Genomic DNA, 57,671 nt, shown 5'->3' with positions numbered 1-57,671 from the left:
CTCTCTCGGTCGAAGCCAAGAGTCCGCTCTATAGAATCCAAAGGTTCGAGAAGGTGGAGCACGGGGGCTTCCTTGAGCCGACACGCGTGGAAGTAAACACCGCGCAGCCTTTGCCTCTTCAGGTCGCCGGTCAAGTACGTTGGAGAGGGGGGCAAGTTGTGGAAGCGGCCGCCGACTGGAACGATGTCCCGATCTTGATGTATCATCAGGTTTCGGACGACGGCGCTGAACAGCTTGCTCGATACCGCCAGTCTCCGGAGGCTTTCGAAATGCAACTGGCCTTCCTGCGCGACGCCGGATGGCGCGGGATGACTTTGGATCGGCTGCTTGCCTGTTTCGATGAAGGTGCCAAACCGCCCGAAAAGACATTAGTTCTGACCTTCGACGACGCTACACGCGATTTCATGACTCATGCCCTCCCACTGCTCCATCGATACGGCTTCCCATCCTCACTCTTTGTCCCAACCGATAGGGTCGGCGGCTCTGCAATATGGGATTCGGCCTATGGATCGCCGGCTCCACTGCTAACTTGGGAGGAACTTGCGGCAGTCGCGAACAGCGACGTGACGCTGGGCGCCCACGGTGTCCGGCACGTGCGTTTATCTGCCCTGGCACCGGAGAGCCTATTGCGAGAGCTTGCTGGCTCCAAAGCTATGCTTGAAAAATGCCTTGGTCGAGAAGTGCTGGCGGTCGCATATCCGTACGGCGACTTCGACCCCGCTATCCGGGACATAGCCGAACAGTGTGGTTACCGGATCGGCTTAAGCTGCGTCGGTGGCACGGTGCGGGCGGATGCCGATACGCTCGCATTGAAAAGACAGGAGGTTTTTCGCGGGATCACCCAGTCAGAGTTCGCAAATCTGCTATTTGGCTGAGACAAGAATGGGGGTTTCCACCGTCCAACCCGCATCGTACTTTGTTCCTAGAGCAAAGCGATGATTGGGATTTGGAGAGAAATAAGGTTCCTGCTTCAGCCATGATCGGGCCCTTCTTTTGAGGCTCGTCATTGCCTTTGATCTCGCATCGACCGCAAGCATCTTGGCGGCAATTGGCATGTCATGTCGCGACATGGTAGCCACAAGTCCGATGAGCGCGCGGTATCGGCCTTGTTCAACCGCCCTCTGGGCGAGCCACCGGCCACAGCCGCGTAGGCCGGCCCGGATTGCAAAACCCTTTTCCGGGTGTCTCTTTAGCATTTCATCCGCGACCAGAATCCAGGACCGAAGCATTCGCGTCAGGTTGGCTGACATGTTGTCGGGGGTTTGGCGATAGCCGACAAGATGATCCGGCACCACTACAAAATGCGAGAGTTCAGCGGCCAGGCAGTAGAAGAGGAGATCTTCACATCCCTGCGCGTCGCGCTGTTGGAGTGAGGAGTCAAATCCTCCCGTCGCGTCGAGGACATTCCGCCGTACGAGTGGCGAGCTTCCATTTCCAATGAAGTTTTTGGCAAGTACTTCGTCGAGCACATCTCCCTCGACGGAAATCTCATTGCTTCGGTAAATGATGCAATTCTTGTGGTCAATCATCGCATACCAGGTATAGACCAGCCCGACTTGTGGGCCGCCTGTCTCCAATGCCGCCAATTGTCGCTCAATTTTATCAGGTGACCAAAGGTCATCAGCATCTAGGAATGCCACCAGGTCGGCAGGGGTCGAGCGCCAACCCGCATTTCGAGCAGCAGCGACGCCGGAATTTCTTTGCTTTAATACTCGCACGCGCGGATCTATTTTAGCGATTGCTTGCGCAATAGCCAGGGTGTGGTCCTTAGAACCGTCGTCCACGACGATGATATCGAGCGCATGATGTGTTTGATTGCGAACGCTGCTGATTGTTTCAGCCAGAGTTCGTTCCGCGTTATAGGCCGGGATTACAACAGCAACAGTTACGTCACTTCCTGCCGATTTCTTCAAGCTCTCAACTCCGAAGTCTCCACCATCGCAAATAAGATACACCAAGACGCAGGCTTGAGTGTCAATAACTGGAGTGTTGGTTATTCGACAAAGGTATTTCTAGCCAGCAGCTGTTCGTAGGACCCGCTTCTCCCATTGGTAGGCGGTTGGTCCCGGTTTAGATCGAAAGCATTGTTGCGACGCTTGTCGGAGATCGATCGGTGTGGCGAATGTTCGACGGCGGTCTCATCGCAGGAGGCTTGATGCCTGCCGGCTATACCGTGGCGCAGCGTGTTGCACTCGGCAATCTTAGTGATGCAGTAAAGGCCTGGATATTTTTGATGACAAAAAGCTCTATTGGAATAGAATATCAATCAGTAGAAAAGCAGGTTGGCTCACAACAAGAAATAACCACCCAATAATGATCTGTGACAATCCTATTTTTTACTATAAGCATACCTGCGCACTGTGCAAGCATTCCTACCGGAGGACCCGTCACCACCCCGGCGGGTCCTCAACCTTGTTTATAACAGATTGCCGCAAATGCGATTGCCGGATTGGCTTGACGAAAAAGCCGACGTCCTCGGCAAATGAGGATTGCAGCGCCGGTTCTTCCGGCTCGATATCTCGACCACCAATTCAACTGTTCCCTGAATGCAGGTGGATCCGCAATGAAATTGCGGAAAACAAGAAATCGTCATGAACTCGATATTATTATCCGGTAGATATTCGCAACTATCACCGCTTTCTTCGGGAAAAATGCATTTCGCGATTAATAGTCAGAAAATTGCAGTCATGTTATAATTGATATTTAAATACAACCATTGTCTGAATTTCATTAATTTACCTTTTGATAAATTTTTAATCAATATACCTGCATATGGGCCGCGTGTTATTCTATACAGTCATTCCGACAACCATCGGATTTACCTTCCGGGCGGGAGCAGAAAATCTACACGGAACCATTGCCGCCTTGGCTTCTCAGCCACCCGCCTCATTGGTGAGGTCGTCTCAACCAATGACCCAGCGATCCCCGGATGTTCATGCATCAAGAAGCCTGCATGCAATTCAACAGCGCGCCGCCGGCGGAGGAAATGTTCCAGCCGTAATATATTGATAGATCTCCGGATTCCCTACTCGCTGCGACCTCGGCCAACCGCTTCAACCGGCTGCATCCGGTCTGCCGTTTCAACCCGGTATCCGGTCTTGCACCCTCCGACTGAAAAGCCCGAGGCGCAGGCATGCGCCGCCTTCTTTCGCGAGCCTCCCGATACGAAACAACCGGTATGCGCGGCAAGCTGGCACAGTTCCGTTTCAACACGCCTGAAGGCATGTCCCAGGCGCCTACCTGTGTCGAAATGGTCGCACTCCTTCAGCGAATTAACCCTTCATAAAGCATTTGCTTGCTCAACTTATAATTTGTGTCATGGTCACTGTAAGTAGTGAGGGAGCCGATCTGATGAGTGATCTAGCATCGCAGATTCCGGAATTTGGTTATGATGAGCGCGTGATGATCTGCCGGAAGCAGATCGAGAAGGCGGTCTATCAGTTCATTGCAAATACCAAGGTCGAGGGATGCGATCCGGCAGAAGTCGCAATGGCCATCGCAGACATTGCCGACGACTACATTTTACTGCTGGCCCAGAAGCGCAATTTGACCCACTGAGATCAGCGATCGGCCATCGATCGGCCGATCATCCAGAAGCTATGCGAAACGCAAAATCGCCGACGCTTCCCTGCCCGGCGGCAACGTCCGCGAGACCGTTTACCGCTCGCTTCGAAACCGTCCATGAGTGGAATGTCGAACTGCTTCTGACAGGCGCCCAGCAGTCGGCACTGAGCCGGACTTGCTTAACCTAAAAATCGCGCCAATCCGAGAATGAAGCGCCGAAGCATGGGCACACACGGGGCTTCCGTTTCTGCCCGTTACTTCAGGCGATGAAAACAAGCGGCCTCGGCTTGACTAACTGCCCGGTCCGCATAAGCGCACGCAACAGCCCCGAAAATCGAAGCTGATTTTCGGGGCTATGCGCGGGTTTGAGGCCGCCGGAGTGTTCTCGTCGCGTCCGCTCGGACGCGCCGTACTAATGACTTCTCACACTCACTTGCGGCACCGGAGAACTCAATTCGCCCAGTTCTCTGGTCAAACCCTCCCCCACCTCTTGCTTCACGGCCTCGAGCGCCAGATCGAGGCAATTCGTCGCGAACTCCAGTTTGACATCTTGAGCGACATGTCGCGCATAGGCGATCATCCGCGCCAGCGCGATGAGTTCGTCCAGACCGTCTTCCGCCCCGCGGTCTGCATTTATCTTGGCAACCAATGGCACGCCCATGCCCATTTCTCCCCATCAATGAGGAAATGATACGCGCGCAGACGAGATCGAGCCCGTGAAAAAAGCGTGACACAACTCCCGGTGACATTGCCGTCGTTGATTCAAAGCGTAGGTCGCGTCCGGAACGAGGTTTCATGCAGTTTCCAAGGCAGATCGGCGTTGGAGCGGATGTCGCGGGCCTCCTGCACGGCCTTCAGCAATTCCAGCGCATCGATGCGTTTTTGATCGACGGAATTCGAGACGAGTGCTGCCAGCAGTTGCGAACGGGCCGGCTCTTCTATGTCAGGGCATTGCTCGACGATCGCCCGCCACGTCCGCTTCTTGAAAAACATCGCGCTTGCCGCATCTTCGAGCTCCCGGCGCAACCCCTCTGCCAGCAGTCCGCGATCCTCCATCGCATCGAGGGTGGCGCTGACATTGACGAGCGGTATCGTCAGCGGCTTGCTGCCGAGTGCCGCCGGCGCGTGCATGAGCGCGACGGCGGCATCGTCGATCAGTCGACCGGTGCGATAGTCCTCGAAAATGCGACCGATCCCGACCATCCCGAACGGATGACATTCGGCCGCCCGCAAGGCGCCCATGCTGGCTGCCCCGAAAACGGCGACGCCAAGCGAGAGCGCATGGAGAATTTCCTTATGCCAGACCGGTGCGGCATATTCGAAACCACCGTCGATCAAGCCGATGACATTGGCGCCTTGTTCCAGCTGAGCCAGGACATCGCCTTGCATGGCAGGCGGCAGGACGCGTATCGCTTCGCCGGCCAGCGACGCCGCATCGGGAAGACTGGGGCCTGCGAAAATGACCTTCAAAACCCCATCCCCTTGGCCAGCGCTCTTGCTCCAAATCGCCGGGCGCGCTCCCCCTCCGGATTTTCGAGCTCAGGGATAATGACCTTGACGACGCTGAAGGGAAGCGTCTCCTCGCTGAGGCGCACTGCGATGACCGAAGCGATCCCTTTGTTGCGCAGAGCGTCGAGCACATGCTGCAGCAGGTCCGCCAGATCCTGTCGCCGATATCCTGCCGCGCCGTCGCCGCAAGGATCGGCAGCAGGCGGTGCGGCAACCGCATCGAAGGCGCGCCGCATCAGCGGCGGGAGGGTTCTTGAGAAAGTTGCAGGCGAAATATCGTCCCTGGCGCCGCTGATATAGGTCAGCCGGGATTGCACGGCTTCCGTCACCGCCCGAATGGCCGCACGCACGGGAAACGGATGCGCCCCGCTGCCACCGGTCACCTCGACGAGGCGGATGTCCTTGTCACCGTTGAGATCCCTGGCCCGCAGGACAGTCTCCCCGGGACCGAGCATGGCGGTGAAACAGGGGATGCCGATGTCGCTGGTGATATCGAACAGCTTGAGCGCCAATCCCGATCTTTCGATCTTGTCGATCAGCCCGGTAAGCGCGCTGTCCTCAAAGCCGCGGGGATCGACGCAGCCGGCATAAAGATCGGCTTCCCCGCCCACCTGCCACAGCACATGCGCGTCACGCTCGATACGCTCCAGGACGCCATGAAAGATTGCCTCCTCGACATTATTGCCCGAAGCCAGGCCATCCGACGACATCCAGTATCGCGCGTCACGCGTCCGGTCGAGCACCACCGCTTCGAAGGGAATGTGGATCTCGTCGCCGCTGAGGATATTGACGCCGGCAACCCATTCCGTCTCGTCATTAGGCCCGAGATCGGGTTTGTGGACAGCAGTCAGGCAGCTCAACCTGTCGACCTCGCAGCCCATCGCCTGCAGGTGAGAAGAGGAACCGTGGACGCGCTTGACGACGGGCTCGCCGGCAACCGCCCGTTCGAGGGCTTCCATGACCGTGGAGATCTTAGCGTCCAGATCGGTCAGGCCCTTTCCCTGCGCAATCACGATCGACCGCGAATTTGGGGCATAGGCGCACCAGACAGGGATTCCGATGTCGTCCAATCCGGTATGTCGCGCCACCCTGGTAATGCCGAACCGCGTCAGAAAGGGTTCGACGCGGAAAAGAGTTTCCCCCGGCGACATGATCCTGTCGGAATATCGAGCGCGGTGGGTCAGAATGCCGGCTCAGCCGTCGACGTGACCGGAAGCTGCTCCTGCGCCGAAACGGTGACGACGCCCGCCTTACTGGATATCCCTGGAATAATGACAGTTCCCGCCAAGCAATGCCCCTGCTGTCCAAACCGGCCTTCGATAGGCCGTGCCGTTAAAGTCTTTTTTCCAATTTCCTTACAGGGAACGATGGCGAGCCACGTCTCGACGACAACCACCGTCCTAACGCTTTCGGCGCGTTGCCGATGAAAGAGCGCCCGTCTTCCATCGCCGATCATGGTGCAACGACCGCGCGATGCGTTGGTCCAGCGCCTTATCTTTCATCACCCCACCATTCGCCTCGATCAACCATAGATCGCCGAATGCTTGCAGATGAAGCACGCCCCATCCTCAGCCGTGTACAACCGGATCCTGCAACTCACCGTCGATATCCGACAATCCCGCGACCGCCAGACTTTTAGCCAAGGCCACCAGTTTTTGCCTGATATTCGGATCCTCGATGGCGATGAATGCCTTATTGAGCGCCAGCCCTTCCTTCGAAGACAAAAACCTGTTCAATTCGCTGGTCTCGCCTTCGATAGGTCCGACACCGCCGTTCTCGAAGAAAAAGCCGATGGGCACGCGCAGAATCTCGGATATGCGCTGCAGACGGCTGGCGCCTATTCGGTTCGTTCCTTTTTCGTATTTCTGGATCTGCTGGAAGGTAATGCCCAGAAGTTCGGCCAGGCCGTGCTGGGTCATCCCGAGCGTCTTTCGCCGAACTCTCACACGATTACCGACATAGACGTCGATCGAATTCGGGGATTTAGCCTTCATGTGAATAAGTCTCCCACTTTATCAGCATGCCCAGCCGTATAATGGAGAGTTTAAGCAAGAATGCAACTAAAAGTAAATATTTCTTAAGGATTTTTTTCAGCACTGCACAGAGGAAAAACAACCTGTGGATTATTGCAGCCGATGCCCTTGGAGCGGATGCGCAACCGCATTCTCTCGCCCGCCGGGCCGCTGTCGAAACCAGTGCTGCTCCGACACCGTCTCTAAAGAGACTTTTGAGCGACGGCGATCATCGACTTGGCCAAAACGGGAATCCGTCCGACATATTCAAAACGCACATTGTCGAAGCCGGCTTCGAGCAGCAGCGTGCTTAGCGTGTTCTTCGACCAGAACTTGATATGCCCATGATCCTTCAACGGCATGAAGTGATCATCCATTTTCCCCAACGCGGCCAGCGCAAGGTTCTTCAGATAACCGTGATAGGGCGTCGACATCACGGCGACACCGCCAGGCTTGACGAGATCATATACCGTCGAGGTGAATGCCCTGGGATCGTAGACATGTTCGACCACCTCAATGCTGATGACCGCATTGAACGTGCCATATTCGCTGGAAAGGTCGTCATAGGCCGAGCCGACATTCAGCCGCAGTTCGGGATAATTGATATTGGCCTTGGCGATACCATCGCTGGAAGGATCGACGCCGACGACATAATAACCCCTCTCCGCAAGAGCCGCGGCCGCTCCGCCGGTGCCACATCCCAAATCAAAGACGTCGCGTTCCGCGCAACCGTCGAAATGGTTCTCCAGCACATCGAGCACCGCGGGCAAGATGTAGGAGTGCGCGGTTGTCGGTTTGGCGTGAACATAGGTGGTTGCGTCTAGCTCGACGGACATCTCCCTCCCCCCGGCGATTGCGCGGCAAACCCTATCAAAAAATACGTCGAAAATTTGATGAAATCCGCCAAATTGCAAGGAGAGCCAAAATATAACCTACGGCTTTAAAATAAAAAATTAAACTTTAACACGATAAATTTTAACAATAGAATATCTTGTTAATAAAAACTGATGCGAAATCACAAATCAACCGAACAATCAGCGATATTTTCTCCGGTTTATAGCAGATAATAAAGACAACATCTCCAGACTATACAAAGATACAAAATAACGGTGACTGACTCATAGCAGCAATAGCGACATCGTTCGCTATCTGCCGCTGCGATAGTCCTGTGCTGCCTGAGCAATTCCCGATGGAGATGGCGTTGCAGCGCCTCCGCCGAAATCGGTCTCCCTTCCGGATTGTGAAGCACAAAGGCGCCCAATTGCCGACACGAAGCCAAAGATATTTAACGGATAAATGTATACTGCTGGATTTAGACAGCCGATCGAAACCCTTCTCGTACCGGAGAAGACAAGCTTGCCCGAGAATTCATCGTCCGCAAATGCCAAACAGCCGGTGGGAAAACCGAAGATTCCCGTGGTCTTCTGGCTGCTGCTGACGATCTCCCTCTCGCTGGTCATGGGGACGGTGCTTCTTTCCAACGATATGAAACACTTGAAGACGGTCGGCCATTATTTTGGCTTCGATCTCTTTCCCCCTGAAATCAAAACGCCACCCCCCAGAGCCCTTCCCCGCCCGACGCCGCCGGCCATCTTTACGCTGCCTGTGCATCTCATCGAGCCACCGATGGCACAGACCGCGTCGACTTTTCTGCGGACATGGCGGATATCCGGGCCGGCAATGTGCGCGGCGCTGCGCACTGCCGGCATTCAAACCAGCGATTGGGCGGCGGCGAGCTTTAATGCCGACACGTTCGAATGCTTTTTCGAGCATAGCGGCAAGCGGGAGAAGGATCAGCTTCCGAACTCCGTCTTCGTCATCGTTCGCGGCGACGCCGCCGGCACGATCAACAATATGCGGGTGAAAATCATCAATCCCGAGACGGATCAGAATGGCCAGCTCGATCCCGGCATTCTGCGAATTTTCGAGACCATGTTGCAGCAACCGCAATGGCTCGATTTTCACGAGACGCTGAATGCGATCAAGAATCTCAGGGACATCAAGGAAGACGGCTTCGGAGCCAACATCACTTTCACCCGTGAGGTGCTCAACGCCGGGCGGTATAATTTCACGCTGTCGCTGGATGCGACCTCGGGACCGCAGAAAAGAACGAGAAATTATTTCTCCGGCAGAATATGGCTACCATCGCCGGACCCCATGGCCGAGACCGGCAGCCGACAACCGGAATCAGTATCGAAGCCCGCCGATGCCGGGGCGCCGGCGGAAAGCCCGCAACATCGGCGTTAGTGCGGTTCAGCTTTTAACGGAAGCGCAGAACCGCTCTATCCTTTTGTTTTTACGCAATTCCCGGCAAAAGCGCGCTTAGCCTGGGAAAACCGCTTCGCACTTTTCCTGGAATTGCTCTCGGTTTCCGGCCGCGCACCACACGCCGACGGATCACACCATGTAACTTGCATCGTCGTGATGTCTGGCCAAAATCTTGTAAAGCTCTTTCAGACTGTCCGCACTCGGCCGATCGGTGCCGTCCCCGCCCGCCAGGCGCCAGACACGCTCGACATTGAGATCCTGCGTGACTTGCGCAAGGTCGTCGTTCAGCGAGCGAATGACGATCTCCGATCGCTGCAACCGTCGCGACATTCTGACGAGCGCGGCAACCAGGAGAACAATGATGCCGATGACGCCGAGAACAAGAGCTGCGAACTGCCAATCATCGAGAAAGGATGGATCGTTTCGAACAGCCGCCATAAAAAAAACGGCATTTTGCAATGCCATATGAAAACAGCTCATCAGATAGCTAAACCAATCTTCCATCACGAGCGCCCTCCGGAACGATTTATATCTTGGAGCAGGCCGGCAAGTCTAGCAGAGACTGACAATATCCCCTACGGCGAAAGTATATTTGAGGTTGCATTACTCTACTTAATTGAACGCGAACCCCGCGATGGATCGTTGCCAGCGAGCCCGGCCATTCAATTTCCACCGCGGACATGAAAAAAGCCAACAGTGAGAGATAGAATGAAGAGAAGACGTTTCCTCGCCTCGGTTCCGCTCGCTTTGTTGTACGTCCGCGCGGGCCAGGCCCTTGCGCAGGTGCCTCCGGCCAAAGGGCTGCGCGCCCTTGCCGACAGCAAGGCGTTCCGATTCGGATCGGCAATCGACCTGCAGAACATCAGCGATCCAATCGCTTCCGAGATCTACATCGACAACGTCAATTCGATAACGCCGCGAAACGAGCTGAAGTGGAATGCGACGGAAAAGCGACCGGGGGTTTTCAGCTTCGGAAGCGCCGACCGGATGGTTGCATTTGCACGAAAAAACAACATGAGGGTTTATGGCCACACGCTGATCTGGTATCGCGTCCCGGAATGGGTGTCTGATATCACCGACGCGAAGACCATTCAGGCGGCGATGAACCGTCACATAAAACAGGTTGTCACTCGCTATAAGAACTCGATCGACGCTTGGGATGTGGTGAACGAGCCGTTGGAATATGATGCGCCGGATCTGCGGGATTGTGTTTTCCGTCGCCTTCTTGGCGACGATTATATTCGTATGAGTTTCGACATGGCGCATCAGGCCAATCCCGGTGCGACGCTGGTGCTCAATGAAACGCATCTGGAGAAAAAATCCGACGTGTTCGAACAGAAACGGGTGCGCATCCTGAAAATCGTCGAGGATCTCGTCGCCCGGAAAACGCCGATCAACGCCGTGGGGCTGCAGGCGCATTTCCGTCCCGGCTTCGACCGGATCGACCCGGAAGGAATGGGGCGTTTCTGCGCGGCGCTGAAGGACATGGGTGTCGGCGTTTTCATTACCGAACTCGATGCGTCCTGCCACTTCCTGGACCGCGACAAAGGCTTTTCGCCGGCGTCATACGCCGATATTTTCGGTGACGTGATCACCGTGGCCGCCGAGCGTGGCGACTTGAAAGGCGTGACAGTATGGGGCATGTCGGAAAAATACGGCGAGCCCGATGAGAAGGGCACCGGTCCGGATGCGGCGTGCACGAAGCGCGTTAATCTTTACGACGAAAGCAATACGCCGAGAAGTGCGGTTGATGGCATCCGACGGGCAATAGAGGCGATGTGATGCGCAAGACAACGGAGACATCGACAGATTCATGAGAAAAGCCGTTATTTACGTGGAAAAATTTTTGCCTGCCAGCCAGGCGTTTGTTCTCAACCAGGCGGTGGCATTTCGTTCATTCGAAGCTGAAATTCTTGCCGGCACGCGAATTTCTTCCGCCCATACTAAAAAATCCACCGTTCCGGTTCATGACATCCGTCGGTCCCCCATTGCACGCGCCGGAGAACTGCTTCTCAAAATCCCGCAGATCGGCCTGCCTTTCCTCTTTCCGGTGATCGGCAAAGCCGATCTCGTTCACGCCCATTTCGGCAAGAACGGTTATGTCATCGGGCCCCTGGCACGCGCCGCGGGCAAACCGCTCGTCACCACCTTCCACGGTTTCGACGCCACCTATGGCGGCGACCCGAAAAAGCCGGGCGGCTTCAATCAGGTGCGCTTCTTCGCCAAAGGCCGGAGCGAGATGGCCGGCTGGAACAGCTGGAATATCGCCGTTTCCGACTTCATCCGGGACCGGCTGCTGGGGCTCGGCTTTCGCGGCGACCGGGTCTTTCGCCATCATATCGGCATCGATCTCGATCTCTTCAAAATGGAACCCCGTCCCCGAAAAAAAGGATTGGTGGTTTCAATTGCCCGCTTCGTCGACTACAAGGGCCATCGTTTCATGATCGATGCGCTGTCCCGCGTGGCGGCTGCCGGCACTCCAGTCGAATTCGTCATGGTCGGCCAGGGTCCGTTGAAGGAGGAAATCGGAGCACTGGCGCGTCGTTCCTTGCCAAGCGTCACGATCCATGAAAATCTGTCGCAGACGGAGATAAGGGATCTGCTCGCCAGTGCTGAGCTTTATCTCCACGGAAGCGTGACCCTCGATAATGGTCACGCCGAAGCTTTTGGCCTCGCCAATCTCGAGGCGGAAGCCGTCGGAACTCCGGTTGTCGCATTTCGCTCGGGAGGCGTGGGCGAAGCGATCGAAGAGGGGAAAACTGGTTATCTCGTGGAGGAGCGGGATGTCGCAGGAATGGCGGAAGCGGTCGGAAGACTGCTCAACGACCAAGCCCTGTGGACAGCCTTCAGCGCGCGGGCACCGCTTCTGGTGGCCGAGCGCTTCGACTTACGTCGTCAGACGGGGATGCTCGAGGACTATTACAGTTCCGTGCTAGACGAATTTTCCAGCCGGGGTCGGACTTGATGGTGCAGACAGGAAAAAAGCCGAAGTGGGGACTGAACGTATTTCGGCCGCTGCGCAACGGAATTGTGACGGCCAAATGGCTCTATTATACGAAGTTCTGGGGAATGGACATCGATCCGACGGCCAGCTTTTCGCTGAGCGTGCGGTTCGACAAGACCAATCCGAAGGGATTGCATATCGGCGCGGAAACCTATGTCGCCTTTGAAGCGGCGATCCTGACCCACGACCTGACGCGCGGGCTCTATCTTCATACGCGTATCGGCAAACGCTGCTTCATCGGCGCCCGCAGCATCATTCTGCCGGGCGTCGAAATCGGCGACGAATGCGTCATCGGCTCCGGCTCGGTGGTGACCAAGAGTGTTCCGCCGCGCTCCCTCGTAGCGGGCAATCCGGCAAAGATAATCCGCAGCGACATCAAGATCATTTCACGTTACGGACGCATGGCACGCGAAGACGAAACGATTTCGCAGAACGTGACGCATTTGCCGACTGGAGAAGCACGATGAAGATGTTTGCCTACCGGGGGAAACACGAGAATTTTGGCGACGAGCTGAACCATTGGCTTTGGGAGCGCTTGCTGCCCGGCTTCTTCGACGATGACGAAGGTCAGCTCTTTCTCGGCATCGGCTCGATCCTTTACGACAATTTCGACTCGAACATACAGAAGATCGTCTTCGGCTCCGGTTATGGCGGCTACACCAACCCGCCGAAGGTCGACGGCAACTGGACATTCTATTTCGTGCGCGGAAAGAAGACCGCCGAAGTCCTCGGCATTGATCCGAGCTACGCCATCGGCGATTCGGGCATCCTGACGCGCAGCTGCTGGGATGCCAAGAACATCGAGAAGCGTTATCCGGTCTCCTTCATGCCGCACTATGAAAGCGCCATGTACGGCAGCTGGGATAAGGTCTGCGATCTCGCCGGCATCCACTATATCGATCCGCGCTGGTCGGTGGAAAAGGTTCTGACCGAAATCAGCGCATCACATAAAGTCGTCTCCGAGGCGATGCATGGCTGCATCATATCGGACGCGCTGCGCGTGCCATGGCGGGCGATCCGGCCGATCGCGCCGGGGAACAGAGCCAAGTGGTATGACTGGGCAAGTGCACTTGATCTGGAAATCGATTTTGATCCGATCGGCCCGTCGAACCTTGTCGAGGTCGGAGCGTCGCTGGTGCGGAAAAACACCTACCTGCTGAAGAACATAACGTTCCGTCACCGCCGGATCCGCCAACTCACGGGCAACTATGTCTTCGGATCGACGGTGAAGACGTTGCAGCGGGTGGCAGAAAAGCCGGGCCAGCTCAGCACGGATGCGTCTATCGTAAGGGCGCACGAAAAAATGCTGGCCGAGCTGAACCGGCTGAAGCAAGATTTTTCCAAGAAAACGGCAAGCGCCCTTTAAGGTCGCAATCGGTTTCGTGACGAGGCAATAAGGCATGATGCTTTCTAACTCCATCAATAACCTCTGCGCCCACAAGGGGCAGACGCATTTTGGATCAGCAGGCGGCCTGCGCAAATGGTCAAGGTTCTCGACATCAGGAGCGGTTCGCCCATGAGCAGCGTGACCGACCGACTGATTCAGGGCAGCATGTGGCTGAGTCTGTCCCGCGCCATCGTCAACGGACTTTCGGCACTCAGCACCTTTGTCCTCGCCTGGTATCTCGTACCGGCGGATTTTGGTCTCGTCGCCATTGCAACGACGATCCAAGTCATCTTGAGCTCGGTCACCGAACTTTCGCTCAATCAGGCGCTGATCCGCCACGAGTCTCCCAGCGAAAGCCATTTCAGCGCGGTGTGGACATTGAGCGTGACAAGAAGCGCCATCCTGGCGCTGCTGTTTGCCGCCGCGTCTTATCCGATCGCCGAATTTTATAACGAGCCTCGGCTGACCAGCGTGATGCTTGCACTCAGTTTCAGCCTGCTCCTGAGCGGTCTTGCCAATCCACGCCGCATCATGCTCCAGCGCGATCTGATCTTCTGGCAGGAATTCGTGCTGAACGTCTCGCAAAAGCTGGCTGGTTTTGTCGTGACAGTGGCAATTGCCGCCATCTATCAGAGTTATTGGGCGCTCGTGATCGGCACGCTTGCCTATCAGGTGACCAATATCATCGTGTCCTACACGGTCTTGCCGTTCTGGCCACGCATAACCTTCCGCCACGCCCGGGAATTGTTTTCCTTCTCGGTGTGGCTGACGGCCGGACAGATCGTCAACACGCTGAACTGGCGGATCGAGTATCTGTTGATCGGCAAGATGCTGGGCGCCACGCAGCTTGGTCACTATACCGTCGGCAACACCCTGTCCACGCTGCCGACGCGCGAGGCGACGGCGCCGTTGAACCAGACGATTTACCCGGGCTTTTCCAAGGTCCGCAACGATCCGGTCCGGCTTGTCGCAGCCTATCAACGCGCGCAGGCGCTGCTGGCGGCGGTGGCGCTCCCGGCGGGAATCGGCATGGCTGTCGTCGCCGATCCGATGATGCGGCTTGCCCTGGGAGAGAAGTGGGTTCCGGCGATCTTCATCGTCCAGGCGCTCGCATCGGTGTTCGCGCTGCAGACCCTCGGTTCGCTTGTCCAGCCGCTGGGCATGGCAAAGGGCCATACCAAGCTGCTGTTCATCCGCGACACGCAGATGCTGGTGGTTCGCGTTCCCATCATCATCGCCGGGCTGATGATGGCCGGACTGCCGGGCGTTGTCTATGCACGCGTGTTGACGGGCCTGATTTCCACCGCGGTCAACATGCTTCTCGTCAAGCGTTTGATCAATCTGCCATTCTTCCAGCAGCTCGCGGCCAACTTCCGCGCGCTTGCCAGCGTCGCCGTGATGGCCGCCGGCGTCTGGGGATTGTCGCATATCCTGAACACGCCGACCGACAAGACGGCGCTGGCCCTTCACCTGGCCATCCTCGTCGTCACCGGCGGTATTCTCTATCTCGGCTCCAGTTTTGTCCTTTGGCTTGCGATGAAGAAGCCGGATGGCCCGGAAACCGAAGTTCAGCGTATCTTTGTCAAGTTCCTGTCAAAAGCCAAACGTATTGCCGTACCCAAGTCGGCCTGAATTTAAACGAACATCAACAAGAGAGGCAGAATGACCAGCCAATCCAGATCTGAGCTGATCGCGAAACTCAACGGCATGATCCATGATTGCCTGAAGGACTATGTCTCGCGCGAGGAACCGCTCGCCATTCTCGACTTTCCGGACATCCGCAATTGCGGCGACTCGGCGATCTGGCTGGGTGAGATGGCCTATCTCAAGGATCGCTTCGGCAAGCGTCCGGACTATGTTTCTAGGCTGTACGACTTCTCCGCCGACGAGCTGAAGCGGCGGGTTCCCACCGGCCCGATCTTCATTCACGGCGGCGGCAATTTCGGCGATATCTGGGTTGCCCACCAGGATTTCCGCGAAATGATCATGGAGCGTTTCCCGGATCGTCAGATCATCCAGTTCCCGCAATCGATCCACTACAGTTCGCCGGAGCGCATCGAGCAGTCCAAACGGGCAATCGGGCGTCACAAGAATTTCGTTCTGCTCGTGCGCGACGAAGAATCGAAGGAATTTTCCGAGAAACACTTCGACTGCACCGTGCGGCTATGCCCCGATATGGCTTTCGCCATCGGCCCGCTTGCGGAAAGGGCGACGCAGATTCCCGTCCTCGCCATGTTGCGAGAGGATGCGGAAAGGGTTGGCGGCACCGATCGCAAGATCCCTTCCGACATTCCGGTGGAGGACTGGATCACCGAGTCGAAGCGGAAGGTGAATATCGCCAAGAAGCTGGGGGTAGCTTCAGCCTATCTTGCATTGAAGCCGAGCGAAGTTGCCTTGCGCAGGCTCGACGCCGCAGCGCATAACCGCTTCGAACGCGGCATCAGCCAGATTTCGCGGGCGCGCGCCATCGTCACCGATCGCCTGCACGTCCATATCTGCTCGCTGCTGCTCGGCCGTCCGCATGCCGTACTGGATAACAGCTATGGAAAGATCCGCCGTTTCATGAATGCTTTCTCCGGCGGAACGGATCTTTCATACAAGGCAACCTCGCTCGAAGACGGGATCGAGTGGGCGCGTCACCAGGCGATCAAGGGGCGTATCGATAACAAACAAGCTGTGGGCTTGCGGGCTTAAGGGGGTTATTGGATGCCACTCGTTACCTTCATCATCCCGGTCCGACATCAGGACAATGCCCGCGATTGGAGCAGGCTGAAGGCAAATCTCACCCAGACCGTGGCCTCCATTTCCAACCAGACCAATGGAGACTGGCGGGGAATCATCGTTGCGAATGAAGGGGCCGATCTGCCTGAACTGCCGGAAAAGTTTTCTGCCGTCCGCGTGACTTTTCCGCCGAACGACCTGCATGAACTTGGAAAGGGCAGCAAGGAAGACTTCCTTGACGCCTTCCGCGCGGACAAGGGCCGGCGGGTTCTGAGCGGCATGCTAAACGCCGCCGACAGCCGCTTTTTCATGATTGTCGACGACGATGACTTCGTGAGCTCTCGGATCGTGCAGCACGCATCCGAAAATCGGGACGCCAACGGCTGGACGATCGACCACGGTTACATCTGGGACGATGGCGGCAATTTCCTCCTCGGCCATGATGACTTCAGCCATCTCTGCGGCACATCCTTGATCATCCGTGCCGATCTCTACGATGTGCCGGACCGATTTGAGGATGCTTCGCTCGACTGGATCAAGTCGATGCTGGGCAGCCATGTCCGTATCGCGAAGATTCTGGCGCAACGCGGGGCGCCGCTTGCGAAGCTCCCCTTTCGCGGAGCAGTATACCGGGTCGCGCATGGCGGATCGCATAGTCAGGCGCCGAGCCTGCTGCGACAGTATTTCCTGAACCGCGGCGTGCTGACCAAACCGCGGCGCTGGCTACGCAATCTTCGTAAGCTGAGGGTAGTCGGTGAAACGCATAGGCGCGAATTCTTCGGCAAGACCCGGTCGAATCCGGCGTAAAAACCATTCGCCCGAACATCGCACAGGCAGTCAAAATATGACGCTTTTCTCTTTCGACTTCACCAAGAGGGTTGGTCACTGATGTCGGATCTATTCGTCAGCGTGCTCTTTGCATCCTACAATGGCGCCAGCCGCCGGCTGCGCCAGATGTTGGATTCCTTGGTGCGCCAGGAGCTTCCCCATGATCGGTGGGAATTGGTTGCTATCGACAACAACAGCAATGACGGCACGTTCGACCTTTTGAAGTCATATAGCGAGACGCTTCCGATCACCATCCTGCAGCAGCACAAGCCGGGAAAATCCGGCGCGCTGAATTTGGGTTTGGATCGGGTAAAGGGAGATCTCGTCGTCCTCACCGACGACGATATCCGCGCCGAACCGAATTGGCTGAAAGCCATCGTCGACTGCGCCACCGCCCATCCGGGCTATGGCGTCTTCGGCGGCAGAATCGTCCCCGATTGGGAAAAGGAACCGAAGGACCGCTTTATCGAGTGGATCCCGATGGGATCGACATTTGCGATCGTCGATGAAACGCAGAGCGGACCGTGTGACCCGACAAAGGTCTGGGGCCCGAACACGATCATTCGGCGAGAACTGCTGGGAACGAGCGTGCGCTACCGGGAAGATATCGGTCCTCTTCCGGGACCGATATTTGCCATGGGCGAAGATGCTGAGATCATCATTCGTCTGGCGGCAAATGGCGCCAAATCCTATCGATGCGCCGAGGCCGTGGTTCATCACTGGATTCCGGCCTCAAGTGTCACTGAGCATTGGGTACAGAAGCGCGGCGAACGGCTTGGCTACGGCATGCCGGCACTCTTTCCCGACGAAGTGCCCGGTGGGGTAAGGTTAAGCGGAGTTCCGCTTCCGACCTGGATCGAAAGCGCGCAATGGGGATTGCGGGCAGCCATGCTCTATCTCTTGCCGCAATCGAAGAAGCGTTTTTGGGCGATCTGGAAATATTACTACATGCGTGGGTATCGCGCCGGAATTCGCCGATACGCGCCCCAGACGCAGGCGCGGTGATCGATTGGCCCAGGAGGCGGTAATTTGAAACTCTCGGTGCTCATCAACAACTTCAACTACGGGCGCTTTCTGCGCCCATGCATCGACAGCGTTCTGTCGCAGGTCTACCCCGACTTCGAAGTGATCGTGGTCGACGATGGCTCGACGGATGATTCCAGGGAAATTCTCGCCTCCTATGGCGAGAAGATCCTGTGCGTGTTGAAGGAAAATGGCGGCCAAGCCTCGAGTTTCAACGCCGGTTTTGCGGCCGCGAGCGGTGACATCCTGTTTCTCCTCGATGCCGATGACGCGTTTCTGCCCGGTAAACTTGCGCGGATAGCCGAGATCTACGATCGCAACGAGATCGACTGGTGTTTTGATCGGGTAACGACCAATGAAGGCGACCGGCCGTCTGCGGAATTGCAAATGACCTTGTTCGACAAGCGGGAAACGCTTCGCCGGGGCGGCTTCCCCTCGCTTCCCGTTCCGACATCGGGCCTGAGCTTCCGACGCAGCCTGCTGGCGCAGATCCTGCCCATGACAGTCGCTACAGACGTCGTCCTCAGCGACAACTATATCAAGTTTGCCGCTGCCTATCTCGGCCGCGGCGCCATCGTCGAAACGCCGCTGACGTTTCAGCGCATTCATGCGTCGAACCGCTATACGGGCACGAGCAGGGCAAAGACGTTGCGCCCGCGGATCATGATTGCGACCGGACTGGAACTGGCGCGTCGTTATGATGGGCTGCAGGCGCTCGGCAAGAGCCTGGTGGCCGGCGGTATTGCCGAAACGACATCGCTGCTGAAGTTGCGCAGCGAAGCTCGCAGCACGGTCGCCGGCGGTCCGTTCGGCGATGCTGCCGCAACCGAAGTGGCGTTGATGGCGGCGCGCAAGCGTTTGGGAAATATGCTGCGAAGAGGACAGTCGTGAACCAACAAGAAACCTTCCCGCATTCATCCGCCGGCACGGCCGCGGCCACCGCGCCGTTGAAGATCGCCGTCGGCGTGCTGACCTATCGGCGTCTGGACGGGATCGCCAAGCTGCTTGACGTCATGACGCGTCAGATCCGGCACCCGGCCCGCCCCTATCATCTCACCATGGTGATCGTGGACAACGATGCGACCGGCAGCGCAAAGGCAACGGTGGAGGGCTTTGGCCAAACCGGCGCCTACGATCTGATCTACGTCGTCGAACAGAACCAGGGCATACCCTTTGCGCGGAACCGCGCGCTGGATTCGGCACCTCCCGGCACCGACCTCTTCTGCTTTCTCGACGATGACGAATGGCCGGTCGACGGCTGGCTGGACGCTATGCTGGAGACCCGCGAGAAAAACCGCGCCGATTGCGTCTATGGCCCCGTCCAGCCGGTCTACCCCGAAAACCCACCGGAATATTTCATCAAGGCCAGGGTATTCGAGCGCAAGAAGAACATGGACGGCCAGCGTATCGGCTATGCGGCTTCGAACAATGTCATGTTCGACTATCCGCTGATCCGCTCATGGAATCTTCGTTTTGAGGAGAAGATGCGCTTCACCGGCGGCACGGACTATCTCTTCTTCAATCAGGCCATCCGCCGCGGCATGCAGATTTTCTGGGCCGACAAGGCCCTTGTCTATGACATCGTTCCTGCGAACCGGATGACCTGGAAATGGGTGTTGCAAAGACAGTACCGGCTCGGCAATACCTTCGCAGTCAGCGAGGTTCTGCATGGCAACCTTAAGCGCCGGATTTATCGCGCTGCCTATGGTGCCACGAGAGTGGTGCTTGGACTGGCCATGCTGCCGGCGATCTTGATTTCACCCTATTGGGGCATGCGTGCCCTCACTCATGTTCTGCGCGGCGCCGGCATGGTCAACGGGATTCTCGGACATGCATACCAGGAATATAAGCCGAATGCGGCTCACTGATATTGTTTGCCGGGAGCATTTTGGGATAAATTTCGAGGCATCTTATGTTCCAAACCATAACATCACAAGTGATTGGCCCTCCATGAACTTCAAGGCTTCGACCAACGCGGCCAAAAATGTTACAGTTCGGCGGAACTCTCGAGACACAACCGCTGTTCGAACAGAATTGTTTTTCACTCTTATCATCGGTCAAATATAGGAGATGCCTGTCTATGACTGAAAAAAAGTTAAAGGTTCTCGCCGCCTCCTCGGGAGGCGGCCATTGGGAACAGTTGATGGCCATGCGCGGCGCATTCGAGGGCTGCGATATCATCTTTGCAACCACCATCCCGGGCCTTCTTGCCAAATATGACATTCGCGACGGTCTGGTGCTTCCCGATTGCAGCCGCGACTCGATTAGCATGTCGATCCGCTGCTTTTTCAGCGCCTTCTCCATCGTCATCAGACACAGGCCTGATGTCATCATCTCCACCGGTGCCGCGCCCGGACTTTTTTGCCTGCTTGCCGGCAAATTGACGGGCAAGCGGACGATCTGGATCGACAGCGTCGCCAATGTCGAGAAACTGTCCCTGTCGGGAAAATTGGCTGGCCGTATTGCGACGCTCTGGCTCACGCAATGGCAACATTTGTCGCGGCCGGATGGTCCCCACTACGCAGGAGCTGTGCTTTGATCCTTGTCACCGTCGGAACGCAGCTGCCGTTTGATCGCCTCGTCAAGGCTGTCGACACCTTCGCAAAGGACTTGTCCAGGCCGGTTCTGGCGCAGATCGGCAAAGGCACCTACACGCCCCAGAATATGAAATGGATCAAGAATATCGAGCCCGCGGACTTCGATAAGGTCTTTTTCGATGCAAGCGTTATCGTCTCTCATGCGGGAATCGGCACGGTGCTGACCGCGAAACGTTTTGGAAAACCGATTATTCTCGTTCCCCGGCAGGCGTCTCTTGGCGAGCATCGAAACGATCATCAGCTCGCCACGGTAGGCCAGCTCGCCGGCCGGCCCGGCATCTATGTCGCGCATACCGACGAGGATCTCAAAAACTATCTTCTCGACGATCTGGACAGTCCCTCGCACGAGGACCCATCTGAGGTTGGACGGACGTCGCTGGTCAAATACCTCAAAGGCTATCTCGCGACCGTCTGAACCCAAGCCCCCCGCGGACGCGATCGGCCAGATCTTTCATTCTTTGCAATTGCCGCCGGCAATATGTTTGACAAGTTCCGGCACGATGATTTTGGAAGCAATGTCCGGCAGGGGATGGGCGCCATCAGGAATTGCTGCGGCCAGATCCCCCGGCGTCAGACGCTGCCAGTTGGGCTGGTGGTCGACAAACTCCAGACCCCGTTCCTGCGCCACCGCCTGATGGGCCGAGATGTAGCTACCGACAAAGGGACGGATCAGTCCACGCAGTCCCGAAAACGGATTCATCGCCATGACGATGATCCGGGCTCGCGGCAGGCGCTGCCGAAGCTGGTCGAGGATGTCGCCGATATTCTTCCGGCTTTGCGCAAGCGACACGAACCGCTGCAATGCTGCATCGTTGGCGTAAAGCTCGATCAAAACGATATCCGGCTGCCCGGCAACGACGCGATCCACCTGGGTAAGGGCCCATAGTGACGTCTCGCCGCTCTTTGCGACGCTCTCGACCTTCACAGGTCTTTGCAGGCAGGCTGAGAGCCCCGTCTCGAGAGACGGCTGCCATCCCCCGCGGGCCGTCAAGGATGTACCGAAAGCCACTATTTTCAACGGCGGAAGGCCCTCGGCATAACTGTCCCTGGTCACTGAAAACATCGCGAGACAGGCCAAAAACAAAACCAGCGCATAAGCCGGTCGCCTCCGAATTCCCGCCGTTCGCCAAAGCCGCAAACCGATCATAGGAAGACCCTGCCGCAGGCTTGAGACAATTTCGTGAAATAGCCGCTGATGCCTATTCGATCGTGGCAAATAACCCCACCCAAACCTAAAGCATGTTCCGCAGAACTGTGTAGCGGTTGCGATAACGACATGCACTAGATCGGTTCAGCTTTCAACGGAAGCGCAGAACCGCTCTATCCCTTTGTTTTTATGCAATTCCCGGCAAAAGCGCTTCGCGCTTTGCCTGGGAAAAACGCGTCGCGAATCGGAAAGATTCGCGACGCGTTTTAGCGGATGACAACGGCTTCTTCGAAACGTTGGAGTTCTTGACGGTCCGATACGGCCGCCAATCACTCCTCACGAAATACGTGCTGCATCTGATCGGTCAGCGGCTTCGTCAGATAGGAGATCACGGTTCTGTCGCCGATCTTGATAAAGACTTCCGCCGGCATGCCGGGATAGAGCTTTATGGACTTCAGCTTGGCGATGCTCGCAGCCTCCGGCTTGACGCGAAGGGGATAGTAGCTGATGCCGGTGCGTTCGTCCTTGACGATATCAGGCGCAATCGAGGTGATCTCACCGCGCACGTCGGGCGTCGTGCGCTGATCGAAGGCGCTGAATCGCACATCGACAAATTGGCCGACGTGAACCTGATCGATATCGCGAGTAGCGACTTTCGCCTCAACCGTAAGGTCATCGTTTTCAGGAACGACGAGCATCAGCGTCTGGCCGGGATCGATGACGCCATTGACCGTGTGAACGGCAAGTTCGTGAACGCGCCCGCTCAACGGCGCGGTAATATCGAGACGGCGGAGTTGATCGACCGCGGCGCCACGGCGCTCTTCATTTTCGGCGATCTTCGCCTCGACGTCGGTCAGGTCCTTTGCGATCTCCGAACGACGATCCTCGTCCAGCTGAATCGACTGACGATCGATCTCGATCGCCTTACCTTCGGCTTCCGCCTTTGCGGCGATTTCCTGGCCACTGTTACCCTGGAGATCGGCGCGCGCGCGTTTGAGCGAATTCAAGCGCTGAAGTGTGACCAGCCCCTTCTTGTAGAGAGTGTCGACGCCTTCAAGCTCCTGTTCGATCAAGCCCAGCGAATCGTTGGTGGCGTTGATCTGAACGACCAATCCCTTGACCTGCTCGGCCAACTGATCCTTGCGCGACGCCAACTGGCTCTTCATTCCGATCAGCGCCGACCTGCGGCTGTCGAACAGTTTCTGCTCGCCATCGAGAAGATCCCGCGCGGCCGTGTTGGATGATGTCAGATCGCGGATATTTTCCTCGACCTGAAAGGAATCGTCGCCGATCCGTTCCGCCTTCAGACGGGCGCGGCGCGCATAGAGCTGGGCGAGCGTGCTTTCGACGATCGAAAGGTTTGCTCTCGTCGACGTTCCATCGAGGCGTATCAGGACCTGGCCGGCCGACACGTGGTCATTTTCGGAGACCAGAAGTTCCGACACGATACCGCCGGTCAGGTGCTGGATCTTCTTGACATCGCCGTTGACGACGACCACGCCTTCGCCGATGACGGCGCTCGAAAGCTCCGTCGTTGCCGCCCAACCGCCAATGCCGCACACGAGAGCTATCGACAAGGCGCCGACAATGGCGACATGACGGTTGAGGGAGCGTTTCGATTCGCTGATGACTTTGCTCACAATCTTCTCCCCGGCCTATTCGGCCGCATTCATGCCGTCGACGACGACTTTGAGCTGAGCCACACGATCTGCAATCGGCGTACGCGCCGCTTCCGGTCGGCTGACCCGTGCCAGAACTTCTTCCTTGGGACCGAAGGCGATCATCCGGCCGTCCTGCATCATCAGCACGAAGTCGCACACCGCCAGAACGCCGGATCGATGTGCGATGACGACGACGATGCCGCCGCGTGCGCGCACGCTCATGATCGCGGCACTCAGCGCCCGCTCGCCTTCTTCATCGAGATTGGAGTTCGGTTCGTCGAGCACCACGAGGAATGGTTCGCCGTAAAGCGCTCTTGCCAGCGCGATACGCTGTCTCTGGCCGGCCGAAAGCGCTGCACCGCCATCGCCGATTTCGGTTTCGTAACCGTTCGGCAGACGAAGAATGAGATCGTGAACACGCGCCGCCCTCGCCGCGGCAACCACCGCCTCAGGCGACATATCTTTGGCGAAACGGCAGATATTCTGCGCGACGGTTCCTGAAAACAGTTCCACGTCCTGCGGGAGATAACCGATATGCCGGCCAAGCGCGTCGCCATCCCACTGGTCGAGTGCTGCGCCATCGAGGCGAATGGATCCCCTGACAGTCGGCCAGATACCCATCATCGCCCGCGCCAGCGACGACTTGCCCGAGGCGCTGTAACCGATGACCCCGAGTGCGCTCCCTGCCCTCAGGCCGAAGCTGACATCGGAAATGACCAGGCGCTGGCCCGCCGGCGGTCCGCTTGCCACCCCCTCGACCGTCACCTGCTTGGAAGGCGCCGCAAGCGCGAGCGGGGCCGGGATTTCCGGAATGGTTTTCAACAGATTCGCAAGCCGCGCCCAACTCTGCTGGGCGGAAACGAAACCGCGCCAATTTCCGATCGCCGCTTCCACAGGCGCCAGAGCGCGAGACGTCAGAATAGAGCCGGCGATGATAATGCCGGAGGAGGCCTGCCCTTGAATGACCAGGATCGCACCGGTCGCCAGCGTTCCGGATTGCAGGGCAATGCGGAAAATCTTCGACAGCGTCGCATATCCGTTCCCGACATCGGATGCTTGCCGGGTGATGCCCCGGTATTCCGCGTTTTTGCGATCCCAGATTTCAGCCATGGTGCCCGCCATGCCCATGGCGTGAATGACCTCGGAGTTACGGATCGAGCTCTGCGCAAAGGCATTCCGCATATTGCCGGCTTCGGATTGCTGTTTTGAGAGCGTACGCGTTCCCTGGTTGGTCATGAACGTCAGGATGGCGAGAACCAGCGATCCACCGATCGCGATATATCCGATCGCCGGATGAAACAGGAAGCAGATCACGATATAGAAGGGAAGCCAGGGCAGATCGAACATCGCCGTCGGGCCCATGCCGGACAGGAAGGTTCTGATCTGGTCGAAGTCGCGCAGCGGCTGCAGCCCGTCCCCACCGATCTTGACCTTCAACGGCGCCTTGATGAGCGCCCGGAACACACGTCCGTTCGTCATCTCGTCGAGCGCACCGGCAACGCGCACGAGCATTCTGCTCCTGAGAACTTCGAACGCGCCCTGAAAGGCGTAGAGAGCTAACGCAAGTATTGCCAAAGCAGCCAGCGTCGGAATGCTTTTGGCGGGAATGACGCGGTCATACACCTCAAGCATAAAAAACGAACTTGTGAGATAAAGGATATTGATGAGCGCGCTGGCTATGCCAATGAAGACAAGACCTCCCTTGCATTTCCGCAAGGCTTTAGATGGCTCACTGACATCAGCTGCTGAACTCTGAAACACCAAATAATCCTCTCCTACCGCATCGCACTTAGGTAACGCCAACGCACACTGCAGTTACGGGTCAATCAAGCCCGATCAATGACATAGTTGCATTTGGATCGTCGGCACCAGCGCCGGACCTCCGCTTGCAAGCTCACGACTTATTATATGAATCCCACTGAAATATGACCAAAAGTTCCAATTTTTAGCGCGCGAGTTTAGGGGTCTAGCTTAACGCTACGATAAATATACCGGTTTAAGCAAGTGAAAATCCAAAACCGCCCAATAACGGCTCAAAGCACTGACCGCCTTTCACGCATAGACACGATGTTTACTCAGGCATTAACTATACATTCCATATACAGTCTGCCTGTTTGTGAACGACGGAAACATTTTGCCGTCAGCCATCCCCGGCTCTTTTGATTTCAGCCGCCGACGGCGGCAGATTGCCGAGCTTAGGCCTTGGCAGGCCGGTCAGCAGCGACCGGTTGACGCTATCGCGGCGATAGTCTGTTTCAGACCAATATATGGCTATTATGGAATGCATCCACATTGATGCCGACGCTCAAGCTGTCCGTATCGATGTGCGAAGCGCCGTCAGAGATCTTGTACTGGAAGGACTCGCTGACCTTTCCGCTAAGGCCGGCGATTTTCGCCGCATCAACCGTGTAGGTGTAGTCGCCGTCGCTCTCCACATGGATGACACCGTATTTTCCGATCAGCGTCAGACCGTGTTTATCCACCGCGCTATCACCGAAGCGACGAAGCAGCACGATCCCGTTGGTCGCACTATCGTTTTCAAGCAGATTGCCGTGATAGGCGCTGCCGGTGTCGGTCGAGATCTTCAGGCTGTCATGCACTGCGATAATTTTAGCAGCGACGGCGGCAGGTGCCGTAGGCGTTTCGATGACCGGCGTTGGCGTGCTCGTCTGCGGCTGCACCGGCACGTCCACATGCGGCTCGGCAGTTGGTGTGGCGGGCGTCTGTTCACTGCCTGGCGTGCCGGCAGCATTGTCGAGTTCGGCCTGGGCTTGTTCGAGCGTCTTACTGTCGCTGACAGAGAACGTGTTTGCGACGGCAATGACGGCAGGCATCGTGAACGCCGACACCAGGCTGTCGACTATATTGTCATGGAAAGAGCCCGATGCAGCTCTGTCGACCTTCAGCGCCGAAGAGGATAGATCGTCAAAGACATTGTCATGGATATCGATATTCGAGCGAACATAATCTGGATAACCCGCCGCACTGATCGATACGCCCCACACGCCGTCGTGAATATAGTTTCCGCTGATGTCGTAGTTCTTCGCATCGCCCTGATCACCAAGTCCGATGCCGTAGGACCATTTGTAGCCACCAAATCCGGAGATATCGTTGTCGTGGATGGAGATATTCGTGCCCGCCTGAGCACTCAAGCCGAAGCCGCCGCCGACCAGCGTGTTGCCCTCGACCACGGCATTTACAGCCTGGACCAGCACGAGGACACCCTTGGCGCTGTTGGTCTCCGTCTGCTCCAGATGATTGTCCTTGACCAGGATATTGCTGCTGTTGTTGAGTTGGATGGCGTCCGCCGCTGCGCCCTGGCTGTTGGTCACGGTATTGTTGATCAGGGTGACGCCGTTGACCTTGTCCATCCAAATGCCATCGGCATGCACACCGGTCAGCGTGCTGTTCTCAATCGTGATGTTCTGGCTGCTTTGGAAGCTGACTGAACCGGCCTTTCCGGCCAGGCCCGTATTTGTCACCTCGACGTTGCGCACCGTCCAGTTCGACACATTCCCCGCATATATCGCGTTGGCCCCGGTGTCGGCGATCTTGATGTTCTCGATGACGATATTCGAAGCCTTGGAACCGTGGATACCGTCATTGCTGCTGTGAATGACCGGTGCATCACCGATACCATAACTGCCGATCGTGATCGGAGCAGTAATGCTGCCTGAATACTTCAGGTCGAACTGTTCGTTGAACACACTGCCGGCAGCAAGCAGCACGCTGTCGCCGGGATTGAGCTTCAAGGATTCGACAGCGGACAAAGTCGCAAAAGCTGAATTCTCGCCGGTTCCGCTATTGTGGTCGGACCCTGTCGCTGAATTCACGTAATAGACGGTCATGCTCTGATCTCCCCGAGGTAATGGAAATCTTTTAAGCGGGGACCTCTCTCTGTCGGCTAAAATGAAACACTAAAATGCCGGACATTCCGCAATAATTCTTGATTCTTGAAGAATAGACATTTTCACGCGACGCACATTTCGCATTGCAGCAAATTTGTACCGTCTAATGCACGTCAGTTACTCAGGCATCCTCGTGATGCCAAGTTTATTTTCCAACTGATGGCGCGCTGTCAGAATGGAGTTTCTACCGATACCTGAACTCCCTCGATAAAGGGATATGACGAGGAAGTGACAGCACCAAACAAGAGGCACAGCGCAGTGACAATAATGTTACAAACAACGAAAAACTTAAGATCAAACAATAGCTCAATCTGATTAGCCGAAATATGACATTCCGATGAAGAAGCGTCTCGTATTCCGATAGGTTGCTCGCCAATAAAGATTCTTACAGTCGAAAGAAATATGGCAGAAAGATTCTTATCCTATGTTCTCACTTATTATTAACGCAATATTTCTTAGGCCTTTCATTATCTTATGCACATTTAACGTGTGTCATTATTGGAAATTGCGCCCGGAAATGCTCACATTCCGTTAATTATGTTCTTGACTCTCCGCATTGGGAAATCCTTAATCGGGCCGCTCGCCAAAGGTCAGGGACGGCCGGCGAAGAATAATTCAAGGAGAGAAATCAATGGCAATTCATGCAACCGATGATACTGCAACATTTCTGGAAACCGACGTTATCTCGGGAAATCTGCTTTCTAACGATTCATCCGACAACGGCCACCTGTTCCTGCGTGCCTTCGATCAGCAGAGCGTTGGCGCCAAGCAAGGCAACAGCCAAGTCACCGAAATCCAGGGCGACTACGGCACCTTCTTCGTCAAGCCGGACGGCAGCTACACCTATGTTCTGAGCGACGCTGCCAAGATCGGCTTCACCAATGGCGAGTTGCTTCAGGAGAAAGTCTCCTACAAGATCTCCGACGGTAGCGGTCATACCGACGTCGGCCTGTTCACTCTGAATATTCAGGGCGTAACCCAGGTCAAGCCGGTCGCTGTCGACGACCACTACAGCTTCACCGAAGGCAACCCCATCAGCGGCAATGCTCTGGATAACGACATTCCCGGCGACAATGGTCATCTCTTCCTCCGTCAGTTCGGCACCACGAACGTAAACGGCAATCCGAGCGCAACGACTGACGTCGCCGGCACCTATGGCACCTTCCATGTCAAGTCGGACGGCTCGTTCACCTATGATCTGGCAGCAGATATCGCCCCGGGCGATCACGTCACGGAAACCATCCAGTACTACAAGATTTCGGACGGCCAAGGTCACACGGATGTCGGCGTTCTGACGCTCAATATCACAGGCACGGATTTTGACTCCAGCCCGAGCGTCTGATCATCAATAGTCAACAAAAGCGACGCCCGCCACCTCAAGCAGCGGGCGTTGCTCTTTATTAAGGGTGCCCCTCCAGCGAAGGCGGGCTGCCGCTATCAATGACTTCCGGGAACTTTACGGCGGTCACCTCGGAGTCTCAAAGAAATTTCCAAGAGTGCGTGGTGAAAGCCCGCTTGACCTTCTGAACGGCCTTGAAACGCTGCAGGCGCTATCCCCTGCTGCAACGTTGTCGAAACCGTGCTGTCGCACCGTCTCCGACGCTCGCCCAGGTTCGATCAAAGATTGGACGAAGTTGCGGGCTGATTTCTTTTATCGTGGCATTGACCCTGCAACGATCACCGAGTTTCAGCATGGTCGTAAGATCGCTATCGAGCGGGCGCTTGGCCGCGGCAAGCGTTGCATCGGTGAAATCGTTCCAGAAATAAAACCGCGTCAGAACCATCGCTTCGTCGTGAGGCGAGAGCACAACCGAACGCTTCATCATTCCCGCAATCGCGACCGGCTCTTCGGCAATTGTCGACTGCACCGCCGCAAGACGAAGCCAAAAATTGCTGTTCGTCGGCATGCACGACAGTGCATACCGCAAATATTGACGCGCACCCGACGCCGCAGTCGCCCAGGCGTTGTAATCGACATTGACGTTCTGCCGATCCAGTTGGGTCAATACGAGGGTCACGCCAGCCGCCACAATGTCGGATCGGCAATAATGCCCGTCAACGACCTCGACACTGCGCGAAGCGTATTTCGCCACGACGTCATCGGCAACGGTGCCGCCACGCTCGAGCCTTTCGGCGACGATCGAGATGCTGGCCGTTCTGATCGACGCGTACAGCTCTCGACCGGCCAGCACCGCAAAGACGACGGTGACGACAACAAAAGCGATCCTGGTGCCCGAAACGAACCGACTGCCGAGCATCAGCTTTCAGTATAGTATCGCGAATATCGCTTATAATAATACTCGCTCGAGCCGAATGTCCGGTAGAGTTTCATCTGCGACGGATCGACCTTGGTCAAGACAGCACCGACGCATTTTGCATAGAGTTCCGGCTCCGACAGCAGGGTCGACTGCACGACCTTACGCGATGTCTTTCCCCACTCGATAACGAAAACCACCGCATCGAGCTTCGAATTGATAGCGCGCGCATCGACAACCGGCGCCAGGGGCGGCAGGTCCACGATAATATAATCGAAGCTTTGACGCGCCGTTTCCAGAAGCTGATCCATGCCGCGTGACGCCAGCAGTTCCGACGAATGCGGAACGCGATACCGCGCCACCGTCGGCAGGAATGCGAGCTTTGTTTTGGGATCGAGAAGGATCAGATCCTTGAGCGGACGGCCGTCGACGATCGCCTCGAGCAAGCCCGCTTCGGCATGGCGGCCGATCGCCCGGGTGGCACCGGGATTGCGCATGTCGCCATCGATAAGCAGGCAGCGTGCACCCTGCATTGCCAGAAGCTTGGCAAAATTGATGGATGTCGTCGACTTGCCCTCGCCAGGCAGGCTCGATACGACGCCGATAACCTTGCAGCGCTGATCGGCCGCACTGATGTCGATGGCGATTTTCGCGCTTCGAAGCGTCTCGGCAAATGCCGAGAGCGGATGCTCCTCGACATAGGTCGTCGTCTTCCCGCCCCTGGCGATGCTTCGTGGATTGCTTGGATCAACGAGCGTTGGATCCTCGACGTTATTTTCAATCAGCGGCATGACGCCGAGAGACTCGACATCGAGCACCTCCCGAACATCGTCGCCGGTGCGGAAGAACCGATCCCGGAATTCGCGGAAAGCCCCTATGCCGCTGCCGACTGCGCATCCGAGGAACATCGCAAAAGCAACGACCAGGGCCCTCTTCGGAGCACTCGGTTTCGTGGGGGTCTCCGCGCTCGTGATGATACGTGCGGCAGTGATGGGAAAGCTCTGCTGCTGAATGGCTTCCTGGTAGCGCGTCAGGAAGCTCTGATAGAGATTCTTGTAGGTATCGCGCGTGCGCTCAAGCTCACGAAGCTGCACCTGCGTTTCGCCAGCGCTGGCGGCAACGCCCGTCGCCTGCGTGACGCTGTCGCGCAAGGAATTTTCCCGCGATTTTGCCACCTGCAGCTCGCTTTGGTAGCTCTCGGCAATGCGGTTCAACTCATCGAACATGAGTCTCTTATATTCTTCCATTTCCGCACGAAGCCGAACCGCCTGGACGTGATCGGGGCCGAGCCGCGCCTCGATCTCGGTCTCGAGCTTGGAAGCCTCCAGATATTTCTTGCGCAGATCGTTGGAAATGGAGCTGTCGAGCACATCCGTGACGATCGCATCGGTCTGCTTGGCGTCGATGATCGACTTGACGCGGGCATATTTCGCCTCGGCCTTCGCCGTCTCGGCCTGTGCGTTGATCAACTGGGTGTTTATCTCGGACAGCTGCTGCTCGCTCAGCAGCGTCCCGGAGCCGGCCTCGACGAGCCCATGCTCGCTGCGGAATTTCTGAACCGCAAGGTCGGTGTCCAGTGCCTGCTGCCGCAGTTCCTCGATACGCTCCTGCAGCCATTCACCAGCCCGGCGCGTCGCCTCGTATTTCGAATTGAGCTTGTCGACCATATAGACGTCGGCGATCGCGGCCGCGATCTGGCGCGCCATGTCGGGCGACTGCGAGGTATAACTGACGTCGAGAACATAGGATTTGCCGACGCGCTCGACATCGATATTGCCCGCAACCGTTTCGGCGGCGTTTCGCCGTTTCATTTCCGGATCCGGTGCGACGGCCGCGTCATCGGCAAACCATGATTTGAAATTCACCAGAGATTTCAGCGTCGCAATTGAAAACAGCGAATTCTGATTTGCATTAAACACCGGATCATCGACGAGTTTCAGCTTGTCGACGACAGCATAGGCGATCGTGTCGGACTTCAACAGTTCGACTTGGCTGAGGACCGTACCTTCGTCATCGTCCAACTGGCCGAAAGCCGCCAGCTGGTTGATCACCTGATTGTCGCTGCGGTCGATCAGCACGCTGGTGTCGGCAGTGTAGACCGGCACGGATGTCAGGACATACACAATACCGAGAATGGCGAAGGCGAAAGCGCACGCCGCGACCATCCGCCACTGTCGGCGGGCAATCGCGATGAGCTTGTCGAAATCGATGAAGTCAGCTTCGTTTCCGGTATCGCGGGAGGGGTCGATACGCGGCGTAAGTTTATCTGGCGATAGCAATTTCGATCTCCAACAAAGGCGTCAAGCGCTAAGATCTAAGGGCAATTCCAGCTATTGTATGACCGGCGAGCTCGGACTCGTCGACTCCGTCGTATCGGAAGACGACTGGGCCCTCGAAACCTTGAGCGTTCCAGCAGTGGTCGCGGCGCCCTCATACGGCGTGCCGTCATCGGAGCCGGGACCTGTCTGCCCAACTGACCCATCGTTGCCGATACCGGCTGCAGCAGCCGCAGAGCTTGCGCCCGGGCCGAGCGCCGCAGTTCCGCCTTCGGCAAGCACCTTCGCAAAGGCGGCAAGCAGCGGCGCCAGATTGGGGTCGGCGCTGGCCGCTTCGGCGACAGCCTTTTCGATCGCCAGCTTGAACTGCGGGTCCGTCACCTGGCAGCTGTTTGCCGCCCGCCCGAGACCGGCGCCGATCGCCGCCATCTGTGTGGCATTGGCTTTCTTGGCCTGCTCGATCACCGGCGATAGCGTGTCGTTGCTGCTGCCGACCAGCGCGCGAACGCGCGATGACAGAACCAATGGATCGGACATGTCGAGGAGAGCGGCGGGATTGGCCGTAAATCCACTCACATCGACGGTCGTCAGGCTTGCCGGACCCAAGCAAGCTGCCGCAAAGGCACTGGAATTCATGCCCGCAAACATCGCAACGACAATTCCGCTATATGCAAGCTTACGATAAACAGCTGACCTTGCCATCACCACAGTTTCCTTCATCAAATCCACTATATAGGCCGTCGGCATTGATCTTCGCGATCGATGCCGACTCGCCTATTTCAATCAATTTCCGAGATCCTGTATCGCGTTGCGCGTATCGTTCGCGTCATCCGTTACACCGGAAACAGTGGACGATACCGAGTTGACGATGTCAAGGAACTTGACCAGTTCGACAGAGTCCGAATTGGAAATATAGATAATATCCTTGTCTTCCATCTTGAATTGCTGGGCGGCAAACAAGGTTGCGGGATCACGCAGGTTGGCACGCACGATCACCGGAACCGCATCCCCTGCAAATCTCGTCGTGTCCACGTGCATCGCTTGAAGCGTTTTCTTGGGGACCTGGCGATAGAGCAGAACCTGAGCCGGATCGGCGCGGTCGTCGCGCAGGCCGCCTGCCTTTGCAATTGCCTCGCCAAGGGTCAAGTCAGACTCTTCGAAATCGAAGCGACCGCTGACGCCCGCCGCGCCGAGCGCGAGATAGGTGCGGCGTTCGTGATCGATCGAGATCGTATCATCCGGCGCAACATAGATATTTTCCGCCGGGTTTTTCAGGAGCGTGTTGTAGGCGACGGTTGCCGTCTTGCCGCGGCGCTGCAGCGTCACATTCGTTTCGATATTGTTGGTCGTCAAACCGCCCGCGGCGGAAATGACATCGAGAACACGTTCACCCGCCGGGCTGATCTCAATGCGCTGGGGATTGTTGACATCCCCGAGCACAGCCACCTGACTGGAGCGGCTTGTCGTTGTCGTGATGACCACCTGCGGTTCGATCGCGCGGCTCGCCAGGCGATCCTCGACGTCCTGCTCCACGGTCTCCTTGAGGCGACCGGCTGCCGGAACGCGACCCGCATAGGGAATTGTGATCGTCCCGTTTCTATCGATTGTCTGGCTCGGCAGAGAGATGTAATTGCCGGGTCGGCTGCCAGCGTCGGAGGGAATGAAGAGACCGCCGGACTGAGCTTCGAAGATGGCGACCTCAACGACGTCACCGTAGCCAAGCGGAATTTCGGGCGCCCCGCCTCGACCGCCGCCAAAGCCCTTGAAGGAGGTTGGCTGAGGAGACGTAAAATACGGGAGAACATTCTTGCTGAGATCAACCAGGGCGTAGTCGATGCCGACGCGACGCTCCTTCGTTGTCACTTTCACCGCCGCATCTCGATCAACATCTTTGTGATCGGGGCCGGATCTTGGCAATGACGTGCAGCTTGCCAATATAGTGGTTAGCGCTACAACAATGGCGACGCGTGTACTAACGATACGAGAACAACCCATAGAATAACCTGTGTTGACGCCCCTGAAGCTACTGCCCCGCAATCTGACAAAATACAAGACAATCCCCGATCAATAACACTGAATGCCGATTAACATTCCCCTAACTGTGGCAGGCTGGCAACGCCAAGCCCTTTAGGAAGCGAAAAACGACCCAGCTCGACTTTTCTGGCGCCGCAACAATCCGAAGACTGTACCCGCTATAAAATTTCTTAGGTTTCAGAGTCAACAGCTCGCACCTGCACAATCACTATTTTCTAAAAATCTTCATAAAAACCATCTATTTAAATTTTAATTGGTTAGCGGCCGCTCATATGCCATGTCCGCCTGTCCGTTGCTGCGCCCGAGACTGATCGTGACAATGGCACTGAGGAAGGCTGAATAAAACACGGCGAAACCCGGTATCTGCAGCGAGAAATCCACCGCCGCATGAAGGGCGACCAAAACCGTCGCGGCCATGCCAAGAAGAACATAATGCCTCAGGCGCCGTCTTTGCGCGAGCCCGCGCCGGAACACGCTGGCAAGCACCGAGAAGACAAGGACCGCGGCAATCGGGAACACTATTCCGAGGCCCAAGAATCCTTCGAGATAAAAATTATGCGCCCGGTCGAAGATCCCGAAAATTCCGCAGGCCGGATCGCGGTAGGCGGAAAATACGGTCCGGAAGGTTCCAAGGCCGGTCCCGGTCAACCAATGATCCGAAATGGCACGCCAGATGCCCGGCAGAATGCAGAACCGATCATCATCCTCGAGCCGCCGCTCTTGCGCGCGCAAAATCGCCTGGCCGGCAAACATCGTCAGCAGCACGACGACGAAAACAATCGCCGAAAGCAGCTTAAGCATCGAACGCCATCTTGGCGCCGGTTTCAGATGACGCCTCGAGCCGTTCCAATGCATGACAAGCCACGGAAAATAGATGAGAGCGGCAACAAAGGTCGCAAATATCCCGGCGCGCGAGCGGCTCAGCATCAGCGCGGTGAAGCATGCGCATAGGAGCAGGATGTAGATCCACGATTTCAAGAGAAGCGTGTTTCGGCCCGGCTCGCCGGGCGGATGGTTTGAATAGGAACGGGCAATGTCTCTGACCAGCGTCAGCATCAGCAGCGTTCCAAGCCCGAGGAAGGTCGCGGCGGTATTGCGGTTGACGAAGACTGCGGTCAGGCTGTCGAGGTAGGCGCGTTTCTCGACGACGATCAGGATGGTGGGAAACAGCGAAAACTGCAGCAGGCCGAAAACAGCGATGATGCCCGCAGCAAGCCCGAGACCGGAGAGCACCGTCCTTGCGCGCTGATCGGTATCGCATAAGAGAAGCCCGGTCAGGAACGTGACGAAGGGCAGCGCCACCCAGAGGATCGAGGCGAGCGTGTCGGCCGGCGCGACCGAGATCGCCGCGTAATCGACGCCCGCCAGGTCACGCGCGGCATCCCAAGCGGGATTTGCCAGCCACCGCGCAGGCAGTTCGATCGTCTGAATGAACGTCCATCCTGTGAGAACGATCAACAGAAACAGAGCGATGCCGAACACCCGTCTGCTCTGTCTCGGCTCTCCGAACAGCAGTCCCGAAACAATGGCGAGAGCAAACATTCCGATCGCCGCGAAGGCGAAGGCCAAGGGTGTAACACTCCCGAACGGTATCAGCGTCAATATAACGACGCCGATGAAGGCGAAAAGCAAAACCTCTCGCAAGACCCGCTTATTGATGAGGTGGGAGAACATTTGAATTCGTTTACCAGAGTGAGCGGCGACCAAAGCCATTGCAACCAAAGAGATTAATTTACTCGTACTAACATAAGTTGAACTTCAAGCACTTGCGTGCTAAAGTGTAACAGAATTCCACATCGTTTAAAATTGTCGCGAAAGGTTTAAGCCAATCGAGACAAGGCCCGGCTATGCTCCTTCTAAGCAGCAGAAACGGGACAGATATTCTGCGCCCAATACTTGGCAGATCATCAGATCGCCATGCCATTGACCGAGAAAAAAGGCAAGCCTGATCTCAATCGGTTGCCCTGAACAGGGATTTAACAGATGAAGAAAACGTTCGTTACACTTCTGGCGCTGGCCTTTACAGCAGGTAATGCGTGCTCGGCATTTGCCGCCGGTCCCGCAGGTTTCGCCCGCGGCCTGAACGGTAGTTCGGCGGTCAGCTATATCTCCGAAAAAGGCAAGATCATCCCGCCCTTCGCCCAGGTATTGTTCTGCGCCCAGAACCCGGCCGAATGCCGTGACAACAATGGTCTCTCGGTCGTTGCGCTCACCGACGAGCAGATGCTGCAGCTGAAAAACGTGAACAGCACCGTCAATCGGACCATGATCGGCCGCAACGACTCCAGTAGCGAACTGAACGGCGATGTCTGGAAGGTGAATGTTCGCAGCGGCGACTGCGAAGATTTCGCCTTGACCAAGCGCAGCCGGCTGATCGCGATGGGCTGGTCATCGCGCGCTTTGCGAATCGCAACGGCATATACACCCTCCGGTGAAGGACATGCGGTTCTCGTGGTCAGAACCGACAAGGGTGACCTCGTGCTCGACAACAGGAAAAGCAGCATCAAGAACTGGCGGGATACCGATCTGCGCTGGGACAAGATTCAATCGGGGACAGACCCCTATGTCTGGTACCGGCTGTAGACGCTTGGGCTACGGGAACACCGAACTCGGTCTCCGGAATTGACGTCGAGCCGGCTCTGACGAACGGCTCGACTTGTCACATTGCCCACACAAACCTATGTTTCTGCTGTCGAGGGGGTAGCCGGCAACGCGTTGTCGTGCCCCCAGTTCGATGTTCGATGTGGGTATCAAGCGATCTTCGATATTGTCTTTTCACCCAGATTCAGTATGACCAACGTCATGCTGCGACGCAGCATGACGTTCTACTCCAATGATTTGAGGGAAATATGCGCATCACGATGATTGGATCAGGCTATGTCGGCCTCGTTTCAGGCGTTTGCTTCGCGGATTTCGGCCACGACGTCATCTGCGTCGACAAGGATCTGAGTAAGATCGAAGCCCTTCGCGAAGGCCGCATTCCGATCTACGAGCCGGGTCTGGAGCAATTGGTCGCCGAAAATACCAGCACTGGCCGGCTATCGTTTTCGACGGATGTCGGCGAAAGCGTCCGCAGCGCCGACGTCGTGTTCATCGCAGTCGGCACGCCATCCCGGCGCGGCGACGGCCACGCAGACCTCTCCTATGTCTATGCGGCTGCACGCGAGATTGCCACCTATGTGGAAGGCTTCACCGTGATCGTCACCAAGTCGACGGTGCCGGTCGGCACCGGCGACGAAGTCGAGCGCATCATGCGCGAAACCAATCCTGCGGCGGACGTCGCCGTCGTTTCCAACCCGGAGTTCCTGCGCGAAGGCGCGGCGATCGAAGATTTCAAGCGTCCCGACCGTATCGTCGTCGGCCTGAATGACGACCGGGCGCGCGAAACCATGACCGAGGTCTATCGTCCGCTTTACCTCAACCAGGCCCCTCTGGTCTTCACCACCCGCCGCACCTCGGAACTGATCAAATATGCGGCCAATGCATTCCTTGCGATGAAGATCACCTTCATCAACGAGATCGCCGATCTCTGCGAGCGGGTCGACGCAAACGTCCAGGATGTTTCACGCGGCATCGGTCTCGATGGCCGTATCGGCGCCAAGTTCCTGCATGCCGGGCCGGGTTACGGCGGCTCGTGCTTCCCCAAGGATACGCTTGCCCTTGCCAAGACGGCGCAGGATTACGACGCGCCGGTCCGTCTGATCGAGACGACGATCTCGATCAACGACAACCGCAAGCGGGCGATGGGACGGAAAGTGATCGCAGCCGTCGGCGGAGACATTCGCGGTAAGAAGATCGCGATTCTCGGCCTGACCTTCAAGCCGAACACCGACGACATGCGCGACAGCCCGGCGATTGCCGTCATCCAGACCCTGCAGGACGCCGGCGCCCAGGTGGTCGGCTACGATCCCGAAGGCATGGACAACGCCCGCAAGGTGATCGAGAACATCGAATATGCGAGCGGGCCCTATGAAGCAGCCGCCGGTGCGGATGCGCTTGTCATCGTCACCGAATGGAACCAGTTCCGCGCGCTCGATTTCAATCGCCTGAAGCAGGCGATGCACGCCCCGGTCCTGGTCGACCTGCGCAATATCTACCGCAGCGACGAGGTCCGCAAACACGGTTTTAACTACACCGGCATCGGCACCAATCTCTATCAGGAATCGACAAACACCTGACAGGTCCTGGTAAATCGGTAATCATCCTGACGCCGCGGAGCATAAGCCCGCGGCGTCTGCTTTGGAGCATGGCGCCGAAAAGCGTAAACCGTTCCGGGCGGTATGCCTAATTGAGGATCCCGACCCGCGTTCCCTTGATCGTCAGCACAGTTAACCGGCCCGTCGCCGAAACCGCGGTGTCGATACCGATGCGTTGCGGGCCGAATGTCGGGATTCGCCCCGGCGTATGTCCATGGATCACGAGGACGGGAAGCTGCGGCCCCTCATCCAGGAAGGGTTGGCGGATCCACATCAGGTCGCTGTCCCTCTGCCTCTTGAGGTCTATGCCCGGTTTGATGCCGGCATGGACAAAGACCACCCTTCCCATCCGCAGCATGATCGGCAGCGATTCCAGGAACTGGATATGCCGCTCGGGGATCATGTTGCGAATGACGCGGGCAATCATTTCGCTTCCCGCCACCGACTGCAGCAGATGCTCGATATCGATACCGTATGAGTGCAGCGTCTCCGTCCCGGCAAAGCCGAGCCATTCAAGAATGTGCGCCGGTTTGCGATAGAGCTTCACCAGCTCCGCGTCGTGATTGCCGCACAGAGCGAAACGCTGAAATCCCGGCGGCGGGGCCTTGCTCAGGAACTCCAGCACAGCGCTCGAATCAGGCCCGCGGTCGACATAGTCGCCGAGCATGACGATAAGTTTCGGCCCCGGAATGCGCGCGGCATCCTCCTCGATGCGGCGATGTGCCTCGATGAGTTCGTTATAACATCCGTGAACATCGCTCATCGCGTAGACCGCAGCGAATTCGCCTTCGGCAAACGTCAGCCGAGCGCGTCCTTTGCGGCTGCCGGCCAATATCGATATCTGTTGTCGCCACGGCCCGAGATAGTTAAACATATAATCCATTTATGAGATCCGACAGCACATGAGGTTGTCGGAGAAGCTCCATTTTCTACCCATCCCGCACGGGCATGAGGCTCAGTGTTCAAAAAGAAGTTGGCCTGATCACGGCCTCATCGAAATTGTAACCGCAACCGGTTGCCATATTCGCAACGATATAATCCTTCGCTATCTGCTGCACCGACTGTGAACGACTGCCAGAACGGTCTCTCCCACCGGACACGGCACCGTCGCGTCGAATCACCCGATTCTCACATCGTCATCTTCGGGCAATCTTGGCACGCAGATCGGCTTTCGGGGGGCACCTCGGCTCGCGCTCACGCGACGCGCCCGCGACAGCGAATTTACTATTGCGAGAAACGGCAATTTGTATTCGGTCATTTTCGAAGGGTATCACGGGTTAATATTGCGCTGTATTTTGGTTTATGACGGTTAATTCGGCGTTAAACCATAATGTTCGCGCCATCAGCGGCTGTATCAGTCACCAGTTCTCTGAGCTGAAGAATTTCCGGCAATCTGATTTCCACAGACAGCGCCGCCGAAAAAGCTGCATAAATCAACTATAACGAGAGCTTGTAGAAAAAAATGAACGTTTAAGCTTATCATGCTTGACGCTACTGCGGCGGCGCATGATGATGGCGTATTGCGAGCGTGAATAACATTCTTCACCAGAAATCTCAGATCCCAAACTGCGGGGTGCAAAGTGGAAACTGCGGTTGATTCGAAACTTATCGAGGCGATCACCTACGACGAAGACAGCCGGCATCTACGGGTCTACCTGACAAACGGTCAGAGGCGAGAATATGAAGGCGTTCCCAAAGGAGTGGTCGTCGGTTTGACGATGGCCGAATCCCCGGGGAATTTTTACATGAAGGCCATCAGGGGCAAATATCCTCCTCGCCCCTGATCTCTTGTCCATCAACGACGACAGGACCATCGGTTCAAAAAGATGCGGGACCGGCACATGCCGGTCCCGCCAACCTGTCACAAACCGACTGGTGGCACGCCGTCAATCACTGCTGAAGAAATCGCGGACCGCATTGATCTCGAGCGGGGCAATCTCATGGCCACCGGGATGCCAGACCACCCGCACCTCCGCCCCGCGGTTCTTCAGGTGCGCCGATAGCGCCTCGGTCATGGGGACGGGAGCGATCGGATCTCGTTGGCCGGCAGTCACCAGCACCTTTCTCCCCGCAAGCGTTGCCTGGGCTTCGGGCTGAAACGGAATGAGCGGGTGCATCAAAACTGCGGCATCGAAGATACCCTTCTCGATCAGCACATTGGCAAGAATGTTTGCGCCGTTCGAAAAACCCAGGCCGAAAATCTCGGAAGCCTGGTGCTCGTCAGCCAATGCCTTGACATAGGCGGCCATCTTCTCCGTCGCCCGGGAAAGGTCGGCCATGTCGTAAACCCCCTCTCCGGTGCGCCGGAAGAACCGCGCCGCGCCATATTCCGAAACGTCGCCGCGCGGCGAGAGAACCGTTGCTTCGGGCAGCAGGCGCCGGCCCAAATCGAAGAACTGGTTCTCGTCGCCACCGGTGCCGTGCAGCACCAGCAAGATCGGTTTATCAGGCGCACCGGCATGCAGCCGGTGCACATATCCAGTTTCGGTCATATCGCCTCTCCTTACGCTTCGAGCGGCTGCAGGTGCTGTTCGAGCAGCGCGCGAAGATGGGCGTGCTGCTGCGGCAGCTTCAGGGCTTCGCCGAGATGGGCGGTATCCTCGTCGCGGTTAAAGCCTGGCTCATTGGTCGCGACCTCGAACAACACGCCACCCGGCGTGCGGAAATAGATCGCCCAGAAATAATCGCGGTCGATCACCGGCGTGACCTGATAGCCGGTGTCCATCAACGCCTTGCGCACTTCGAGCTGCTTCTCGCGGTTCTCGACGGCGAAGGCGACGTGGTGGACGGAGCCGGCACCGGGAAGCGCACGGGCAATGTTCGGCATGGTCTCGAGATCGATGAGATGCGCGCCGTTGCCGTCCGGCTTGATAAGCCGCTTGACGCCGTCTCTTTCCTCTCCGACCTCATAGCCCATGAACTTCAGGAGTTCGGCGGTGGCGCCCTCGTCCCGCAGCCGCATGGCGACGGAGTGGAAACCGCGAATGGCGTGGTCTTCGCTGATGCCGCCATGCGTCCACGGCTGGCGGGCGTCGTCCTTGACCTCGACCAGCGCGAAGCCGTCGCCATCGGGACCGGAGAAGTTCAGCCGCTTTTCGCCGAAGCTTTCCTCGGCCTTCAGGCCGCCGATCTTGAGCGCAGCAAAGCGATCGCTCCAGAAGCCGAGCGAGCCTTGCGGAACGGAAAACACCGTCGTGCCGACCTCGCCGGTGCCTGGACGGCCCTGCGCCATCTTCGGGAACGGGAAATAGGTCATTACAGTGCCGGGCGCACCGGTCTCGTCGCCATAATAGAGGTGATAGACATCGGGCGCGTCGAAATTCACCGTTTTCTTGACGCGGCGCAGGCCGAGCGCATGGGTGAAGAACTGGTTGTTGGTGCGGGCGTCCTCCGCCATCGACGTGACGTGGTGCAAACCCCTGATCTGATCGAGCATGTAAGCCCCCTTTCTTGCCCGCCGTTGCGGGCTTTCGATGAGGCTAAGATGCGCGCTAGAGCGCCCCGGGAACAGACCCTTGGAGCAAAACGCATTGTCTTCTTTTAGTGAACGAACCCTCGCCTGTGTTCACGCTCAGCTGCCATGCGGATCGGCCGGCAATTGCCAGTCGATCGGCGCGCGTCCGCGTGACCGCAGGAAGGCATTCGCCTTCGAAAAATGCGCGCAGCCGAAAAACCCGTTATGGGCCGAAAGCGGCGAGGGGTGCGGCGCCTTCAGCACCAGATGCCGCGTCGTATCGACGAAGGCGGCCTTGCGCTGGGCGTAGGAGCCCCAGAGCATGAAGACGACGGATTCGCACTCATCGTTGACCTTACGGATGACAGCGTCGGTGAATTTCTCCCACCCTTTGCCCTGGTGGGCCGCCGCCTGCCCTTCTTCGACGGTCAGCACGCTGTTCAGCAGCAGCACGCCCTGCCTTGCCCAATGTTCGAGAAAGCCGTGGCGCGCCGGCGCGATGCCGAGATCCGTCTCCATCTCCTTATAGATATTGACAAGGGAGGGCGGTATGCGCACGCCCGGCCGCACACTGAAGCACAGCCCGTGGGCTTGCCCCAGCCCGTGATAGGGGTCCTGGCCGAGAATGACGACCTTGACGCTGGAGATCGGGGTCAGGTCGAGGGCGCGGAAATATTCACTGCCCCGGGGGAAAATCCGCTTGCCGACCTGCTTCTGCGCGACAAGAAAGGATTTGAGTTGCTGCATATAGGGGCTCGAGAACTCCCCCGCCAAGGCGGCCTTCCAGCTCTCTTCGAGACTGACTGATGTATCGCTCATCCAGCAAACCCTTCGCATATGACGAAACAACGGACACACGGTTCTAACAAAATCGATCTACGCTGCAATGCCTGTCGGCGATGGGTCTACGCCTTTAGAATCGGCGAAAGAAGACTACGAGAGGCTGTCCGAGGCATCGTCGTTCGTGTTTAACTATATGACGGCTTCGGTATTTACGCCGGCAGGCGGCCTGAGTAGAACCTTGATCGTAAACCGGAGACATCTCTTCAAATGAAATTCGGCACGAGCGGCCTTCGCGGACTTTCAGTGGATCTCAAGGGACGCGCCTCTGCGCTTTATGCGACGGCGTTCGGCAAATATCTGCTGCAGACCGGCAAGGCGCAGCTCGGCGATACCATTCTGATCGGCCGCGATTTTCGCGATTCGAGCCCGGATATCTCCGGAAATTGTGCCGGCGCACTCGCCGCGCTCGGCTTCCGGCTATTCGACTGCGGCAATGTGCCGACACCGGCGCTTGCCCTTTCTGGCCTCGAAAGCAACGCCGCATGCCTGATGATCACGGGCTCGCATATTCCGGCGGACCGCAACGGCATCAAGTTCTATCGCCCGGATGGCGAAATCGACAAATCGGACGAGGCAGCAATCACGGCATGGGCGGCCGAGATCGAACGAACAGGCGAGGCCGTTGCAGAGGCACCGGCCAAGACCGAAAATCATGAGGCGATCTGCCGGCAGCTCTTTTTCGAACGCAATGCCGCCTTGCTTCCGCAAGGCGCGCTCTCCGGCCTGAAGATCGGCGTCTACCAGCACAGCACCGTCGCCCGCGATCTGCTGGTCGATGTTCTCGCCCATTACGGCGCCGAGATCACCGCTCTCGGACGTTCGGAGAGTTTCATTCCGGTCGACACCGAAGCCGTTTCCGACGAGACGATCACGCTGATGAAGCGCTGGACGTCCGATCACACGTTCGATGCGATCGTCTCGACCGATGGCGACGGCGACCGCCCGCTGGTCGCGGACGAAACCGGCACGCCGCTGCGCGGCGACCTTCTCGGCCTTGTCGCAGCCAATTTTCTCGGCGCCGGCACGGTGGTGACACCGGTGACCTCCAATTCCGGCATCGAGGCCGCAGGCTCCTTCACCGTCAGGCGCACCCGCGTCGGCTCGCCCTTCGTCATCGCAGGCATGGAAGAGGCGGTAGCGGCCGGCGCGGACCATGTCATGGGCTTTGAGGCCAATGGCGGGCTGCTGACCGCAACCCCCTTCGATATCAACGGCCGTGCCGTGCGCGCCTTGCCGACGCGCGATTGTTTTATCCCGATACTCGCGATCCTGTCACTCGCCGCCATCCGCAAGCAGCCGCTTTCTGCCGTTGCCGCCTCTTATCACCTGCCCTTTGCCGCCGCCGATCGCCTGGAGAATTTTCCGGTGGAGACGAGCGCGGCGCTGATGGAGCATCTGCGCGCCTCCAATGAAAATCTCCGGGCTTTCCTGCAGCCAATCGGCGAGCTGGCGACGAAATCCGACATCGACGGACTTCGCGTGACGCTGAAGGATGGCGGGATCATCCATTTCCGCCCCTCCGGCAATGCACCTGAGATGCGCTGCTATGTGGAAGCCGGCGGCGAAGCTGCAGCTCTGGAGCTGCTGGATGCCGGGCTAACCCGAATAAGAGACTGGGCAGAGGCCCGCTAAACATGCCACGATCAAGCCGTTTATTTCAAGGAACCCGCCTATGACGCAGAAAATCGTTCCCGTGATCATGGCCGGCGGCAAAGGCACGCGGCTCTGGCCGCTTTCCCGGGCCACCGCACCGAAACAATTCATCCAGTTCGTCGGCGACAAGACGCTGTTTCAGGCGACCCTTGAACGCGTTTCCAACCCGGAGTTCTATGAAGCTCCGATCGTCGTCACCAATGAGGAATTCCGCTTCCTGGTCGCCGAGCAGGCCCGCGAGCTGGCCGTCCCGCTCGCTGCCGTGCTGCTCGAACCGGTCGCCCGCAACACCGCCGCAGCGGTCGCCGCTGCCGCAACGCTGGCTGGCGAGCTCTTCGGCAAGGATACGATCATCCAGATGCTCGCCTCGGATCACGAGATCCTCGCCGACAAGAGTTATTTCGATTGCATCCATATCGCCCGCGACGCGGCAGCCGACGGCAAGCTGGTTACCTTCGGCATCAACCCCACCGAGCCGGCGACCGGTTACGGCTATATCGAGATCGGCGATGCGCTCGAAAACGGCGCCCATAAGGTCAAGCGCTTCGTGGAGAAGCCGGCATTGGAAAAGGCCGAACAGATGCTCGCCGACGGCGGCTTCTACTGGAATTCCGGCATCTTCATGTTCCCGGTGACGGAACTCATCGCCGAATTGCAGGAATATGCGCCCGATGTACTGAAGGCGGCAAGCAAGGCCGTTTCGAAGGCCAGTCGCGATCTCGATTTTACCCGCCTCGACGCCGACCATTTCGCCAAAAGTCCCGATATTTCCATCGACTATGCGATCATGGAGAAGACCTCCAAAGCCGCCGTTGTCCCCTCGCCATTTCGGTGGTCGGATATGGGAAGCTGGGACGCCGTCTGGAAATCGGGCAAACGCGATGACAACGGCAATGTCGCGGCAGCCAATACGACCGTCGTCAATACCCGCAATTCGCTCGTCATGACCCATGGCGTGCATCTTGCTGTCCAGGGCATGGACGATGTCGCCGTCATCGCCAGTGAGGACGCCGTCTATGTCGGACCGCTGAAAGACAGCCAGAATGTCGGGCAACTGGTCAAGATGTTGGCCTCTTCTTCCGCTACGGCGAAATTCGCCGAAACCCACCCGACATCCTACCGCCCCTGGGGCGGCTACACTTCGATCCTCAACGGCGACCGTTTCCAGGTGAAGCGCATCTTCGTCACGCCGGGCAAGAAGCTTTCGCTGCAGAAGCACCACCATCGCTCCGAACATTGGGTTGTCGTCAAGGGAACCGCCGAGGTGACGGTCGGCGAGAGCGTTCGAATGCTGCGCGAGAACGAAAGCGTCTATATCCCGCTCGGCGAAGTCCACCGTCTCGCCAATCCCGGCAAGATCGTCCTCGAGCTGATCGAGGTGCAGACGGGCTCCTATCTCGGCGAGGACGACATCATCCGCATTGTCGATGAGTTCGGAAGAACCTAACGTCGCGGCCGGATCGCGGGTCTCATCCAAACAATGCGCCGGCTTTTCCGGCGCGACCACCATTGCTGTTGAAGTCGCCATCGGAATTCTCGTAGAATGGACGCACCGAAAGACATGACCGGAGATATCCCCCTGATGCGCATCTTGCCCGCCCTCGCCGGATTTCTTGCAATCATGGGACCGGGAATGGCGTTTGCCGAAACCGCAAAAATGCGAACCGCAAGCGAGGCCGAAATTCGCGAGCACCTGCCGGGCACGTCGGAACTGAAAGAAAGCAGCAACGGTTACGAATATCGCAAGGGCAACGCCAACGGCTATAAGATAACCAATGGCCAGGTCTGCGTCCGGTTTCCCAATAAGTCGACCGACTGCGTCAACGTGAAGACCGACGGCGAGAAATTTCAGATGATCGACAAGAAAGGCGGCAGAACGCGATTTTGACTTTGCCCGGGGCAGGTTACCTGCCTGGGCAAGTCACCTTGCCCAGGCAGGGAACCTGCCCCGGCAAGTTTACCTTGCCGGTGAAGTTTCGCCATCCTTGTCGAGAACAAATTCAGCGATCAGGCCCGAATGGTTCGAGCCAAGATTGTCATCGAGACGTTTCAGCGACGTCAGATGAAGCGGCGCGCGGGCGAATATGTGATCGATGGCGATCCCGAGCAAGCCGGCGCCGACTGGCCATGTTGCCGGTTCCGGCACGATCGTTTTCAGTTTCTGTTCGCGCAGGAAACCCTGGATGCTCGGGGCGATCACCGCGGAGTTGAAATCACCTGCCAGCACCAGAGGGCCGTCGATCGAACCCAGCGCTTTGCCGAGATCTTCCAATTCAGCCATCTGGAAATCATCGAAGTAGGGTTTGGTCAGGTGCGCCGAGACCAGATTGATGGTTTCGCCGCCAAACTCGACGCTCCATATCACAAGCCTGTCTTTCCTGAGACTGCCCATGCTTGCGACCTGCCGGCTGACGAACGGGCGTTTGGACAGCACCAGCGTATCGCAGCTATCCTTCCCGTTGTCGCAGCCGATGTGATAGGGATAGGCCTTGAACAGCTGCTGCAAATGGAATGTCAGCGGCTTGGCTTCGAGCAAGTTGACGACATCGGCATTCGAAGCGACCACCATGTCGGTGATTGCGGTCGAGTTTTTCCAGTTGTCGATCGCGATGTTGAACGACATCAGGCGAAAAAGCGGCGGCCTGTCCGCGCCTCTGTCGTCCTCCGAAAACTCGCGCAGCATGACGACGCCGTGAGCGACGAGAAGAAGCGAGGCAAACAGAAGGACGAAGCCGTAGATCCGTCCCCTGACAGCCAGAATGATGAGGCTGGCGATAACAAAGAGGACGCCGAAATGAATCTGAAAACTGTAGAGGAAGGACAGCAGCCAGAAATTCGTGACATAGCGTAGAGACACGATCGCGATGGCAACGGTCAGAAACGCACAGAGAACCCAGTAAATTATCTCTCTCATCGATCCTGACCTGCTTACAGACGACCCGCCGGCCATAACATGCAGGCCACCATGCCGCAATGCAGCATAAAAGCCGATGGCCGCGGCCGGCCTTCAGACGATATCGACGGCCTTTCCCTCATCCGGCAGGGCAGCGGGCGGATGTGCCGAAGACTACTGCCTGGACCGCCGCCTTCTCTTTCAAAGACCTATCGACTCGGCCTCTTCTTATCTTGTAAGTGGGGGGCACGTGAGACGGAGTCGGCTCTTTGCCGTCGGCAAGGAGTCGAGAAAAGGTGGGAATGCGCTACTTCATTACAGGCACTGCCGGCTTTATCGGTTTTCATCTGGCCAGGCGCCTGCTGCAGGAAGGGCATGACGTCACAGGTTTCGACGGCCTCACTCCCTATTACAATGTCAAGCTCAAGGAGATGCGCCATGCAGCACTCTCCCAGTTTCCGGCCTTCAAACCCGTCATCTCAATGCTTGAGGACCGGCCGGCGCTGGAAGCGGCTGTTCTGGCAGCCAAGCCCGACGTCCTGATCCACCTCGCCGCCCAGGCCGGTGTGCGCTACAGCCTGGAAAATCCCGAGGCCTATCTTCGTTCGAACGTCGAAGGCTCGTGGAACATCATGGAAATCGCCCGGCGCGTCGAAATCCGCCACCTGATGCTGGCCTCGACATCGTCGATCTACGGCGCCAATGCGACCGTCCCCTTTCACGAAACCGATCGCGCCGACGAACCGCTGACCATCTATGCCGCGACGAAGAAATCGATGGAACTGATGGCGCATAGCTACGCCCATCTCCACCAGATTCCGACCACGGCCTTTCGTTTCTTCACGGTGTATGGTCCGTGGGGCCGGCCCGACATGGCACTGTTCAAATTCACCAAGAACATGCTCGAAGACCAGCCGATCGAGATCTACGGCGAAGGCAATATGAGCCGTGATTTCACCTATATCGACGATCTGATCGAAGCGATCGTCAGGCTATCGGCAATCGCCCCGAGCGAGGATAACCGTCTCAACAACGTGGCCGTTGAAACGCTTTCGCGTCAGGCGCCCTTTCGCGTCGTCAATATTGGCGGGGGTCAGCCGGTCAGCCTGATGGATTTCGTCGAAACGGTGGAGAAGGCGCTCGGCCGTCCTGCCATCCGCAAGATGCTGGCGATGCAGAAGGGTGACGTGCCGCGCACCTTCGCAGCCCCTGATCTGCTGGTGGCACTGACGGGATACAAGCCGGATACGACTTTGGATGTCGGCGTCAAGGCCTTCGTCGAGTGGTATCTCGACGTGCGCGGCGAACTCGGCGCCTAGCCTATTTCCGATCCGGAGTGTCAGCGGAGAAACGTCACCGCATGCACGGCGTTGACCGCCTGGGAGAACACGTAGTCGACGACGGCCCGACCTGAGAGATAGGTCTTGAGCTCATAGCCCTGACCCTCGACTTCCGCAGGGCTGCGCAGAACGAAAGGCATGCCCGGGCGCACGAAACCGGCACGTGTCGTCAACGGAACCTCGGGCGAATGACCAATGGCAGAGGTGTACATCAGGTCGCGGGCAAGGCTGGCGGGGCCGATGGCGAATGCCGGCCCGGCAGCGACGGTGATGGTCAGAGTCAAGGCGATGGCGGCGAGCGTCTTGTGCATGTCGAAGTCCCCGTTTTGCGGATCGGCGGGCTTTTGCATCGCCCGGCTCCAAACGATCGATGCGTCTGTCCACGCTTCGGCCGCTTTCATGAGACCACTCTACACATCAGTATTTTCAGGCCTTTTAAGCGGATCGATCAAATTTTACGAAATTTGATTTTCTCGGAAAAGGCCGGGGATCCACAGGAAAAATAGGTTGGCCGGCCCGGCGGGCCGCGAATGCAACGTCGGCGAAACGTGCCGATAATCTCGGCCCAACATCGCAGTCTACAGAATGCGATCCAGTTTCTTGTTGATATGCAGGTTCGGCATCAATCCCGCACTTTGCGCAGCATGATAGGATTCCCGCGCCGCATCGAACGAGATCGACCACATGATGGCGCTGAGCAGGAGCGCGATAATATAAATTTGGATACGCATCGCATCGGCGATACGGAAAGAGCAAGGCAGTTTTGTGTCAAAAAATGACCGTGGAAATAGAAAAAAACCCAAACCTTTTTGCCCCGCAACATTGGCGCCAGACACATTAGTGTCGCCAAAATTAGTGATAGTGCATCGCTACCTGTTAGCAGCCAACCCCGAGGCTTGGTTTCTCCTGCCCACCCTGAGTAACCCTGAGAGGTCCGTTCGTCACGGGCCTCTTTGCCTTTGTCGCCAACGTTTCCCGTGGACAGCTCCAATACGATCGACGTTGAGGGCTGAACGGCCCATTCGGCTGATCGCCCTCTTCTTCGCCAATGTATGTTCGGGTTTGCAGGCTCTTCCACAAAATATATCATTCGATTGACTTATTTTCTTGCCAATGTTATAAAACCGTCATGAACCAGGAGCATGACGCCCAACTTCCGCCAGTTTCCGCCCGCGCCGAGATCGCGCGCCGGAAGATGCTGACTGCCGCTCTCGACGTCTTCGGGCGCTACGGCTTCGACGGCGCCTCGACGCGCCAACTGACCGAAGCCGCCGGCGTCAACCTGCAGGCCATCCCCTATTATTTCGGCAGCAAGGAAGGTCTCTACCTCGCCACCGCCGAATATCTGATGGCCCGCATCGACACGCATGTCGGCGACATGAGGGCGCGCATCGGCGCGCATCTGTTGGCGCTCGACGCCGCCGGCGAACGGCTCGCCGAAGCTGAAGCCCGTCGCTTCCTCACAGAAATTCTGCAAACCATGGTGACGCTTTTCGTCGGCAAGGAATCCGAATCCTGGGCGCGCTTCCTGATCCGTGAGCAGATGGAGCCGACCGAGGCCTTCACACGGGTCTATCAGGGCATCATGCGGCCGATGATCGAGATGGGCCGACGGCTGATCGGCGCCATCCTGCGTGAAGACCCCGGCTCGGAACATGTGCGCCTGCGCACCTTCAACCTTCTCGGCAGTATCCTGGTCTTTCGCGTCACCCACGCAGCCGTGCTCGCCCAGATGGAATGGGACGCCGTCGGCCCGGAACAGGTGGACACCTTGCGCGGCCTTGCCGCCGAACTGGTCGATCTCCTCGGTCCGCCGAGAGGAGGTGCAGCATGAAACGCATCCTCCCCTTCGTCGTCCTTCTCCTCGTTGCGGCAGGCGCCGCCTGGTGGTACGGCCTGCCCGAAAGGTTCGGCTGGCTGCCCGAGGCCCGCCGCGAATTCGTGCTTTACGGCAATGTCGATATCCGCCAGGTCTCGCTCGGGTTCCGCGTCAGCGGCCGCCTCTCCGAACTCCGTGTCGACGAGGGCGACGTGGTCAAGAGCGGAACGATCCTGGCGAAGCTCGACGCCGCGCCCTATGAATTCGCCGTCCGCTCCGGCGAGGCCAATGCCGCGGCGCTTCGCGCAACGCTCGACAAGCTGAAGGCCGGGCCGCGGCCGACCGAGATCGCCCAGGCGCGCGCCGCCTATGACGAAAGCCTCGCGGATCTGCAGAATGCCAACCTCGCCTATGAGCGCGCCCGCCAGCTTCGCCCGCAAGGCACGATTTCCGAAGCGAGCCTCGACCAGGCAACTGCCGCAAAGGCAATGGCCGCCGCCCGCTCCGCTTCCGCCAACGAGGCGCTGAAGCTGCTGCTGGAGGGCTCGCGCATCGAGGATATCGCCGCCGCCGACGCGCAGGTGAAGGCGGCGGAAGCAACGCTTGCCTCGGCCCGCACCTCGCTTGAAGATACCGAGCTGCGTGCGGCAAATGACGGCGTCATCCTCTCCCGCGTGCGGGAAACCGGCGCGATCGTCTCGCCGGCCGATACCGTCTTCGTCTTGTCCCTGACAAAACCCGTCTGGGTGCGCAGCTATGTCGCGGAACCCGATCTCGGCCGCATCCATCCCGGCATGAAGGTATCAGTCGCCTCCGATACGGCGCCCGACAAACCCTATCAAGGCACGATCGGCTTCATTTCGCCGGTCGCCGAATTCACCCCGAAATCGGTGGAGACGCCGGAACTGAGAACCGACCTCGTCTATCGCCTGAGGATCGTCATCGACAAGCCCGGCCCGGATCTGCGCCAGGGCATGCCGGTCACCGTACGCCTGTCCGCGCCTGCGGCAGACGGACGATGACCGCCGCCGGGACCGCCCCCCAGACAGGTTGGGACGACAAGCCGCTCGTCCGGATCGACGGCGTCACCAAACGCTTCGGCAACGCGCCTCCCGCCCTCGACGCCGTCTCTGGCGCGATCGGTGGCGGCGCGATCACCGGTCTCGTCGGCCCCGACGGCGCCGGCAAGACGACGCTGATCCGCCTGATGACCGGCCTGATGCTGCCCGATACGGGCGCGGTGGAGGTTCTCGGCTTCGACACCAGGAAGAATGCCGCCGGCATCCAAGCGGCGATCGGCTACATGCCGCAGCGCTTCGGCCTCTATGAGGACCTCTCGGTGCAGGAAAACCTCGATCTCTACGCCGATCTGCGCGGCCTGCCGAAGAGCGAACGTGCCGGCGCCTTCGACGAACTGCTCACCTTCACCGACCTGAAGCGTTTCACCGGCCGGCTCGCCGGCAAACTTTCCGGCGGCATGAAGCAGAAGCTCGGCCTTGCCTGCGCGCTTCTGAAGAAGCCGCGCCTGCTGCTGCTAGACGAGCCGGGCGTCGGCGTCGACCCGATCTCACGCCGCGACCTTTGGAAGATGGTCGAGAACTTGACGAAGGAAGGTATCGGCGTCGTCTGGTCTACCGCCTATCTCGACGAGGCCGAAGCCTGCGACCACGTGCTGCTTTTGAACCAGGGCAAACTGCTCTTCTCGGGAAAACCGCAGGAGATGACCGAGCGCGTCAACGGCCGCGTCTTCCGGGTGTCCGATGTCACCGGGCGCCGCCGGCAGGTGCTCGCCGAACTCCTTCAGGCCGATGGCGTCATCGACGGCGTGATCCAGGGCGAGGCTATCCGCCTGGTCGCCGCCAGCGGCAAGAGGCCCGATATCGGCAAGGCCGGCGACCGCGCATCGCTTTCCCCTGCCCCGCCCCGTTTCGAGGATGCCTTCGTCGACATGCTGGGCGGCGGCCCCGGCGGCCGCTCCAGGCTTGCCGAGGCGCAGGCGCCGCTGCAGGCCGAAGGTGGTCGACCGGTGATCGAGGCCAAGGGGCTGACCAAGCGCTTCGGCGATTTCACTGCCGCCGACGATATCAGCTTCGATATCCGCCGCGGCGAGATCTTCGGCCTGCTCGGCCCGAATGGCGCCGGCAAATCCACCACCTTCAAAATGCTTTGCGGCCTGTTGAAGCCGACCGGCGGCGAAGGCCGTGTCGCCGGTTTCGATCTTCGCCGCGATGCCGCCGAAGCCCGCAATCAGCTCGGCTACATGGCGCAGAAATTCTCGCTCTACGGCGATCTCACCGTCATGCAGAACCTCGAATTCTTTGCCGGCGTCTATGGCCTTCGCGGCCAGCACAGGCGCGAGCGCATCGAACTGATGGCCGACATCTTCGATTTCGGCCGCCATGCCCGCGAGCCCGCCAAGGACCTGCCGCTCGGCCTCAAGCAGCGCCTGGCGCTTGCCTGCGCCGTCATGCACGAACCGCGCGCCCTATTCCTGGACGAACCGACCTCCGGCGTCGATCCGATCACCCGGCGCGAGTTCTGGACGCATATCAATGGGCTGGTGGAAAAGGGCGTCACCGTGCTCGTCACCACCCATTTCATGGACGAGGCGGAATATTGCGACCGCATCTCGCTGATCTATCGCGGCCGCTCGATCGCGCTCGGCTCTCCGGATGAATTAAAGGCCCGGGTCGCCACCAAGAAGCAGCCGGACCCGACGATGGAGGATGCCTTCATCGCGCTGGTGCAGCAATCGGAAGCGGAGGATGCGGCATGAGCCAGTCCGGCCGGCTTCGGCGTCTTTCAGCCCTGGTGCGCAAGGAAAGCTTGCAGGCGATCCGCGATCCGAGCAGCATCCTCATCGCCTTCGTGCTGCCGCTGATCCTGCTATTTCTCTTCGGCTACGGCGTCTCGCTCGATACCACCCGCACCCGTATCGGCCTGGCGACCGAAGAGATGACGCCGCTGACGCAGGATCTGTCGGCCAGTTTCCAGGCCTCGCGCTATTTCGATGTGGTGATCGGCCGTGACCGGCGCCTGTTCGAGGAGGATCTCGTGATCGGCAAGGTGCGCGGCATCGTCATCATCCCGGCCGACTTCACCACGCGTTACACCGCCGGCAACCGTCCCTCGATCCAGGTCATCGTCGACGGCTCCGACCCGAACACGGCGAATTTCGTGCAGAATTACGCGCAGGGCGCGGTTGCCAACTGGGAGCAGCAGAGGCAGGCGGATGTCGCCTCCCGCAGTCCCACCATCGCAGTCGAGCAGCGCTTCTGGTTCAACCCGGAACTGACCAGCCGCAATTTCCTGGTGCCGGGCTCGATTGCCATCGTCATGACGCTTGTGGGCACACTGCTGACCTCGCTCGTCGTCGCCCGCGAGTGGGAGCGCGGCACCATGGAGGCGATGATGGCGACGCCGGTGACGGCGGTCGAACTGCTCGCCGGCAAGATCCTGCCCTATTTCCTGCTCGGCCTCACCTCGATGACGCTCTGCGTGCTGCTTGCGGTCTTTCTCTTCGGCGTGCCGTTCCGCGGCTCCGTCGCGGCTCTTTACGCCCTGTCGGCCGCCTTCCTGATCCCGGCGCTCGGCCAGGGCCTGCTGATTTCGACGGCCACGAAGAACCAGTTTCTCGCCTCGCAGCTGGCGCTGATATCAGCCTTCCTGCCGGCCTTTCTACTGTCGGGCTTCCTGTTCGAGATCAATTCCATGCCTGCTGTCATCCAGTGGATCACCTTCATCGTGCCGGCGCGTTACCTGATCCCCAGCCTGCAAACGGTGTTCCTCGCCGGCGACATCTGGCCGATGTTCGTCAAGGCGATATCGGTGATGCTGACGATCGGCGGCGTCATGTTCATGCTTGCCGCCCGCAGCACCAGAAAAAGGATCGGCTGAGATGTGGACAAGGCTCTACGCCCTGATCGTCAAGGAATTGCTCGCCGTGCTGCGCGATCCCAAGGGCCGCGCGATCCTGATCGGCCCGCCGATCGTCCAGCTTCTCGTCTTCTCCTATGCGGCGACGCTCGAAGTCCGCAATGTCGACGTGATGATCCTCAACCGCGACAGCGGCCATTGGAGCCAGGAGCTGATCGAGCGCATCGATGGTTCGCCGACCTTCCGTCGGATCGAAGTCGCCTCCAGCCAGGCCGAAGTCCAGGTGGCGATCGACAACCAGACCGTCATCGCCGCCGTCGAGATCGGCCCGGATTTTTCGCGCAACATCGAGGCGGGAACGCCGGCCGACCTGCAAGTCGTGCTCGACGGCCGCCGCTCCAACGCCTCGCAGATCGTCGCGGGTTATCTCTCGCAGATCGGCGCGGCGCTTGCCACCGAGACGCCGGCAGGCAAACGCTCCGGCGCAGAGACGGTTTCGACCGTGCCGCGCAACTGGTTCAACCCGAACCTCACCTACCAATGGTTCATGGTGCCTAACCTGATCGCCAGCATCGCGCTATTGATCGGCCTGATCGTCACGGCCTTGTCGATCGCCCGCGAGCGCGAACTCGGCACCTTCGACCAGTTGATGGTCTCGCCGCTGCGCATGCACGAGATCCTGATCGGCAAGCTGATCCCGCCGATGATGATCGGGCTCTTCCACATCACCGTCTATATCCTCGCCGCCGTCTTCCTCTTCGAGGTGCCGCTGCGCGGCTCGCTCTTCCTGCTTTACGGCAGCGCGATCTTCTATCTCGGTTCGGTCGCCGGCCTCGGCCTCTTCATCTCGGCGCTGTCGATGACGCAGCAGCAGGCGATCCTCGGCGCCTTCCTGTTCATGGTCCCGGCCATGCTGCTTTCAGGCTTCGCGACACCGATCGAGAACATGCCGGGCTGGCTGCAGCCGATCACCCTGATCAACCCGCTGCGCTATTTCCTGGTGATCGTCAAAGGCGTTTTCCTCAAAGATATCCCCTTGAGCGAGGTGGTACACCAGACGATCCCGCTGGCGCTGATCGCCGCCGTGACGCTCACAGCCGCCGCCTGGCTGTTCCGCCGGCGCCTGGAATAATCCGTCTCGGCCGATGCTTCAGCCGCCTCACAGAATGTGAACCGGCCTTCCAAAGCGTGACTCTCCCTTGCCGGAACCTCGGATTGGCGTGGTCGTTACCCAAACGCAACCCCAGCAAAGGAGAAGCAAAATGTACAAGATCCTACTTGTCTCCAGCGCCCTTGCGCTGTCGTCGCTTGCCACCAATGCTCTGGCTGACGGAGCCGTGACCGGTGCCGCCGGCGGCGCCATCACCGGCGCGATCGTCGGTGGTCCCGTAGGTGCTGCCGTTGGCGGTATAGCCGGCGGTGTCGCCGGTGCGGTCGTCGATCCGCCGCCGCGCGAGGTCGTGACCTATGTCCAGCAGCAGCCGGCCCCCACCGCCTCGGTGGTCGTCCAGGAACCGATCGTTGTCGGCAAGCCGCTTCCGGCTGATGTCGTCGTCACGCCGGTGCCGGACAATCCGAAATATGCCTATACGGTCATCAACAATCAACGCGTGATCGTCGAACCCCGCACCCACCGCGTGGTGCAGGTGATTGAATAATCAACCCGCCGAGGCCGTCTGCTGCCGCCCGGCCACCTCCGGCCCCGCTTCGGCGGGGCCTTTTCGTGCCGTTGCGAACACGCCTTATGCTCGTCGCCGGTTAAGCCCTGTAGGCGACGAGCACGGCGCCTCCCGCAATCAGAATGACGCCAAGCCAGTTCGGAAGCGTGAGCCGTTCGCCAAGGAACAACACCGCAAAGACGGCCACGAAGACGACGGACAGCTTGTCGATCGGCGCGACGCGGGCGGCATCACCGAGCTTCAGGGCTCGGAAATAGCAAATCCAGGATGCGCCGGTGGCAAGGCCGGAGAGCACCAGGAAGAGCCAGCTCCTGCTCGACACCGAAGACGGCTCCTGCCAATTGCCTGAGATAGAGACCATCATTCCCGCCGCCAGCAGGATGACGATGGTGCGAATGAAGGTCGCGAAGTCGGAATTCACGTTCTCGACGCCGACTTTGGCAAAAATCGCCGTGAGCGCCGCAAATCCGGCGGAAAGAAGCGCCCAAAGCGGCCAGCTTGTCAGAAGGCTTTTCATGCGGGTTGCCCTATGCCTTACGAAGATGTGCGGCGAGGAAACCGCTCACGACGTTCCTATCGCGAGCGGTTTGATATCTCAATCAGACCTTCAGCTCGCGCCGCTCACGCTCGGTCACCATCGCGAGGTCGAGCACCTTCTGCAGGTTGGCGGCGTGGCGGAAGTTCGGGTCCGGCTGAATGCCGCTTGCCACAGCCTCGGCAAAACGCTCGTAATTGGTCGCCACCGGTTCCACTTCGATCTGCGTCCAGGTGGCGGTTTCGACACCCTCGCCGAGGCAGCCATGCAGCTCGGAACCGCTGGGACGATGGATGACCTCGAGGCTGCCCCTCTCGCCATAAATGCGCAGCTTCAGCTCGTTCAGATGCCCTGTCGCCCAGCGGCTGGCGTGGATGACGCCGAGCGCGCCATTAGCGAAATCGACGGACATGGTGAAGCTGTCATTGGCATCAAGCAGATACTCGCCGATCTGGCCACCCGGCGCCTTGTTGAAGGTCTTCAGCCGCGCAAAGACGTGGTCGATGTCGGTCGCCGCGCCATAGGCGGCGAAATCGAGGATATGGATGCCGACGTCGCCGAGCACGCCGTTCGAGCCGTGGCCGGTGGAAAGCCGCCATAACCAGGTCGATTCCGTGCGCCAGTCGCCCCAGGCGCGCGACACGAGCCAACTCTGAAGATAGGAGGCTTCCACGTGCCGGATCGTGCCGAGCTCGCCTGATAGCACCATCTCGCGGGCGCGCTGCAGCGGCGCGACGTTGCGATAGGTGAGGTTCACCATGTTGATGACGCCGGCCTTTTCGGCCGCCTCCGTCATCTCCAAAGCCTTCGCATAATTCTCCGCCAGCGGCTTTTCGCAGAACACATGCTTGCCCGCGGCGATCAGCGCCATCGTCGTCGGGTGATGGATGCGGTCGGGCGTAACGTTCGTCGCCGCATCGAATTCACCCCAGGCGATCGCCTCCTCCAGTGAAAGAAACCGCTTTTCGATGTTGAACTTGTCGGCGAAGGCCGACAGCCGCTCAGGATCGGTGTCGACGGCACCGACCACGGTCACGCCGTCGATAAGGGTGAAGCGGGCGAGCTGGTTTTTCGCCATCACCCCGGTGCCAAGAACGAGTAGTCGCATGGATGCTCCTCAGCGGTAACCGGCTTCGCCGGCCTGGTGCAGTTTCGGGCCGCGTTCGACGATCGGCTCCAGTGCTTTTTC

At 58.3% G+C, this 57,671-nt stretch carries 55 protein-coding genes and 1 pseudogene (1 of these 56 running past the window's edge); 31 read left to right on the top strand and 25 right to left on the bottom strand.

The features are described from left to right. Positions 1-875: the end of a trifunctional glycosyltransferase/class I SAM-dependent methyltransferase/polysaccharide deacetylase gene (locus CO667_RS23705; RefSeq protein WP_097620745.1), read on the top strand. It extends 2,167 nt beyond the left edge of the window; 875 of the gene's 3,042 nt are visible here — the last part of the coding sequence; its start codon lies beyond the left edge, outside the window; the stop codon is at positions 873-875. Here CO667_RS23705 and CO667_RS23700 read toward each other — a convergent pair. Continuing rightward, complete coding sequence (locus tag CO667_RS23700) at positions 864-1,913, bottom strand: glycosyltransferase family 2 protein (RefSeq protein ID WP_097620744.1); 1,050 nt, start codon at positions 1,911-1,913, stop codon at positions 864-866. The two genes, CO667_RS23705 and CO667_RS23700, sit on opposite strands and share 12 nt — an antisense overlap. A gap of 120 nt (positions 1,914-2,033) precedes the next feature. Between CO667_RS23700 and CO667_RS35960 the strand changes: the two are divergent. The 3 genes and pseudogenes from CO667_RS35960 to CO667_RS23690 form a co-directional block, all read left to right on the top strand. Next, positions 2,034-2,156 (top strand): annotated as a pseudogene (locus tag CO667_RS35960) (glycosyltransferase family 2 protein); the annotation flags it as partial. Further along, positions 2,156-2,314 (top strand): hypothetical protein, encoded by a 159-nt coding sequence (locus CO667_RS35475; RefSeq protein ID WP_179874211.1) that lies wholly within the window; start codon positions 2,156-2,158, stop codon positions 2,312-2,314. The pseudogene CO667_RS35960 and the gene CO667_RS35475, both read left to right, overlap by 1 nt. A gap of 1,037 nt (positions 2,315-3,351) precedes the next feature. After that, complete coding sequence (locus CO667_RS23690; protein ID WP_085738057.1) at positions 3,352-3,558, top strand: hypothetical protein; 207 nt, start codon at positions 3,352-3,354, stop codon at positions 3,556-3,558. A gap of 418 nt (positions 3,559-3,976) precedes the next feature. Here the strand turns inward: CO667_RS23690 and CO667_RS23685 are convergent, their stop codons facing one another. The 5 genes from CO667_RS23685 to CO667_RS23665 form a co-directional block, all read right to left on the bottom strand. Beyond that, positions 3,977-4,225, bottom strand: a complete 249-nt coding sequence (locus tag CO667_RS23685; protein WP_097620743.1) for a hypothetical protein — start codon at positions 4,223-4,225, stop codon at positions 3,977-3,979. Positions 4,226-4,326: 101 nt separating this feature from the next. Then, entirely contained in the window at positions 4,327-5,034 is a 708-nt protein-coding gene (locus CO667_RS23680) for a TfuA-like protein (protein ID WP_097620742.1), read from the bottom strand. Beyond that, complete coding sequence (locus tag CO667_RS23675) at positions 5,031-6,224, bottom strand: YcaO-like family protein (protein WP_097620741.1); 1,194 nt, start codon at positions 6,222-6,224, stop codon at positions 5,031-5,033. The genes CO667_RS23680 and CO667_RS23675 overlap by 4 nt, the downstream gene beginning before the upstream one ends. Positions 6,225-6,641: 417 nt before the next feature. Continuing rightward, positions 6,642-7,067, bottom strand: coding sequence for a helix-turn-helix transcriptional regulator (locus CO667_RS23670; RefSeq protein WP_097620740.1), 426 nt, complete (start codon positions 7,065-7,067; stop codon positions 6,642-6,644). 221 nt (positions 7,068-7,288) lie between these two features. Continuing rightward, positions 7,289-7,921, bottom strand: a complete 633-nt coding sequence (locus tag CO667_RS23665; protein ID WP_097620739.1) for a class I SAM-dependent methyltransferase — start codon at positions 7,919-7,921, stop codon at positions 7,289-7,291. Between the two features lie 520 nt (positions 7,922-8,441). Here CO667_RS23665 and CO667_RS23660 point away from each other — a divergent pair. Next, on the top strand, positions 8,442-9,332 hold the full coding sequence (locus CO667_RS23660; RefSeq protein ID WP_097620738.1) for a DUF6030 family protein: 891 nt from the start codon (positions 8,442-8,444) through the stop codon (positions 9,330-9,332). 150 nt (positions 9,333-9,482) lie between these two features. On the opposite strand, the gene CO667_RS23655 is transcribed toward CO667_RS23660, so the two are convergent. Further along, positions 9,483-9,857 carry a hypothetical protein gene (locus CO667_RS23655; RefSeq protein WP_097620737.1) on the bottom strand — a complete coding sequence of 125 codons (375 nt, stop codon included), beginning with the start codon at positions 9,855-9,857 and terminating at the stop codon, positions 9,483-9,485. 204 nt (positions 9,858-10,061) lie between these two features. Between CO667_RS23655 and CO667_RS23650 the strand changes: the two genes are divergently transcribed. The 12 genes from CO667_RS23650 to CO667_RS23595 all read left to right on the top strand — a co-directional run bounded on the left by CO667_RS23650 (position 10,062) and on the right by CO667_RS23595 (position 21,328). Continuing rightward, positions 10,062-11,135: an endo-1,4-beta-xylanase gene (locus CO667_RS23650; protein WP_097620736.1), complete on the top strand. Its 1,074-nt coding sequence runs from the start codon at positions 10,062-10,064 to the stop codon at positions 11,133-11,135. A gap of 31 nt (positions 11,136-11,166) precedes the next feature. Beyond that, on the top strand, positions 11,167-12,318 hold the full coding sequence (locus CO667_RS23645; protein WP_097620735.1) for a glycosyltransferase: 1,152 nt from the start codon (positions 11,167-11,169) through the stop codon (positions 12,316-12,318). Further along, positions 12,318-12,824, top strand: coding sequence for an acyltransferase (locus tag CO667_RS23640; protein WP_097620734.1), 507 nt, complete (start codon positions 12,318-12,320; stop codon positions 12,822-12,824). Before CO667_RS23645 ends, CO667_RS23640 begins: the two co-directional genes overlap by 1 nt. Next, on the top strand, positions 12,821-13,723 hold the full coding sequence (pssM, locus tag CO667_RS23635; protein WP_097620733.1) for an exopolysaccharide glucosyl ketal-pyruvate-transferase: 903 nt from the start codon (positions 12,821-12,823) through the stop codon (positions 13,721-13,723). The genes CO667_RS23640 and pssM overlap by 4 nt, the downstream gene beginning before the upstream one ends. A 150-nt stretch (positions 13,724-13,873) precedes the next feature. Continuing rightward, complete coding sequence (locus tag CO667_RS23630) at positions 13,874-15,376, top strand: lipopolysaccharide biosynthesis protein (RefSeq protein WP_097620732.1); 1,503 nt, start codon at positions 13,874-13,876, stop codon at positions 15,374-15,376. Positions 15,377-15,406: 30 nt separating this feature from the next. After that, positions 15,407-16,438: a polysaccharide pyruvyl transferase family protein gene (locus CO667_RS23625; RefSeq protein WP_097620731.1), complete on the top strand. Its 1,032-nt coding sequence runs from the start codon at positions 15,407-15,409 to the stop codon at positions 16,436-16,438. A 12-nt stretch (positions 16,439-16,450) separates the two neighbouring features. Then, positions 16,451-17,272 (top strand): galactosyl transferase, encoded by an 822-nt coding sequence (locus CO667_RS23620; protein ID WP_097620730.1) that lies wholly within the window; start codon positions 16,451-16,453, stop codon positions 17,270-17,272. An 81-nt stretch (positions 17,273-17,353) separates the two neighbouring features. Next, complete coding sequence (locus CO667_RS23615) at positions 17,354-18,298, top strand: glycosyltransferase (protein WP_097620729.1); 945 nt, start codon at positions 17,354-17,356, stop codon at positions 18,296-18,298. A gap of 24 nt (positions 18,299-18,322) precedes the next feature. Continuing rightward, a complete protein-coding gene (locus tag CO667_RS23610; protein WP_097620728.1) occupies positions 18,323-19,207 on the top strand; it encodes a glycosyltransferase family 2 protein in 885 nt (294 codons plus the stop codon). After that, positions 19,204-20,184, top strand: coding sequence for a glycosyltransferase family 2 protein (locus CO667_RS23605; protein WP_097620727.1), 981 nt, complete (start codon positions 19,204-19,206; stop codon positions 20,182-20,184). Before CO667_RS23610 ends, CO667_RS23605 begins: the two co-directional genes overlap by 4 nt. A gap of 212 nt (positions 20,185-20,396) precedes the next feature. After that, positions 20,397-20,855 carry a glucuronosyltransferase gene (locus CO667_RS23600; RefSeq protein ID WP_097620726.1) on the top strand — a complete coding sequence of 153 codons (459 nt, stop codon included), beginning with the start codon at positions 20,397-20,399 and terminating at the stop codon, positions 20,853-20,855. Then, complete coding sequence (locus CO667_RS23595) at positions 20,852-21,328, top strand: glycosyltransferase (RefSeq protein ID WP_097620725.1); 477 nt, start codon at positions 20,852-20,854, stop codon at positions 21,326-21,328. Before CO667_RS23600 ends, CO667_RS23595 begins: the two co-directional genes overlap by 4 nt. A 36-nt stretch (positions 21,329-21,364) precedes the next feature. On the opposite strand, the gene CO667_RS23590 is transcribed toward CO667_RS23595, so the two are convergent. The 4 genes from CO667_RS23590 to CO667_RS23575 form a co-directional block, all read right to left on the bottom strand. Then, positions 21,365-22,060: an SGNH/GDSL hydrolase family protein gene (locus CO667_RS23590; protein WP_097620724.1), complete on the bottom strand. Its 696-nt coding sequence runs from the start codon at positions 22,058-22,060 to the stop codon at positions 21,365-21,367. A gap of 329 nt (positions 22,061-22,389) precedes the next feature. After that, on the bottom strand, positions 22,390-23,700 hold the full coding sequence (locus CO667_RS23585) for an HlyD family type I secretion periplasmic adaptor subunit (protein WP_097620723.1): 1,311 nt from the start codon (positions 23,698-23,700) through the stop codon (positions 22,390-22,392). Positions 23,701-23,715: 15 nt separating this feature from the next. Continuing rightward, the gene (locus CO667_RS23580; protein ID WP_097620828.1) at positions 23,716-25,482 is read right to left on the bottom strand and encodes a type I secretion system permease/ATPase; all 1,767 of its coding nucleotides are present in this window, start codon (positions 25,480-25,482) and stop codon (positions 23,716-23,718) included. Positions 25,483-25,976: 494 nt separating this feature from the next. After that, positions 25,977-27,569 carry a right-handed parallel beta-helix repeat-containing protein gene (locus CO667_RS23575; protein WP_097620722.1) on the bottom strand — a complete coding sequence of 531 codons (1,593 nt, stop codon included), beginning with the start codon at positions 27,567-27,569 and terminating at the stop codon, positions 25,977-25,979. A 691-nt stretch (positions 27,570-28,260) separates the two neighbouring features. Here CO667_RS23575 and CO667_RS23570 point away from each other — a divergent pair. Then, positions 28,261-28,971: an Ig-like domain-containing protein gene (locus CO667_RS23570; RefSeq protein WP_097620721.1), complete on the top strand. Its 711-nt coding sequence runs from the start codon at positions 28,261-28,263 to the stop codon at positions 28,969-28,971. Between the two features lie 208 nt (positions 28,972-29,179). Here the strand turns inward: CO667_RS23570 and CO667_RS23565 are convergent, their stop codons facing one another. The 5 genes from CO667_RS23565 to CO667_RS23545 all read right to left on the bottom strand — a co-directional run bounded on the left by CO667_RS23565 (position 29,180) and on the right by CO667_RS23545 (position 35,868). Continuing rightward, positions 29,180-29,887: a hypothetical protein gene (locus CO667_RS23565; protein ID WP_097620720.1), complete on the bottom strand. Its 708-nt coding sequence runs from the start codon at positions 29,885-29,887 to the stop codon at positions 29,180-29,182. After that, positions 29,887-32,163: a polysaccharide biosynthesis tyrosine autokinase gene (locus tag CO667_RS23560; RefSeq protein WP_097620719.1), complete on the bottom strand. Its 2,277-nt coding sequence runs from the start codon at positions 32,161-32,163 to the stop codon at positions 29,887-29,889. The genes CO667_RS23565 and CO667_RS23560 overlap by 1 nt, the downstream gene beginning before the upstream one ends. A gap of 51 nt (positions 32,164-32,214) precedes the next feature. Next, positions 32,215-32,862 carry a sugar transporter gene (locus CO667_RS23555; RefSeq protein WP_179874210.1) on the bottom strand — a complete coding sequence of 216 codons (648 nt, stop codon included), beginning with the start codon at positions 32,860-32,862 and terminating at the stop codon, positions 32,215-32,217. A gap of 81 nt (positions 32,863-32,943) precedes the next feature. After that, positions 32,944-34,155 carry a polysaccharide biosynthesis/export family protein gene (locus CO667_RS23550; protein WP_097620718.1) on the bottom strand — a complete coding sequence of 404 codons (1,212 nt, stop codon included), beginning with the start codon at positions 34,153-34,155 and terminating at the stop codon, positions 32,944-32,946. Between the two features lie 288 nt (positions 34,156-34,443). After that, a complete protein-coding gene (locus CO667_RS23545; protein WP_097620717.1) occupies positions 34,444-35,868 on the bottom strand; it encodes an O-antigen ligase family protein in 1,425 nt (474 codons plus the stop codon). A gap of 309 nt (positions 35,869-36,177) precedes the next feature. On the opposite strand from CO667_RS23545, the gene CO667_RS23540 reads away from it, so the two are divergent. Together CO667_RS23540 and CO667_RS23535 are read left to right on the top strand one after the other, a co-directional pair. Next, positions 36,178-36,777 (top strand): transglutaminase-like cysteine peptidase, encoded by a 600-nt coding sequence (locus tag CO667_RS23540; protein ID WP_097620716.1) that lies wholly within the window; start codon positions 36,178-36,180, stop codon positions 36,775-36,777. A gap of 266 nt (positions 36,778-37,043) precedes the next feature. After that, a complete protein-coding gene (locus tag CO667_RS23535) occupies positions 37,044-38,372 on the top strand; it encodes a UDP-glucose/GDP-mannose dehydrogenase family protein (RefSeq protein ID WP_097620715.1) in 1,329 nt (442 codons plus the stop codon). Positions 38,373-38,478: 106 nt separating this feature from the next. Here CO667_RS23535 and CO667_RS23530 read toward each other — a convergent pair whose 3' ends face one another. Next, positions 38,479-39,273 carry a metallophosphoesterase gene (locus CO667_RS23530; protein ID WP_097620714.1) on the bottom strand — a complete coding sequence of 265 codons (795 nt, stop codon included), beginning with the start codon at positions 39,271-39,273 and terminating at the stop codon, positions 38,479-38,481. A gap of 649 nt (positions 39,274-39,922) precedes the next feature. On the opposite strand from CO667_RS23530, the gene CO667_RS23520 reads away from it, so the two are divergent. Beyond that, positions 39,923-40,174 (top strand): KTSC domain-containing protein, encoded by a 252-nt coding sequence (locus CO667_RS23520; protein ID WP_097620712.1) that lies wholly within the window; start codon positions 39,923-39,925, stop codon positions 40,172-40,174. Between the two features lie 102 nt (positions 40,175-40,276). Here CO667_RS23520 and CO667_RS23515 read toward each other — a convergent pair whose 3' ends face one another. The 3 genes from CO667_RS23515 to ung all read right to left on the bottom strand — a co-directional run bounded on the left by CO667_RS23515 (position 40,277) and on the right by ung (position 42,663). Next, positions 40,277-40,882: an alpha/beta hydrolase gene (locus CO667_RS23515; RefSeq protein ID WP_097620711.1), complete on the bottom strand. Its 606-nt coding sequence runs from the start codon at positions 40,880-40,882 to the stop codon at positions 40,277-40,279. 11 nt (positions 40,883-40,893) lie between these two features. Next, positions 40,894-41,826, bottom strand: coding sequence for a VOC family protein (locus CO667_RS23510; RefSeq protein WP_097620710.1), 933 nt, complete (start codon positions 41,824-41,826; stop codon positions 40,894-40,896). Between the two features lie 135 nt (positions 41,827-41,961). Next, entirely contained in the window at positions 41,962-42,663 is a 702-nt protein-coding gene (ung, locus tag CO667_RS23505) for a uracil-DNA glycosylase (RefSeq protein WP_097620709.1), read from the bottom strand. A 231-nt stretch (positions 42,664-42,894) separates the two neighbouring features. On the opposite strand from ung, the gene CO667_RS23500 reads away from it, so the two are divergent. From CO667_RS23500 to CO667_RS23490, 3 genes are all read left to right on the top strand, one after another. Beyond that, positions 42,895-44,319: a phosphomannomutase gene (locus tag CO667_RS23500; RefSeq protein ID WP_097620708.1), complete on the top strand. Its 1,425-nt coding sequence runs from the start codon at positions 42,895-42,897 to the stop codon at positions 44,317-44,319. Positions 44,320-44,359: 40 nt separating this feature from the next. Beyond that, positions 44,360-45,787 (top strand): mannose-1-phosphate guanylyltransferase/mannose-6-phosphate isomerase, encoded by a 1,428-nt coding sequence (locus CO667_RS23495; RefSeq protein WP_097620707.1) that lies wholly within the window; start codon positions 44,360-44,362, stop codon positions 45,785-45,787. 135 nt (positions 45,788-45,922) lie between these two features. Next, positions 45,923-46,228 (top strand): hypothetical protein, encoded by a 306-nt coding sequence (locus tag CO667_RS23490; protein ID WP_097620826.1) that lies wholly within the window; start codon positions 45,923-45,925, stop codon positions 46,226-46,228. Between the two features lie 69 nt (positions 46,229-46,297). On the opposite strand, the gene CO667_RS23485 is transcribed toward CO667_RS23490, so the two are convergent. Further along, positions 46,298-47,254 (bottom strand): endonuclease/exonuclease/phosphatase family protein, encoded by a 957-nt coding sequence (locus tag CO667_RS23485; protein WP_097620706.1) that lies wholly within the window; start codon positions 47,252-47,254, stop codon positions 46,298-46,300. A 281-nt stretch (positions 47,255-47,535) separates the two neighbouring features. On the opposite strand from CO667_RS23485, the gene CO667_RS23480 reads away from it, so the two are divergent. Beyond that, on the top strand, positions 47,536-48,552 hold the full coding sequence (locus CO667_RS23480; RefSeq protein WP_097620705.1) for an NAD-dependent epimerase/dehydratase family protein: 1,017 nt from the start codon (positions 47,536-47,538) through the stop codon (positions 48,550-48,552). Between the two features lie 20 nt (positions 48,553-48,572). On the opposite strand, the gene CO667_RS23475 is transcribed toward CO667_RS23480, so the two are convergent. Both CO667_RS23475 and CO667_RS23470 read right to left on the bottom strand, forming a co-directional pair. Next, positions 48,573-48,974, bottom strand: a complete 402-nt coding sequence (locus CO667_RS23475) for a hypothetical protein (protein WP_245433240.1) — start codon at positions 48,972-48,974, stop codon at positions 48,573-48,575. A 177-nt stretch (positions 48,975-49,151) separates the two neighbouring features. Further along, positions 49,152-49,409, bottom strand: a complete 258-nt coding sequence (locus CO667_RS23470; RefSeq protein ID WP_143540744.1) for a hypothetical protein — start codon at positions 49,407-49,409, stop codon at positions 49,152-49,154. A gap of 293 nt (positions 49,410-49,702) precedes the next feature. Between CO667_RS23470 and CO667_RS23465 the strand changes: the two genes are divergently transcribed. The 6 genes from CO667_RS23465 to CO667_RS23440 all read left to right on the top strand — a co-directional run bounded on the left by CO667_RS23465 (position 49,703) and on the right by CO667_RS23440 (position 55,926). Beyond that, positions 49,703-50,407 (top strand): CerR family C-terminal domain-containing protein, encoded by a 705-nt coding sequence (locus CO667_RS23465; RefSeq protein WP_097620703.1) that lies wholly within the window; start codon positions 49,703-49,705, stop codon positions 50,405-50,407. Then, positions 50,404-51,414, top strand: a complete 1,011-nt coding sequence (gene hlyD / locus CO667_RS23460) for a secretion protein HlyD (protein WP_097620702.1) — start codon at positions 50,404-50,406, stop codon at positions 51,412-51,414. The genes CO667_RS23465 and hlyD overlap by 4 nt, the downstream gene beginning before the upstream one ends. Then, positions 51,411-53,168 (top strand): ATP-binding cassette domain-containing protein, encoded by a 1,758-nt coding sequence (locus CO667_RS23455; protein WP_097620701.1) that lies wholly within the window; start codon positions 51,411-51,413, stop codon positions 53,166-53,168. Before hlyD ends, CO667_RS23455 begins: the two co-directional genes overlap by 4 nt. Then, positions 53,165-54,289 carry an ABC transporter permease gene (locus CO667_RS23450; RefSeq protein WP_097620700.1) on the top strand — a complete coding sequence of 375 codons (1,125 nt, stop codon included), beginning with the start codon at positions 53,165-53,167 and terminating at the stop codon, positions 54,287-54,289. The genes CO667_RS23455 and CO667_RS23450 overlap by 4 nt, the downstream gene beginning before the upstream one ends. Position 54,290: 1 nt before the next feature. After that, positions 54,291-55,400, top strand: a complete 1,110-nt coding sequence (locus CO667_RS23445; RefSeq protein ID WP_097620699.1) for an ABC transporter permease — start codon at positions 54,291-54,293, stop codon at positions 55,398-55,400. 130 nt (positions 55,401-55,530) lie between these two features. Further along, the gene (locus CO667_RS23440) at positions 55,531-55,926 is read left to right on the top strand and encodes a DUF1236 domain-containing protein (protein ID WP_097620698.1); all 396 of its coding nucleotides are present in this window, start codon (positions 55,531-55,533) and stop codon (positions 55,924-55,926) included. Positions 55,927-56,026: 100 nt separating this feature from the next. Here CO667_RS23440 and CO667_RS23435 read toward each other — a convergent pair whose 3' ends face one another. Both CO667_RS23435 and CO667_RS23430 read right to left on the bottom strand, forming a co-directional pair. Then, positions 56,027-56,464 carry an EamA family transporter gene (locus tag CO667_RS23435; protein WP_097620697.1) on the bottom strand — a complete coding sequence of 146 codons (438 nt, stop codon included), beginning with the start codon at positions 56,462-56,464 and terminating at the stop codon, positions 56,027-56,029. A gap of 82 nt (positions 56,465-56,546) precedes the next feature. Further along, a complete protein-coding gene (locus CO667_RS23430) occupies positions 56,547-57,590 on the bottom strand; it encodes a Gfo/Idh/MocA family oxidoreductase (protein ID WP_097620696.1) in 1,044 nt (347 codons plus the stop codon). Positions 57,591-57,671 lie beyond the last annotated feature (81 nt).

Origin of the sequence: Rhizobium sp. L43 (assembly GCF_002531725.1) — a bacterium.
In the GTDB taxonomy this organism is placed as follows: Bacteria; Pseudomonadota; Alphaproteobacteria; order Rhizobiales; family Rhizobiaceae; genus Rhizobium.
The sequence above is the reverse complement of the archived record's forward strand: the minus strand, read 5'-3'. Positions and strand labels throughout refer to the sequence as shown.

Bases quoted from the DNA above. Each gene is read 5' to 3' on its own strand.
- CO667_RS23535 (WP_097620715.1), top strand. From the start codon at position 37,044: ATGCGCATCACGATGATTGGATCAGGCTATGTCGGCCTCGTTTCAGGC.
- CO667_RS23590 (WP_097620724.1), bottom strand. From the start codon at position 22,060: ATGATCGGTTTGCGGCTTTGGCGAACGGCGGGAATTCGGAGGCGACCG.
- CO667_RS23600 (WP_097620726.1), top strand. From the start codon at position 20,397: ATGACTGAAAAAAAGTTAAAGGTTCTCGCCGCCTCCTCGGGAGGCGGC.
- CO667_RS23480 (WP_097620705.1), top strand. From the start codon at position 47,536: ATGCGCTACTTCATTACAGGCACTGCCGGCTTTATCGGTTTTCATCTG.
- CO667_RS23510 (WP_097620710.1), bottom strand. From the start codon at position 41,826: ATGCTCGATCAGATCAGGGGTTTGCACCACGTCACGTCGATGGCGGAG.
- CO667_RS23440 (WP_097620698.1), top strand. From the start codon at position 55,531: ATGTACAAGATCCTACTTGTCTCCAGCGCCCTTGCGCTGTCGTCGCTT.
- CO667_RS23570 (WP_097620721.1), top strand. From the start codon at position 28,261: ATGGCAATTCATGCAACCGATGATACTGCAACATTTCTGGAAACCGAC.
- CO667_RS23620 (WP_097620730.1), top strand. From the start codon at position 16,451: ATGCCACTCGTTACCTTCATCATCCCGGTCCGACATCAGGACAATGCC.
- CO667_RS23465 (WP_097620703.1), top strand. From the start codon at position 49,703: ATGAACCAGGAGCATGACGCCCAACTTCCGCCAGTTTCCGCCCGCGCC.
- CO667_RS23455 (WP_097620701.1), top strand. From the start codon at position 51,411: ATGACCGCCGCCGGGACCGCCCCCCAGACAGGTTGGGACGACAAGCCG.
- CO667_RS23685 (WP_097620743.1), bottom strand. From the start codon at position 4,225: ATGGGCGTGCCATTGGTTGCCAAGATAAATGCAGACCGCGGGGCGGAA.
- CO667_RS23575 (WP_097620722.1), bottom strand. From the start codon at position 27,569: ATGACCGTCTATTACGTGAATTCAGCGACAGGGTCCGACCACAATAGC.
- CO667_RS23495 (WP_097620707.1), top strand. From the start codon at position 44,360: ATGACGCAGAAAATCGTTCCCGTGATCATGGCCGGCGGCAAAGGCACG.
- CO667_RS23670 (WP_097620740.1), bottom strand. From the start codon at position 7,067: ATGAAGGCTAAATCCCCGAATTCGATCGACGTCTATGTCGGTAATCGT.
- CO667_RS23515 (WP_097620711.1), bottom strand. From the start codon at position 40,882: ATGACCGAAACTGGATATGTGCACCGGCTGCATGCCGGTGCGCCTGAT.
- CO667_RS23655 (WP_097620737.1), bottom strand. From the start codon at position 9,857: ATGGAAGATTGGTTTAGCTATCTGATGAGCTGTTTTCATATGGCATTG.
- ung (WP_097620709.1), bottom strand. From the start codon at position 42,663: ATGAGCGATACATCAGTCAGTCTCGAAGAGAGCTGGAAGGCCGCCTTG.
- CO667_RS23435 (WP_097620697.1), bottom strand. From the start codon at position 56,464: ATGAAAAGCCTTCTGACAAGCTGGCCGCTTTGGGCGCTTCTTTCCGCC.
- CO667_RS23445 (WP_097620699.1), top strand. From the start codon at position 54,291: ATGTGGACAAGGCTCTACGCCCTGATCGTCAAGGAATTGCTCGCCGTG.
- CO667_RS23530 (WP_097620714.1), bottom strand. From the start codon at position 39,273: ATGGATTATATGTTTAACTATCTCGGGCCGTGGCGACAACAGATATCG.
- CO667_RS23630 (WP_097620732.1), top strand. From the start codon at position 13,874: ATGAGCAGCGTGACCGACCGACTGATTCAGGGCAGCATGTGGCTGAGT.
- CO667_RS23500 (WP_097620708.1), top strand. From the start codon at position 42,895: ATGAAATTCGGCACGAGCGGCCTTCGCGGACTTTCAGTGGATCTCAAG.
- CO667_RS23625 (WP_097620731.1), top strand. From the start codon at position 15,407: ATGACCAGCCAATCCAGATCTGAGCTGATCGCGAAACTCAACGGCATG.
- CO667_RS23640 (WP_097620734.1), top strand. From the start codon at position 12,318: ATGGTGCAGACAGGAAAAAAGCCGAAGTGGGGACTGAACGTATTTCGG.
- CO667_RS23430 (WP_097620696.1), bottom strand. From the start codon at position 57,590: ATGCGACTACTCGTTCTTGGCACCGGGGTGATGGCGAAAAACCAGCTC.
- CO667_RS23550 (WP_097620718.1), bottom strand. From the start codon at position 34,155: ATGGGTTGTTCTCGTATCGTTAGTACACGCGTCGCCATTGTTGTAGCG.
- CO667_RS23565 (WP_097620720.1), bottom strand. From the start codon at position 29,887: ATGCTCGGCAGTCGGTTCGTTTCGGGCACCAGGATCGCTTTTGTTGTC.
- CO667_RS23475 (WP_245433240.1), bottom strand. From the start codon at position 48,974: ATGAAAGCGGCCGAAGCGTGGACAGACGCATCGATCGTTTGGAGCCGG.
- pssM (WP_097620733.1), top strand. From the start codon at position 12,821: ATGAAGATGTTTGCCTACCGGGGGAAACACGAGAATTTTGGCGACGAG.
- CO667_RS23665 (WP_097620739.1), bottom strand. From the start codon at position 7,921: ATGTCCGTCGAGCTAGACGCAACCACCTATGTTCACGCCAAACCGACA.
- CO667_RS23645 (WP_097620735.1), top strand. From the start codon at position 11,167: ATGAGAAAAGCCGTTATTTACGTGGAAAAATTTTTGCCTGCCAGCCAG.
- CO667_RS23675 (WP_097620741.1), bottom strand. From the start codon at position 6,224: ATGTCGCCGGGGGAAACTCTTTTCCGCGTCGAACCCTTTCTGACGCGG.
- CO667_RS23650 (WP_097620736.1), top strand. From the start codon at position 10,062: ATGAAGAGAAGACGTTTCCTCGCCTCGGTTCCGCTCGCTTTGTTGTAC.
- CO667_RS23540 (WP_097620716.1), top strand. From the start codon at position 36,178: ATGAAGAAAACGTTCGTTACACTTCTGGCGCTGGCCTTTACAGCAGGT.
- CO667_RS23690 (WP_085738057.1), top strand. From the start codon at position 3,352: ATGAGTGATCTAGCATCGCAGATTCCGGAATTTGGTTATGATGAGCGC.
- hlyD (WP_097620702.1), top strand. From the start codon at position 50,404: ATGAAACGCATCCTCCCCTTCGTCGTCCTTCTCCTCGTTGCGGCAGGC.
- CO667_RS35475 (WP_179874211.1), top strand. From the start codon at position 2,156: ATGCCTGCCGGCTATACCGTGGCGCAGCGTGTTGCACTCGGCAATCTT.
- CO667_RS23545 (WP_097620717.1), bottom strand. From the start codon at position 35,868: ATGTTCTCCCACCTCATCAATAAGCGGGTCTTGCGAGAGGTTTTGCTT.
- CO667_RS23490 (WP_097620826.1), top strand. From the start codon at position 45,923: ATGCGCATCTTGCCCGCCCTCGCCGGATTTCTTGCAATCATGGGACCG.
- CO667_RS23555 (WP_179874210.1), bottom strand. From the start codon at position 32,862: ATGGCAAGGTCAGCTGTTTATCGTAAGCTTGCATATAGCGGAATTGTC.
- CO667_RS23615 (WP_097620729.1), top strand. From the start codon at position 17,354: ATGTCGGATCTATTCGTCAGCGTGCTCTTTGCATCCTACAATGGCGCC.
- CO667_RS23485 (WP_097620706.1), bottom strand. From the start codon at position 47,254: ATGAGAGAGATAATTTACTGGGTTCTCTGTGCGTTTCTGACCGTTGCC.
- CO667_RS23450 (WP_097620700.1), top strand. From the start codon at position 53,165: ATGAGCCAGTCCGGCCGGCTTCGGCGTCTTTCAGCCCTGGTGCGCAAG.